Origin of the sequence: Bacillus halotolerans (assembly GCF_001517105.1) — a bacterium.
Classification (GTDB): domain Bacteria; phylum Bacillota; class Bacilli; order Bacillales; family Bacillaceae; genus Bacillus; species Bacillus halotolerans.
In genome coordinates this window covers 230,686-280,211 of sequence record NZ_LPVF01000011.1, presented here as the reverse complement: position 1 = coordinate 280,211, position 49,526 = coordinate 230,686, and the positions used below count along the sequence as shown (strand labels likewise).

53 protein-coding genes (1 of these 53 running past the window's edge) are annotated in these 49,526 nt (G+C 44.8%); 18 read left to right on the top strand and 35 right to left on the bottom strand.

The window, feature by feature from the left end; translation table 11 throughout:
- Positions 1-301: 301 nt before the first annotated feature.
- Entirely contained in the window at positions 302-1,186 is an 885-nt protein-coding gene (locus AU387_RS15120) for a nucleotidyltransferase-like protein (protein ID WP_024120667.1), read from the bottom strand.
- Positions 1,187-1,393: 207 nt separating this feature from the next.
- Here AU387_RS15120 and AU387_RS15115 point away from each other — a divergent pair, with 207 nt between their 5' ends.
- Positions 1,394-1,747: a YgzB family protein gene (locus AU387_RS15115; protein WP_010333473.1), complete on the top strand. Its 354-nt coding sequence runs from the start codon at positions 1,394-1,396 to the stop codon at positions 1,745-1,747.
- A 20-nt stretch (positions 1,748-1,767) separates the two neighbouring features.
- Here AU387_RS15115 and perR read toward each other — a convergent pair whose 3' ends face one another.
- Together perR and bcp are read right to left on the bottom strand one after the other, a co-directional pair.
- Complete coding sequence (gene perR, locus AU387_RS15110; RefSeq protein ID WP_059336068.1) at positions 1,768-2,214, bottom strand: peroxide-responsive transcriptional repressor PerR; 447 nt, start codon at positions 2,212-2,214, stop codon at positions 1,768-1,770.
- A gap of 133 nt (positions 2,215-2,347) precedes the next feature.
- On the bottom strand, positions 2,348-2,821 hold the full coding sequence (bcp, locus tag AU387_RS15105) for a thioredoxin-dependent thiol peroxidase (RefSeq protein WP_024120665.1): 474 nt from the start codon (positions 2,819-2,821) through the stop codon (positions 2,348-2,350).
- Positions 2,822-2,972: 151 nt separating this feature from the next.
- Between bcp and AU387_RS15100 the strand changes: the two genes are divergently transcribed.
- Complete coding sequence (locus AU387_RS15100; RefSeq protein WP_044163752.1) at positions 2,973-4,262, top strand: glutamate-1-semialdehyde 2,1-aminomutase; 1,290 nt, start codon at positions 2,973-2,975, stop codon at positions 4,260-4,262.
- A gap of 219 nt (positions 4,263-4,481) precedes the next feature.
- Positions 4,482-5,543 carry an aromatic acid exporter family protein gene (locus AU387_RS15095; RefSeq protein WP_044163751.1) on the top strand — a complete coding sequence of 354 codons (1,062 nt, stop codon included), beginning with the start codon at positions 4,482-4,484 and terminating at the stop codon, positions 5,541-5,543.
- Positions 5,544-5,616: 73 nt separating this feature from the next.
- On the opposite strand, the gene AU387_RS15090 is transcribed toward AU387_RS15095, so the two are convergent.
- The 5 genes from AU387_RS15090 to fabL all read right to left on the bottom strand — a co-directional run bounded on the left by AU387_RS15090 (position 5,617) and on the right by fabL (position 9,632).
- Entirely contained in the window at positions 5,617-7,359 is a 1,743-nt protein-coding gene (locus tag AU387_RS15090; RefSeq protein WP_044163749.1) for an ABC transporter ATP-binding protein, read from the bottom strand.
- Positions 7,360-7,443: 84 nt separating this feature from the next.
- Positions 7,444-7,974 (bottom strand): nucleoside tri-diphosphate phosphatase, encoded by a 531-nt coding sequence (ntdP, locus tag AU387_RS15085; RefSeq protein ID WP_059336067.1) that lies wholly within the window; start codon positions 7,972-7,974, stop codon positions 7,444-7,446.
- 143 nt (positions 7,975-8,117) lie between these two features.
- Positions 8,118-8,378 carry a YgaB family protein gene (locus AU387_RS15080; protein ID WP_024120661.1) on the bottom strand — a complete coding sequence of 87 codons (261 nt, stop codon included), beginning with the start codon at positions 8,376-8,378 and terminating at the stop codon, positions 8,118-8,120.
- Between the two features lie 172 nt (positions 8,379-8,550).
- Positions 8,551-8,808 carry a gamma type acid-soluble spore protein SspE gene (sspE, locus tag AU387_RS15075; protein WP_024120660.1) on the bottom strand — a complete coding sequence of 86 codons (258 nt, stop codon included), beginning with the start codon at positions 8,806-8,808 and terminating at the stop codon, positions 8,551-8,553.
- Between the two features lie 71 nt (positions 8,809-8,879).
- Positions 8,880-9,632: an enoyl-[acyl-carrier-protein] reductase FabL gene (fabL, locus tag AU387_RS15070; protein ID WP_010333464.1), complete on the bottom strand. Its 753-nt coding sequence runs from the start codon at positions 9,630-9,632 to the stop codon at positions 8,880-8,882.
- Between the two features lie 84 nt (positions 9,633-9,716).
- Between fabL and AU387_RS15065 the strand changes: the two genes are divergently transcribed.
- Positions 9,717-9,941 carry a hypothetical protein gene (locus AU387_RS15065; protein ID WP_024120659.1) on the top strand — a complete coding sequence of 75 codons (225 nt, stop codon included), beginning with the start codon at positions 9,717-9,719 and terminating at the stop codon, positions 9,939-9,941.
- A 22-nt stretch (positions 9,942-9,963) separates the two neighbouring features.
- On the opposite strand, the gene mutY is transcribed toward AU387_RS15065, so the two are convergent.
- Positions 9,964-11,064 (bottom strand): A/G-specific adenine glycosylase, encoded by a 1,101-nt coding sequence (mutY, locus tag AU387_RS15060; protein WP_059291598.1) that lies wholly within the window; start codon positions 11,062-11,064, stop codon positions 9,964-9,966.
- Between the two features lie 216 nt (positions 11,065-11,280).
- On the opposite strand from mutY, the gene AU387_RS15055 reads away from it, so the two are divergent.
- Positions 11,281-12,264 (top strand): metal-dependent hydrolase, encoded by a 984-nt coding sequence (locus tag AU387_RS15055; RefSeq protein WP_024120657.1) that lies wholly within the window; start codon positions 11,281-11,283, stop codon positions 12,262-12,264.
- Here AU387_RS15055 and AU387_RS15050 read toward each other — a convergent pair.
- The 5 genes from AU387_RS15050 to AU387_RS15030 form a co-directional block, all read right to left on the bottom strand.
- A complete protein-coding gene (locus AU387_RS15050) occupies positions 12,261-14,846 on the bottom strand; it encodes a YfhO family protein (protein WP_059336066.1) in 2,586 nt (861 codons plus the stop codon). The genes AU387_RS15055 and AU387_RS15050 overlap by 4 nt on opposite strands.
- 69 nt (positions 14,847-14,915) lie before the next feature.
- Positions 14,916-15,905, bottom strand: coding sequence for a glycosyltransferase family 2 protein (locus tag AU387_RS15045; protein ID WP_059336065.1), 990 nt, complete (start codon positions 15,903-15,905; stop codon positions 14,916-14,918).
- A gap of 231 nt (positions 15,906-16,136) precedes the next feature.
- Complete coding sequence (locus tag AU387_RS15040; RefSeq protein ID WP_059336064.1) at positions 16,137-17,000, bottom strand: alpha/beta fold hydrolase; 864 nt, start codon at positions 16,998-17,000, stop codon at positions 16,137-16,139.
- The gene (locus AU387_RS15035; protein WP_059336063.1) at positions 16,987-17,319 is read right to left on the bottom strand and encodes an SdpI family protein; all 333 of its coding nucleotides are present in this window, start codon (positions 17,317-17,319) and stop codon (positions 16,987-16,989) included. The genes AU387_RS15040 and AU387_RS15035 overlap by 14 nt, the downstream gene beginning before the upstream one ends.
- An 85-nt stretch (positions 17,320-17,404) precedes the next feature.
- Positions 17,405-17,923: an SH3 domain-containing protein gene (locus AU387_RS15030; protein ID WP_059336062.1), complete on the bottom strand. Its 519-nt coding sequence runs from the start codon at positions 17,921-17,923 to the stop codon at positions 17,405-17,407.
- 192 nt (positions 17,924-18,115) lie between these two features.
- Here AU387_RS15030 and AU387_RS15025 point away from each other — a divergent pair, with 192 nt between their 5' ends.
- A complete protein-coding gene (locus tag AU387_RS15025; RefSeq protein WP_010333455.1) occupies positions 18,116-18,328 on the top strand; it encodes a helix-turn-helix transcriptional regulator in 213 nt (70 codons plus the stop codon).
- 1 nt (position 18,329) lies between these two features.
- Positions 18,330-18,713: a hypothetical protein gene (locus tag AU387_RS15020; protein ID WP_044163733.1), complete on the top strand. Its 384-nt coding sequence runs from the start codon at positions 18,330-18,332 to the stop codon at positions 18,711-18,713.
- Between the two features lie 35 nt (positions 18,714-18,748).
- On the opposite strand, the gene AU387_RS15015 is transcribed toward AU387_RS15020, so the two are convergent.
- The gene (locus tag AU387_RS15015) at positions 18,749-19,018 is read right to left on the bottom strand and encodes a YfhJ family protein (protein ID WP_024120650.1); all 270 of its coding nucleotides are present in this window, start codon (positions 19,016-19,018) and stop codon (positions 18,749-18,751) included.
- Between the two features lie 124 nt (positions 19,019-19,142).
- Here AU387_RS15015 and AU387_RS15010 point away from each other — a divergent pair, with 124 nt between their 5' ends.
- On the top strand, positions 19,143-19,295 hold the full coding sequence (locus AU387_RS15010; protein WP_010333452.1) for a small, acid-soluble spore protein K: 153 nt from the start codon (positions 19,143-19,145) through the stop codon (positions 19,293-19,295).
- Positions 19,296-19,328: 33 nt separating this feature from the next.
- On the opposite strand, the gene AU387_RS15005 is transcribed toward AU387_RS15010, so the two are convergent.
- The 3 genes from AU387_RS15005 to recX all read right to left on the bottom strand — a co-directional run bounded on the left by AU387_RS15005 (position 19,329) and on the right by recX (position 21,778).
- The gene (locus AU387_RS15005; RefSeq protein WP_082687922.1) at positions 19,329-20,522 is read right to left on the bottom strand and encodes an MFS transporter; all 1,194 of its coding nucleotides are present in this window, start codon (positions 20,520-20,522) and stop codon (positions 19,329-19,331) included.
- A gap of 136 nt (positions 20,523-20,658) precedes the next feature.
- Positions 20,659-20,979 carry a YfhH family protein gene (locus AU387_RS15000; RefSeq protein WP_059336060.1) on the bottom strand — a complete coding sequence of 107 codons (321 nt, stop codon included), beginning with the start codon at positions 20,977-20,979 and terminating at the stop codon, positions 20,659-20,661.
- A 7-nt stretch (positions 20,980-20,986) separates the two neighbouring features.
- Positions 20,987-21,778: a recombination regulator RecX gene (gene recX, locus AU387_RS14995; protein ID WP_059336059.1), complete on the bottom strand. Its 792-nt coding sequence runs from the start codon at positions 21,776-21,778 to the stop codon at positions 20,987-20,989.
- 88 nt (positions 21,779-21,866) lie between these two features.
- Here recX and AU387_RS14990 point away from each other — a divergent pair, with 88 nt between their 5' ends.
- The 3 genes from AU387_RS14990 to AU387_RS14985 all read left to right on the top strand — a co-directional run bounded on the left by AU387_RS14990 (position 21,867) and on the right by AU387_RS14985 (position 23,199).
- Positions 21,867-22,778, top strand: coding sequence for a TIGR01777 family oxidoreductase (locus AU387_RS14990; RefSeq protein ID WP_059336058.1), 912 nt, complete (start codon positions 21,867-21,869; stop codon positions 22,776-22,778).
- 53 nt (positions 22,779-22,831) lie between these two features.
- Positions 22,832-22,942 (top strand): YfhE family protein, encoded by a 111-nt coding sequence (locus AU387_RS20725; RefSeq protein ID WP_010333447.1) that lies wholly within the window; start codon positions 22,832-22,834, stop codon positions 22,940-22,942.
- 65 nt (positions 22,943-23,007) lie between these two features.
- Positions 23,008-23,199 carry a YfhD family protein gene (locus AU387_RS14985; protein ID WP_044163723.1) on the top strand — a complete coding sequence of 64 codons (192 nt, stop codon included), beginning with the start codon at positions 23,008-23,010 and terminating at the stop codon, positions 23,197-23,199.
- Positions 23,200-23,237: 38 nt separating this feature from the next.
- Here the strand turns inward: AU387_RS14985 and AU387_RS14980 are convergent, their stop codons facing one another.
- From AU387_RS14980 to AU387_RS14965, 4 genes are all read right to left on the bottom strand, one after another.
- Complete coding sequence (locus tag AU387_RS14980) at positions 23,238-23,822, bottom strand: nitroreductase family protein (RefSeq protein WP_059291608.1); 585 nt, start codon at positions 23,820-23,822, stop codon at positions 23,238-23,240.
- An 87-nt stretch (positions 23,823-23,909) separates the two neighbouring features.
- Positions 23,910-24,788 (bottom strand): PhzF family phenazine biosynthesis isomerase, encoded by an 879-nt coding sequence (locus AU387_RS14975; RefSeq protein ID WP_059336057.1) that lies wholly within the window; start codon positions 24,786-24,788, stop codon positions 23,910-23,912.
- A 115-nt stretch (positions 24,789-24,903) separates the two neighbouring features.
- Entirely contained in the window at positions 24,904-25,935 is a 1,032-nt protein-coding gene (locus AU387_RS14970) for a FecCD family ABC transporter permease (protein ID WP_024120642.1), read from the bottom strand.
- The gene (locus AU387_RS14965; protein ID WP_059336056.1) at positions 25,932-26,933 is read right to left on the bottom strand and encodes a FecCD family ABC transporter permease; all 1,002 of its coding nucleotides are present in this window, start codon (positions 26,931-26,933) and stop codon (positions 25,932-25,934) included. Before AU387_RS14965 ends, AU387_RS14970 begins: the two co-directional genes overlap by 4 nt.
- A gap of 153 nt (positions 26,934-27,086) precedes the next feature.
- Between AU387_RS14965 and AU387_RS14960 the strand changes: the two genes are divergently transcribed.
- A complete protein-coding gene (locus AU387_RS14960) occupies positions 27,087-28,064 on the top strand; it encodes an ABC transporter substrate-binding protein (protein WP_044163716.1) in 978 nt (325 codons plus the stop codon).
- 17 nt (positions 28,065-28,081) lie between these two features.
- On the opposite strand, the gene mprF is transcribed toward AU387_RS14960, so the two are convergent.
- Positions 28,082-30,652 (bottom strand): bifunctional lysylphosphatidylglycerol flippase/synthetase MprF, encoded by a 2,571-nt coding sequence (gene mprF, locus AU387_RS14955; protein ID WP_059336055.1) that lies wholly within the window; start codon positions 30,650-30,652, stop codon positions 28,082-28,084.
- A 172-nt stretch (positions 30,653-30,824) separates the two neighbouring features.
- On the opposite strand from mprF, the gene AU387_RS14950 reads away from it, so the two are divergent.
- A complete protein-coding gene (locus AU387_RS14950; protein WP_044163712.1) occupies positions 30,825-31,307 on the top strand; it encodes a MarR family transcriptional regulator in 483 nt (160 codons plus the stop codon).
- Between the two features lie 113 nt (positions 31,308-31,420).
- Complete coding sequence (locus AU387_RS14945) at positions 31,421-32,977, top strand: MFS transporter (RefSeq protein WP_059291613.1); 1,557 nt, start codon at positions 31,421-31,423, stop codon at positions 32,975-32,977.
- Here the strand turns inward: AU387_RS14945 and bstA are convergent.
- A complete protein-coding gene (gene bstA / locus AU387_RS14940) occupies positions 32,974-33,510 on the bottom strand; it encodes a bacillithiol transferase BstA (protein WP_059336054.1) in 537 nt (178 codons plus the stop codon). The genes AU387_RS14945 and bstA overlap by 4 nt on opposite strands.
- A 128-nt stretch (positions 33,511-33,638) precedes the next feature.
- Here bstA and AU387_RS14935 point away from each other — a divergent pair, with 128 nt between their 5' ends.
- Together AU387_RS14935 and AU387_RS14930 are read left to right on the top strand one after the other, a co-directional pair.
- Entirely contained in the window at positions 33,639-34,892 is a 1,254-nt protein-coding gene (locus AU387_RS14935; RefSeq protein ID WP_059336053.1) for an MFS transporter, read from the top strand.
- Positions 34,858-35,475, top strand: coding sequence for a TetR/AcrR family transcriptional regulator (locus AU387_RS14930; RefSeq protein ID WP_044163704.1), 618 nt, complete (start codon positions 34,858-34,860; stop codon positions 35,473-35,475). The genes AU387_RS14935 and AU387_RS14930 overlap by 35 nt, the downstream gene beginning before the upstream one ends.
- A gap of 36 nt (positions 35,476-35,511) precedes the next feature.
- Here the strand turns inward: AU387_RS14930 and AU387_RS14925 are convergent, their stop codons facing one another.
- Together AU387_RS14925 and estB are read right to left on the bottom strand one after the other, a co-directional pair.
- The gene (locus AU387_RS14925; RefSeq protein ID WP_059336052.1) at positions 35,512-36,600 is read right to left on the bottom strand and encodes an acyltransferase family protein; all 1,089 of its coding nucleotides are present in this window, start codon (positions 36,598-36,600) and stop codon (positions 35,512-35,514) included.
- A 559-nt stretch (positions 36,601-37,159) separates the two neighbouring features.
- Complete coding sequence (estB, locus tag AU387_RS14915) at positions 37,160-37,792, bottom strand: esterase EstB (protein WP_059336050.1); 633 nt, start codon at positions 37,790-37,792, stop codon at positions 37,160-37,162.
- Positions 37,793-38,183: 391 nt separating this feature from the next.
- On the opposite strand from estB, the gene AU387_RS14910 reads away from it, so the two are divergent.
- Positions 38,184-38,753: a PadR family transcriptional regulator gene (locus AU387_RS14910; protein ID WP_059336049.1), complete on the top strand. Its 570-nt coding sequence runs from the start codon at positions 38,184-38,186 to the stop codon at positions 38,751-38,753.
- Between the two features lie 35 nt (positions 38,754-38,788).
- Positions 38,789-39,388 carry a GNAT family N-acetyltransferase gene (locus tag AU387_RS14905; protein WP_059336048.1) on the top strand — a complete coding sequence of 200 codons (600 nt, stop codon included), beginning with the start codon at positions 38,789-38,791 and terminating at the stop codon, positions 39,386-39,388.
- Positions 39,389-39,420: 32 nt separating this feature from the next.
- Here the strand turns inward: AU387_RS14905 and lnrN are convergent, their stop codons facing one another.
- From lnrN to AU387_RS14860, 9 genes are all read right to left on the bottom strand, one after another.
- Positions 39,421-40,578, bottom strand: a complete 1,158-nt coding sequence (lnrN, locus tag AU387_RS14900) for a linearmycin resistance permease LnrN (protein ID WP_059336047.1) — start codon at positions 40,576-40,578, stop codon at positions 39,421-39,423.
- 14 nt (positions 40,579-40,592) lie between these two features.
- Positions 40,593-41,783, bottom strand: a complete 1,191-nt coding sequence (gene lnrM, locus AU387_RS14895; protein WP_059336046.1) for a linearmycin resistance permease LnrM — start codon at positions 41,781-41,783, stop codon at positions 40,593-40,595.
- A gap of 11 nt (positions 41,784-41,794) precedes the next feature.
- Positions 41,795-42,730, bottom strand: coding sequence for an ABC transporter ATP-binding protein (locus tag AU387_RS14890; RefSeq protein ID WP_059336045.1), 936 nt, complete (start codon positions 42,728-42,730; stop codon positions 41,795-41,797).
- A 143-nt stretch (positions 42,731-42,873) separates the two neighbouring features.
- Positions 42,874-43,536 carry a two-component system response regulator LnrK gene (lnrK, locus tag AU387_RS14885; RefSeq protein WP_059291621.1) on the bottom strand — a complete coding sequence of 221 codons (663 nt, stop codon included), beginning with the start codon at positions 43,534-43,536 and terminating at the stop codon, positions 42,874-42,876.
- Complete coding sequence (locus AU387_RS14880; RefSeq protein ID WP_082687927.1) at positions 43,533-44,735, bottom strand: sensor histidine kinase; 1,203 nt, start codon at positions 44,733-44,735, stop codon at positions 43,533-43,535. Before AU387_RS14880 ends, lnrK begins: the two co-directional genes overlap by 4 nt.
- Positions 44,736-45,026: 291 nt before the next feature.
- Positions 45,027-45,884: a catechol 2,3-dioxygenase gene (gene catE, locus AU387_RS14875; RefSeq protein WP_059336044.1), complete on the bottom strand. Its 858-nt coding sequence runs from the start codon at positions 45,882-45,884 to the stop codon at positions 45,027-45,029.
- 17 nt (positions 45,885-45,901) lie between these two features.
- A complete protein-coding gene (gene catD / locus AU387_RS14870; protein ID WP_044163684.1) occupies positions 45,902-46,306 on the bottom strand; it encodes a DoxX family oxidoreductase CatD in 405 nt (134 codons plus the stop codon).
- Between the two features lie 162 nt (positions 46,307-46,468).
- Positions 46,469-48,283, bottom strand: coding sequence for an ABC transporter ATP-binding protein (locus AU387_RS14865; RefSeq protein WP_059336043.1), 1,815 nt, complete (start codon positions 48,281-48,283; stop codon positions 46,469-46,471).
- Positions 48,277-49,526, bottom strand: partial view of an ABC transporter ATP-binding protein gene (locus AU387_RS14860; protein ID WP_059336042.1) — the 3' portion only. Its footprint extends 472 nt past the window's final position; 1,250 of the gene's 1,722 nt are visible here — the last part of the coding sequence; its start codon lies beyond the right edge, outside the window — the gene reads right to left on this strand; it ends in the stop codon at positions 48,277-48,279. The genes AU387_RS14865 and AU387_RS14860 overlap by 7 nt, the downstream gene beginning before the upstream one ends.

The following is a 49,526-nucleotide window of genomic DNA, read 5'->3' as shown; positions in this document are numbered from 1 at the left end:
CGATAAATGGATCGCAGATTGAGTTCACCACATCCTGTGGTAACATCTGCGTGATCTGCATCGTGCAGACCTCAGTTTGACTGACTACGCACATCGCTGTGCGATTTATAATAAAACTTGAATTAACAGGTACGTTTTGTCTTGTTTAGTTTTCAAAGATCATCCGTTACTTCTTTAAGAAGCGACTTTTTCAGTATAACATTTCGACTTTGTTTTGTCAAATGTTTTTTATTTTATTTCTCCGCCGCTGTGAGCTTGTTTTTTCAGAAGCGCATCAGCGACGTTTAATAATATACCATGCTCAGGAATCAGAGTCAACATCTTTTTTAAAAGAATATCCTCGATGAAAGACAGCCTGTCCTTTGGTTTCAATTCGGCACACGCTGATAAGACCTTTTTCTGTCAGGTAATCAAGCATGACGCCAAGGTCTTGAGTGAAATGTTTTAAGTCAGGATGCTGAAGAAGCTCGCTAAATTGCCATATGTCCTTTTCTTTCATTACTTCGAAAAGATGTGCTGAACCAATCTCAGCTTTAGAATGAATCAGAAAATCATTTGCTAAGAATAATAATTCAAGTCTTTTTTCCAAGCTTTCGTGACTTTCAATCAGCTCGGAATATAATTTGTACACTTGAGGCTCCATCTGACGCACTTGACTCCACACAGTGGTTTCCGGGTGGAATCCTCTGTCGATTACTTCAATACGTGCTAGATGATGCAACGCATGAACTACCGCATTGTAGGCATCTAAAAATTGATTGGCTTCAAAGAAAGCTTTTCCTTCAACGTATCTTCTAATTAACTTGCCGTATTCAAGGCCGATCTTCAGTTTACGTTCTGCAAACGGAAAAGTATTAAGCCTGTCGATAAGCTCAGCAATATACTCATTGCGGTCAAACATGACTCTTCCGTTTACAATCCAATCTATGATTCTTCTATTTGTGCCGAGCAAAATCCATTCTTGAACCTGAGCATCAGTTATCACATGCAAAGAGGCTGTTTTGTGATCAAATTCATAATGCTTTATAAAAACAGGCTTATCAGACTGCTTTACAATGACAAGCAAAGCGGCATCAAAGTTATCTGTTATGGAAGACGTTTTGTTTCTTCTCTCAATCATAATAACAGCCAATGTATTGGGATGACTTGCTCTTTCTTGGTAAATTGGACGGAGAAGATTTTCCATCACTATTCCTCCAATGCAATTGTTCAAATTTTTTTATTCTCTATTTGATTCAATTCTATGGTTAAATCGAAATTCCTTTTTTCTAAACACATTGAACTATTATAAACAATTTCAAAGCAAGTCTCCATATTTAAATTCCATTTCAAACGAAAACATGAAGAAAATCCCATTGGGTTTGTGCTATATTTAATTCAGAGGGGGATGGACATGGCGAAATACTCCAGCAAAATTAATAAGATCAGAACGTTTGCGTTAAGTTTGGTTTTCGTTGGGTTTATCATTATGTACATCGGGATTTTTTTTAAGGAGTCCGTTTTGCTTTCGAGTTTGTTTATGATACTCGGGCTTTTATCTATCGGGCTCAGCACGGTTGTTTATTTTTGGATCGGCATGCTCTCGACCAAAGCGGTTCGGGTCATTTGTCCGGGCTGTGAAAAAGAGACCAAGGTTTTAGGCAGAGTAGATATGTGTATGCATTGCAGAGAGCCGCTGACTTTAGATCAAAGCTTAGAAGGAAAAGAATTTGATGAGTCTTATAATAAGAAGAAAATGTCGAAATAAATAAGCTGACCGTTTCGCGGTCAGCTTATTTTAATGGTTTTCTTTTTTGAACACTCTTGGCAGACGCCATAAATTTCTAAACGGTGGTGGCTTACTTTAAAGCCGGTCACATGTGCAGCAAGCTGTTCCACTTCATCAAGGCCGGGATAGTGGAAGTCCACAATTTTACCGCAGCTTTCACAAATGGCGTGATAGTGATCGGATGTAACAAAATCAAATCTGCTGGAAGCATCACCGTATGTGAGCTCTTTTACCAGGCCGGATTCCCGGAACACACGCAAGTTGTTATATACCGTCGCTACGCTCATGTTAGGAAATTTCCCTTCCAGAGCTTTATATATATCGTCCGCTGTTGGATGAGCCATAGAGTTAACGAGATATTCCAGAATCGCATGACGTTGAGGAGTAATGCGAACTCCGGTTTCCTTCAACGTTTCTAAGGCTTCTTTTAGTTCATGTGCAGCCATCCGTCATGCACCTCTCTTCTAAAAAAGATTCTTACATTATAATGTTTATAATTAGTGTAACTCTTTTTACGATAATTTGTCAATTGATATTAGGGTAAAAGTTGCAGCTATGCTATGAGGCTGATTGACGATTTTACTTTCCCGACATATCTTTCAGCGTCTGGAGCGCTTCAGCTACATGGTCTTTCACTTTTACCTTTCTCCATTCTTTAATGAGCCGGCCTTCTTTGTCAATCAAAAAAGTCGAGCGTTCAATCCCCATATATTCTTTTCCGAAGTTTTTCTTCAGTTTCCATACATCAAACGCCTCCGCCAGCTTGTGTTCGTCATCGACAAGCAGCAAAAACGGCAGATTATGCTTCTCTTTAAATTTCCCGTGTTTTTCCTCGCTGTCCGGGCTGACGCCGATAATCACAGCATCCAGCTCAGCGAAGTTTTCGTGGCTGTCACGAAAATCGCACGCTTCAGTTGTGCATCCCGGTGTCATGTCTTTTGGATAAAAGTAAAGGACGATATACTTCCCTTCATAATCCGATAATTTTACGATCTCCCCATGATCGCCTTTCAACTCAATATCAGGCGCTTTTTGTCCGATTTCAATAGTCATTTCTTTACCTCCGGATGTTTTTGTATTAAGCGTATCCAATTCTTGTCCAGATTACAACTATGACCCTGTATCTTGAGCCTGAATCCGTTGTTCTTGTCTGGAAGCATGCTACAATAGAGGGGACGCAAGGAGATATAGGAGGTTATTATTTTTGTATACAAAATCAGTTGAACTTCACCGTGAAGCATTAGAGCATATTGTCGGCGGTGTAAACAGCCCTTCAAGATCATATAAAGCAGTTGGCGGGGGTTCTCCTGTTGCAATGGAGAAAGCAAATGGCGCTTATTTTTGGGACGTCGACGGAAACAAATACATTGATTATTTGGCGGCTTACGGGCCGATCATCACCGGACATGCCCACCCGCATATTACAGAGGCGATTAAAAAAGCCGCAGAAAACGGTGTATTATATGGAACACCGACAAAACATGAGGTTACTTTTGCAAAGATGCTGAAGGAAGCCATCCCCGCTATGGATAAAGTAAGATTCGTCAATTCAGGGACAGAAGCTGTGATGACGACCATCCGTGTGGCTCGTGCTTACACAGGCCGCACCAAAATTATTAAATTCGCAGGCTGTTATCACGGCCATTCAGATCTTGTACTCGTAGCGGCAGGCTCCGGTCCGTCTACTCTGGGCACACCTGACTCAGCCGGTGTACCGAAAAGCATTGCAAACGAGGTCATTACAGTTCCATTTAATGATATTGACAGCTACAAAGCGGCCTTAGATAAATGGGGCAGTGAAATCGCAGCGGTTCTCGTTGAACCGATTGTCGGCAACTTCGGTATCGTTGAGCCAAAAGAAGGTTTCTTAGAACAAGTAAACGAACTGACACACAATGCGGGCGCCCTCGTTATTTATGATGAAGTCATTACTGCTTTCCGCTTTATGTATGGCGGTGCTCAGGATCTTTTACAAGTGAAACCGGATTTAACTGCACTCGGAAAAATTATTGGCGGCGGACTTCCAATTGGAGCCTATGGCGGCAAACAAGAAATTATGGAGCAAGTCGCACCGCTCGGCCCTGCATATCAGGCAGGAACAATGGCCGGAAACCCCGCTTCTATTTTATCCGGCATTGCTTGCCTGGAAGTGCTGAAAGAGGAAGGCGTGTATGAAAAGCTTGACCATCTTGGCGCTATGCTTGAGGAAGGCATTTTGGCACACGCAGAAACCCACGGCATCACAATAACAGTCAATCGGTTAAAGGGTGCGCTGACGGTTTACTTCTCTGATGAGAAAGTAGAAAATTACGATCAGGCAGAACGCAGTGACGGTGAAACATTCGCTACGTTTTTCAAGCTGATGCTTGAGCGCGGCATTAATCTCGCACCTTCTAAATATGAAGCGTGGTTTATTACAACAGCGCATACAGAGCAGGATATTAAAGATACGCTTGCTGCTGTTGAGGATGCTTTTAAACATCTTAAAAAGTAATTTTGCACATCCCCGGACAGGAGCTTAAAGCTCCTGTTTTTTTGTACTTTTAAAAAGCGTGTAAGATTTTGGTCTTTTTCTTGAAAAATAGCTTGAATAATTGTATTGATCCCTGTATATTACTTAATTGTTTAGCAAATAAACTCACAGGGAATTTTAATGATTAGCCATTTGCTAGGTCAAACAATTTATTATAGAAAGGAATGCACGCACAAACCAATGAAACTTGGTGCCCGCATTTTCAAAACAGGGATCGCGATTACGCTGGCTCTTTATTTAGCTTCGTGGATCGGACTTCCCGCACCGATTTTTGCTGGGATTGCAGCGATATTTGCGATCCAGCCGTCAATTTACCGCTCTTTTCTTATTATTATTGATCAGGTTCAGGCAAATATTATCGGAGCTGTTATCGCCACAGTGTTCGGTCTTATTTTCGGACCCAGTCCGATTATGATCGGATTGACAGCAGTTATTGTTATTACCATAATGCTGAAGCTTAAAATTGAACATACGATTTCGATTGCTCTTGTTACAGTTATTGCGATTTTAGAATCTGCCGGTGACGACTTCTTAATGTTTGCGCTGATCAGAACAAGCACAGTCATTTTAGGGGTACTTTCTTCCTTTATCGTCAACCTGGTGTTCCTGCCGCCTAAGTACGAGACAAAGCTGATTCATAACACAGTCGAAAACACTGAAGAAATTATGAAATGGATCAGGCTGATTATGCGCCAGTCAACAGAGCATTCGATTTTGAAAGAGGATATTGAAAAATTGAAAGAAAAAATGATCAAGCTTGATCAGACATATCTTCTATATAAAGAAGAAAGAAGCTACTTTAAGAAAACGACTTACGTGAAATCAAGAAAACTTGTCCTGTTCAGACAGTCGATAATAACCGCAAACCGGGCGCTCGACACGCTGAAGAAGCTGCATCGCCTGGAAAACGAGATTTATCATATGCCTGAAGAGTTTCAGGAAACGCTGACTGAAGAGCTTGATTACCTGCTTTATTGGCACGAGCGGATTTTGATGAGGTTTGTCGGCAAAATTAAACCGCATGATGATACAGATGAAGAAGGCATCCAATACAAACAGCTGCTGACAAAGTCATTTCTTAGAAACCAGCGCAACTCTGATGATGAGCTTCTTGATTATAATATGCTTAATATTATGGCAAGCGCTGTGGAATATCGCGAGCAGCTTGAACATTTAGAAACACTTATTACAAGCTTTCAAACGTACCATCCAAAAGACTGCGAATTGGAAATAGAAGAGTAGCCCGGTTGACATCACCGGGTTTTTTTATACAAAAAAATCTTATATCCTTGATAAAAGGATATAAGATCAATGTTTAGTTCAAGTTTTGGATTGTGAATAAGTGCTTGTATTGACTGTCATAATCCATCAGTTCATCATGGGTTCCTGTTTCGATGATTGTTCCGTTTTCCATGACGACAATTTTATCCGCATGTGTGATGGTTGATAAGCGGTGGGCCACAACAAAAGTTGTTCTGTCTTTCGCCAGCTTGTCCATCGCTTCTTGAATGTAGTGCTCACTTTCAAGATCCAAAGCTGAAGTAGCTTCATCCAAGATCAGCAGCGGCGGATTTTTCAGAAATACACGCGCAATGGAAATCCGCTGTTTTTGTCCCCCTGAGAGCTTAACGCCTCTTTCTCCCACACGGGTCTCATACCCTTCCGGAAAATTCATAATAAAATCATGTGCATTGGCTGCTTTTGCGGCTTCCATAATGTCTTCAAGCGTGGCATCAGGTTTTCCGATCGCAATATTTTCTCTAATCGTTTCACTGAATAAAAAGGTATCCTGAAGCACCATGCCAACCTGATTGCGCAGGCTTCTTGCTTCATACCCCCGAATGTCTGTCCCGTCAATCAATAGGCTGCCGCTTGATACATCATAAAACCTTGGAATCAGGCTGACAAGCGTGGATTTCCCTCCGCCGCTCATTCCAACGAGGGCTACGGTTTCTCCTCTGGTTACTTTTAAAGATACATCGTGAAGGATGTTTTCTTTTCCCTCTTCATATTGAAACGACACATTACGAAATTCGACTTCTCCGCGGATATGGTCAGCTTTGATGGCATTTGGTTTGTCAGTCAGTTCATACGGCTCGTCAATAAATTCAAATACCCTGTCCATTGAAGCGATTGACTGCGTCAAGGTTGTAGAAGAATTAATCAGCCTTCTGACAGGGTTATACATTCTGTCGATATACCCGACAAACGCAACCATCGTTCCGACTGTCAGCGGTCCGTTGATGACAAAATAGCCGGCAAATGCAATCACGATGAGCGGTGCCAGATCTGTAATGGTGTTGACAACCGCAAAAGTTTTGGCATTCCAATTCGTATGACGGATTGCTTTATCTAAGAAATGGCTGTTTTTTTCGTTAAAGTTGGCCTGCTCATGGTCTTCTATCGCAAAGCTTCTGATCACCGGCATGCCTTGAATCCGTTCATGCAAATGCCCCTGTACTTGAGCAAGCGCCTGTGACCGCTCTCTTGTCAGCTTTCTTAAACGGCCGTAAAAATACTTCACTGATATACCGTATAACGGAAACAAAATGATGGAAATAAGCGTTAATTTAACGTCCAGTGTCAGCATGATAGAGATCACGATCAAAATCGTCAGCATATCGAGCCATATATTCATCAGACCTGTGATCACAAAATCCTTTGTTTGTTCCACGTCATTGATGACTCGGGAAATGACTTCCCCTGTTCTAGTATTCGCATAGAAACGAAGGCTCAGCTTCTGTATATGATCAAACAGCTTGGCTCTTATATCATAGAGTACCTTGCTGGCTGTCCACTGGGCAAAATATTGCCGATAATATTCAACAGGCGGGCGCAAAATTAAAAATAAGGCGAACATGATCGCCATAATGGTGAACAATGACGTTGTTTTGTCACTGGCCGTGCCGCCTCCTTGAATAATGTCGTCAACTACGTACTTCAGGAGCAATGGGAGAGCAAGCGGAATGGAGAATTTTACGATCCCGATTAATACTGTAATGAAAATTTGCTTCTTATAAGGTTTGACGAATTGCATATAGCGTTTCATAACCCCCACGTTGATTCCCCCTCTCTTTATCATGATGTGTGTGAGCCCATGTGAAAAACCTGTTGTACCCCGCAACAGGTTTTTACTCAACCATTATTTTGTATAGCGCAAATACCGTTCATACCACATATCGACAAACTCGGGTGCAAACGGGCCCTGCCGCTGATGAATCCAATGGAGCAGCGTGTTTAAGTAGTCTCTTAAAATACTGTCAATTTCTTTTGGATAATTCATGGCTTTCCGATGATCATCATATTCGTCTTCATCGAGAATATTGTAAGTCATGTCAGGAAAAACCTTAACATCTAAGTCATAATCAATATATTTAATTGCTTCGCCATCATAGGCAAACAGAGAACTGATGTTGCAATAATAATGAACCCCGTCTTCCCTCAGCATCCCGATGACATTAAACCATTGTCTTGCGTGAAAATAACAGATTGCGGGCTCTCTGGTTATCCATGTCCGGCCGTCTGATTCGGTTACCATCGTCCGGTCATTGGCTCCGATGACACACATTTCTGTACTTTTTAAGATTGTTGTCTCATTCCAAATTCTATGAATCAGCCCATTATGCTTATAGCTGTGAATTTGAATGGTTTCTCCTTCCTTGGGATAACCCATATTTCTCCCCTACTTTCTATAAAGCCCTACAGTTAGTATGTCCAAATTTGCTTACCGACAACGTCTTTTACCTATTATAACGTTACAAATTGAAAAATGAAAATAAAAGAGCCATTCCGGCTTGGGAATGGCACATTCCTGCTCTACACATAGGAAGACGGCTTTTCTGAGCTGCGATATGAACGAATCACCTGCTCTGTCTGTTTTTGAAATGTATCCTGTATATCAGCAAGATGTTTTCGTTTTACCGCAATTTCATCCTGAATACCGCGCAGCCTTGCATCCCTTTCCAAGTGCCGGAGTTCTGCTTCGATTTCTTTGCAGCGGTCGAGCTCTGATTGGAGATCGAGAAGCTTGTCCATCGTTTTCATCTGTTCTATTACCAGCTTTTCAAATTCCGTCATCGGTTCCTCCTTCAGCCTGGTCAAAGTCTAAACGTTTCTACCATTACTCATTTCGATTCTGATCTGGCAAACCCTTTGACTCATTCTGTTGAGCTTTCACAAGTTTTGTCGTTTTTCAAACAGAAAAAAGCACTTCCACCCGAAGATGAAGTGCTTTTTTCTGTTTCAGTGATTAGCTGTTTTGTTGTTTGTTTTGTTCAGCAGATTGGTTTTGCTGTCTTACCTGCTGTGTGTTCGTTTCACTTGCGAATTCAGTGCCGAATTGACCTTGTTGGCCAGCAGCTGATTGTTGGTTTTGTTTTCTGACTTGCTGAGCGTTTGTTTCGCTAGCAAATTCAGTGCCGAATTGACCTTGACCAGCAGCTGATTGTTGGTTTTGTTTTCTGACTTGTTGAGCGTTTGTTTTGCTGAAGTTATTTGAGTTAGCCATTGTTATCACCTCCACGGTCATTAGAATGTGCAGGTGATCGAGTGGCTATTCCTTTTTTTAAAAAAATTTTTTTAAACGAGCAGAGAACGCCCGCCGTCAACGATAATGGTCTGTCCGCGGATCATGTCAGCTTTTGATGACACTAAAAATTCAACCGTATCGACCATATCTTTAATCTCTACCATACGTCCCGCCGGGGTATTTTGACGTGCATCCTCCAAAAGGTCTTCTCTGTTCGGGAAGTGTTTGAGCGCATCTGTGTCAATCGCTCCGCCTGATACCGCATTTACGATAATCTGTTTTGGTGAAAGCTCTACTGCGAGATAACGGGTTAAAGCCTCTAACGCAGCTTTTGACACACCAACTGTCGTATAGTTTTCAAGGTAGCGGATTGAACCTAATGAGCTGATGCTGACGATATGACCGCCGCCGTTTTTCTCCATCAGCTTTGCCGCTTCCTGAGCGCAGAAAAGCAAGGCTTTTGCATTGATGTTCATCGTCCAGTCCCAATGTGTCTCCTCTAATTCCATAACCGGTCTCAGTACGCCTGATGCAGCATTATTAACAAAAACATCCAGTCTTCCAAAGGTTTCATCAATTTGCTGAAACATCTCTTTAATTTTTGCAGGCTGCCCTACGTTTGCTTTTACGATAAGCACTTTCACGCCAAGTTTTTCGATTTCTTCCGCTGTTTCCAGAGCGGCTTTTTTGCTGCGTGCATAGTTAATGACAATATTATAGCCGTTTTCCGCAAGTCTGATCGCCGCTGCTTTTCCGACGCCGCGGCTGCTTCCTGTTACGAGTGCGCATTTATTTTGTTCCATTTTTTCCTCAGCTCCTTGTAGCGTATAGTTCTCTTCATTCCACAAACAATAATGGCAAGAACTTTAATAAGGGGGTCTTCTGTTATGTATGTCGGACGAGATATGAGCGAATTGACCATGATTTCCAAAAAGGACTGGAAAAACAGTGAACTCGCCTTTTTTCATCATGCCTTTCAGCAAATTATGCCTTATTTGAACGAAGAAGGCCAATCAAAATACCGCGAATTAACGCAAGAGATTGAAGCGCGCGGCGGTATGAAGCGCAATGAAGCAGACTACAGCCACGGCACGCGCGTCAGTTATGATTAAGGACTCTTACCGAGCAGCCGAATTAAATGACTCCGGCTGCTTCCACTGCCATCTTCCAAATTTTTTGATGTGACACTGGAAACGCGAATTCTTCGAGCTCTTCCTTCGTTACTATTTTCAGGTCTGCAGTATCCGACACTTGTTTTACTTTACCGAAAAACACAGAAATATTCCATACCAGGTGGGTGAAAACATGCTCCACTACACCTTGGAGGTCACTGATTTCAGCTTTTATGCCAAAATCACTTTCTAAAAATGCAGTGAGCTGCTCGCGCTCTGTTTTGATTCCTTTTTGTGTTTCAAGATTCGGGAATTCCCACAGATTGGCAAGCAGTCCCTTAGACGGGCGTTTATGAATATAGACTTGTCCGTCATCATCTGTCAGCACAATTGCAGCCATTGTTTTGATCCCGGGTTTCTTCTTTTTGCTTTTCACCGGGAGTTCTCGTTCAGTGCCTTCTGCAAACGCTGAGCAATGCTGCTGGACAGGACAAAGCAGGCAAGAAGGTGATTTCGGCGTACAGATGATGGCTCCCAGCTCCATTAAACCCTGATTGAATTCAGAGGGTTTTTCTTTTGAAATAAACGCACGGACTGCTTCTTCAAAAATCGTTCTTGTTTTTGGCTTGGCAATATCATCCCAGATGGACAGAATTCTCGACATGACACGCATCACATTTCCGTCAACCGCGGGAATCGGTTTATTGTAGGCGATGCTTAGCACCGCTCCTTTTGTGTAAGGGCCTACGCCTTTTAAACCGCCGAACTCTTTTTCTTCTGACGGAACAACTCCCCCGTATTGCTGCTTCACTTCTTTAACCGCGCTTTGCAGGTTTCTGACCCGCGAATAATAACCGAGGCCTTCCCATGCTTTGAGCACTTTTTCTTCATCGGCATCAGCGAGCGCTTCTACTGTCGGGAATTGCTCCACAAACCGTAAAAAGTAAGGAATGACCGTCTCTACCCTCGTTTGCTGGAGCATCACTTCAGATACCCACACCTTATACGGATCCTGGTCCTCTCTCCACGGCAGAATGCGCTGTTCTCTTTCGAACCAGTTAATTAAATCATTTTGAAATTGCTGTATATCTTTTTGTTTTATCTTATCTTCAAGTACGTTCATATGTGTTTCTCCCCAGTCTCTCGCGCCCCGCTTTTCTTTAGACTGTTTTTTGTTGTACACTAAGGGCACAGTACGATAATATGTTACATTAAATAGAAGTAAAGAAAAAGCGGAAACATATGAGAACGATTAAACAGGTTAAAAGATTGGGTATATAAAAATAGGTAATGTCTTACAAAAGTGAATGTGCAGGATACACCTGCAAGGAGGTCACCTATGGATACGGGCACACATGTTGTCATGGGCATCGCCCTCGGCGGAATCGCGACACTGGATCCGGTTGTCGGAACAGATCCGGCAATGGCTCACGCAGTCATGATCGCTACGCTTGCGGGCTCACAGGCTCCTGATATTGATACTGTGTTAAAACTTAAAAACAATGCTGTTTATATAAGAAATCACAGAGGCTTTACCCATTCTATTCCCGCCGTTTTGTTTTGGTCTGTCATCATTCCGGCGATTTTGTATTTATTTTATCCGCAGGCTGATTTTCTGCATCTGTGGCTGTGGACATTGCTGGCAGTTGTGCTGCATGTATTTGTTGACATTTTCAACGCGTACGGAACACAAGCCATCCGGCCGTTTTCGAAAAAATGGGTGGCACTCGGGCTGATTAACACATTTGATCCGTTTATATTTATCAGCCATCTGGCTGCCATCGCGGTTTGGTATGTCGGCGGCAGCCCCGGTATTACATTTCTCACCTTATACGTAATACTGGCAGGCTATTATATCTTGCGCCTGATGATGCAGCTGCGAATCAAACGGCAGCTCCGTGAGATGATTCACGAAGAGATCGAAAGCATTATCATTTCACCGACGATGAAATTCAGGCAATGGCGGATTGCGGTTACGACTGCGCATGCTTTTTATGTAGGAAGGAGCATGGACGGGCATGTGGTGATACTTGATACGTTTAATCGGGTGCCGGTTCCTGAAACCGACGTTATGCAAGCGGCGAAGCAGGATGATAACATTGCGGCGTTTCTGTCGTTCTCCCCGGTTTACAGGTGGGAAGTGGATACGTATAAGGATCATTACGAGGTACGGTTTATTGACCTGCGTTATCGGAGTAAAGGGCACTATCCGTTTGTGGCAATCGTTCATATCAGCCATGATCTTGAGATACGCTCATCTTATACCGGCTGGATATTCAGCGAAGAAAAGCTTCAGAAAAAATTAAAGCTCGGCTCTATTTAGAGCCGGGCTTTTTTGCGTCTTGTATAAAAAACAGCTAAGAGCAGACTGATGAAAGACATCAGTGCGGATATTTTAAAATATGGCGGATAGTAGGTGAGTTCAATTTGATTGTCTCCCTTTTGCGCCTTAAAACCGATAAAAGTGTAATCGGCTTTTTCAATTTTCTGCTGTTTTCCGTTAATTTTCAGCTCCCAGCCTTTCTCATACGGAATCGGGAGCATGATGTACTGGGGTTTGGAATTGTGATATGTGAATGTCAGCTTGTTTTTATTCCATTCCAGGCTGTCTGTTCTCTCTGTTTTGTTTTGCGACACAGCGTTTTTTAATGTTTGATAATTTTCTTCATAAAGCGCTATGTGTGAAAGCTCGTACGTTCCTTTCGGAAGCCTGATCGAGATATGATCTGATTGAGGCACTCTGATGGTCAAATCATTTACACCCGTTTTATAGATCGATTGATTGGATTTTCTTGTTGTGACATAATCATTTACCTTTAGCGTAAATCCTTTGTCTTTTGCTTTGCTTTTTAAATAAAAACTGACATAGTAATCGCCCGGACCGGCTGACGCCTTTTTCGGAGTGATGATCAATTCTCCGCCGTTTTCTCCAGTTACAGTGAGGAGTCCGTTTTGATATTGAGCTTGTTTTGCAGTGATATCCGATTTGGAGATCAGATTCGCCAGATCAGGGGGCTGCTCTGTTTTTTCAGTTGGATCTGCTAATACAATTCCTTTCAGCATCGCTTGCTCTTTCGCAAGAGCGGGCAATTTTTCCAAATCCCTTTCTGAGTAAACTTTATCGGCTGATTTGACAAAAGGAAGCATGTATTGATTTTCATAAACGGTGTAGTGCTCTGATTCCATATGTTTTGTAAAGCCGTATGGAACATTCGCTTCGTTTATTTTTTCCGTCATATAGTATCTGCCGTAAAGCAAGCTGTACAAATTCGCTCTGTCCCCCAATGAAGCGTAGCGGCTGACGCTTTCTCTTCCCATATCGATGCGAAGATCATTCCAATAGAAGGAGAGCAAGTGGCTGTTTAAAATGCTCGAGTAGGCGCTGAATCCATTAAATCCGTAAATAATCGGAGTGTTATTGCGGACGCCATTCATCCAGTCGATTCTCATGAGCGGATCATTGTCTTCCTTTTGCACACGTCTAATGAGCTGAGATTGTTCGTCTCCTTTGTATTCCTCGCTTGTCATATAGGATTTTGAGACACTGTCCAGCCCGCCTCCTTCTGAGAGCGCATATTTCTGATAGGTGTTAGCGACAAGCAGCGAAGACAGAATCACCACACCGTATACAGCCAGCTTTGCCCGTTTTTTCACAAAAACTGCGGCAAACAAAGCAGCGATTGTCAGGAACAAAAGCAGCAGGATGCTTTCATTCGCTGGCTTCCATATATCAAGCTCATACCTTTGGACATGATACCAATAAAGAAGCAGAACAATCGCTGCGGCAGGAAGCAGTTCTTTCCGCCTCAGCTCCTGCAGCTGTGATAAACCTGCGGCGGCTGCTCCGGCGATTGTAAAGGCCAAAATATATTCAAACCGGTTTTGCGGTGCGGAAAAGCCGTTAAAGGCGCTTGCCGCGTACGGACTGAAATGAAAGAGGATAAACAGAAGGCTCAATGTGGCAAAAAGGCGAAACACCCGGTGTTTATAAAAAGAAATGACAAACAAAAACAGCAAAAAGATGGCTGGCACCACGATAATCCTGCTTGAAAATAAAATATTATCATCGAAATTCAGCCACTCTATTTTTTCATTATACGGAGGGCGCAGGTTATTTAAATACCCGTAAACCACCGGCACAAATACCGCCGCACTGATACCGAAAGAAAGGAGTCCCGAGACTAAAAACATTCTGCATTGAACCCATTTTTTCACTTCATGATCTTCCAGCTTGATCAGCCATCTGAACAAAATATAAATTCCAATGAAAATCAGATTTATGTATGCAAAGTAAAAATTGTTGATTAAGCTCAGTGAGCAAGCAATGATAAACCATGCCGGACGCCGTTCCCTGATGATTTTTTCCGCTCCGAGCACGAGAAGCGGGAGCCAAATCATTGTATCGGTGAAAAATTCCCAATACGCTTCGTGGCGAAAGTAAATAATCGATACTCCGTATAGTACAGCACCCGTAAACGCCGCTGCTCTGCGTTTGAGCAAATAGCTGAAAACAGAAGCTGCTGTAAAAATAATCAGACTCAGCTTAAAAATGCTGATAAAAACGGCTGACTGTGCCCAAAAAAGCGTGTCCGCCTCACCGATGAGATGAACGGATTGCAGCAGCCATACTGCGGCGGCTGTCGCGAGAAAAAGGAAAGAAGCAGAAAAATAATAGCCAAGCTGACTGAATGTGCCGCCGCCGAGTCCGAATGAATAATGATAGAAAAAGTTTCCTTGCGTGTATTGTTCATATAAGAATTTTTTAAATACAATCATTTGCGCCAGTCCGTCACCCGGACCTGTCATATATCTGCCTTCCGCCCATTCTTTCACAAAAAAAGCGTGCGCAAGAACGGCTATGAACAGACTGGCCGCATACATCATGACATGTTTTCTTTTTTTCATAAGAGTTCTCCAGTCTTGCCGTTAACTGTAAGCATGCAAAAAAGCACTGCCAATGGCAATTGATTCATTTCAGTGCAGTTTGGTCAGGCGCCGCACGTTTTTCAATTCGTTCGTTTCAGGCAGATCTTTGCTCGGGATATTTGCTTCTTTGATCAAATAATGCGGACGTTTTTTTGTTTCGTAATAAATTCTGCCGATGTATTCTCCTATGATGCCAAGGCTTAACAGCTGAACCCCGCCAAGGAATAAGACCGCAGATATAATTGTGAAATATCCGGGTACAGAAATACCGTTTGTAAGAATTTTGACGAACGTGGCTATGATATAAATAAGAGAGAGCAGCAATACAAAAATGCCGGTGTAAAAGCATATTCTCAGCGGTTTATGATTGAAGGAGACAACGCCGTCCATTCCGTAATTAAAAAGGCTGCTGAATGACCATTTGGATGTGCCGTTTTTTCTTTCGACATTTTCGTAAAAAACAATTTTCTGTTCGAAGCCGATCCAGCAAAACAGGCCTTTTGAAAAGCGGTTGCCTTCGCTCAATTTCAAAAGTGCATCCACAGCTTGGCGGCTTAACAGCCGAAAGTCTCCGACACCGTCACGCAAATCAACTTCCACCGCTTTATTAATGAACTTGTAGTAAAGGGACGAAAGAAGCGAACGCACGGGGTTATCCCCTTTTCTGTTCCTTTGGGCAATGACTTGATCATAGCCTTCCTCGTAGCCTTTAATAAAGTCCTTCAGCAAATAGGTCGGATGCTGCAAATCGGCGTCCATCACGACAACGGCCTCACCTTGAACATGTTCAAATCCGGCCAAGATCGCGGCTTCTTTTCCAAAATTCCGCGAAAATGATATGTATTTCACTCGGCTGCATTTGGATGCCAGGTCTTTGATCTGCTGAAGCGTGTCATCAATACTTCCGTCGTTAATGAAGAATATTTCATAATCATAATGAATGTTTTTGAATTCCTTTTTTAAAGATTCATGAATGAGTTTGACATTATAACCTTCATTGTAAGACGGGATAATAATCGAGATTAATCCTTGCTTCATTAAGGCACCTTCTTTTTATTATTCTTTTTAAGTATTGCCTTAGGGGAATTGTACACAAATCTTCAGTAAGGCTATTCCTTTTTTTAAAGTCGTTTAAACCTGTTTTTTGTTACATTTTTGGTATGACATTTGAGTATATGTAATGTTATTTTGTCAGGATTAAAATAGAGTATGAAAAAAAAGCATAGAAAAAGTCTGCCATTTCGACAGACGGTGCAAAGAAAATCTGACTTATTGTTTTTCAAGATATTCTAAAATAAGCTGATTCACGATGGCCGGCTTTTCGTGGCTGATCCAATGGGACGCTTCATCCACAAATATTAAATGCCCATTTGGACAGCGTCTTGCTGTTTCTTTTGCAAGCTTTCTGCTTAAAAAGCGGTCTTCCATTCCCCAGATCATCCGATAAGGGGCTGTATGGCATTCGCGGGAATTTTCTGCAAGGCTGCCTTTTCTGAGGGCCCTGTACCAGTTCAGCATTGATGTCAGGGCGCCAGGCTGCTTCCACGCTTCTTTGTACTTATTGATATCCTCAGAAGAAAAAAGCTCCGGCCGATCAGATAGCCCGATGGCTTTATCTAATTTCTCATAATCATTTTCTTTTAACGCGGCCTCCGGTTTGTCCGGCAGCTGGAAGAAGGCAATGTATGAGCTTTTCAGCCATTGCGGAGGGTAGACTGGCGTTACGGTTTTCATGACGTGCGGATGCGGTATGTTAATGGCGATAAGCTTTTCAAGATATTCCGGACATGTTGATGCCAAGTGCCAGGCTACTGCTCCTCCCCAGTCATGACCGATCACGATTGCTTTTTGATCAGTGAATTGCGAAATAAGCCCAATGATATCATCTCTTAATGTATCAATCCGATATGCCTCAATTCCTTCCGGTTTGTCACTAAGATTGTAACCTCGCTGATCAGGAGCGATCACCCGGTACCCCGCGTCCGCAAGCGGTTTGATTTGGTTTTTCCAGCCATACCAAAACTCAGGGAATCCATGGAGCAGGACGATAAGCGGGCCGTCCTCCGGTCCTGCGGAAGCAACGTGGAGTGTGATTCCATTTGTTTTGACAAACTGGCTGTTAACTCCTTCCACTTAAATCTCCTCCTTGACTTTGCGTCATATGTTTCAGCCTTTTCTCCGTCAGCATAAAAGTGATGATACAAGCAGCAACAAGCAAGATCAGCTGAAGGATGATAAAGCTTGATCTCAGGAGCACCCCGGCCCCCAAGACAATCAAACCTGACAGGATCATGAGCGCCGCACTGTAACGGTTGGCTTCCTTCCATAACTTTTGATCTGACATTGAGCGTCTCGTTCTGAATCCATATACACTGTTAATGGATTTTGGAGGGAACAATTTGATGAAAAGACCTGCAATTATCATGAACCCTCCGCCGATTAAACATGCCATATGATCATCTCCTCTCTCATTGTTACGTTAAGAAAGAAGAAATGTTTCAATATCCAGACAAAAAGACAAGCAGGAGCCTGTCTATTTAGCGTATTTGTAAATCCTTTGTCGGAATATAGCCTTTTATCCCGCCGTAATCAACGAATGCCCAGCTGAAATCAAATCCTCCGTTTTCACTGAATCCCCAGCCGATCAAAGTGACTTCTGTCCCCGAAGAAAGCTGCTTGGCTTTTCCATTTTCCGGTGTTGGAAAATAGAAGGCAGTCTGCTTTGCTGTTTTTGCTTGACTTGCGGTTTTCATTAAGAAGTGTGTTGAAATATATGCTTTTTTTCCTTTGAATTCGATTTGAGCCCAATCAGCATTAGCAAATCCCTTTACAGTGACTTTCTGTTCAGATGATACTGTGCCGAGAATCGCGCTTTTTTGTTTTGGCTCAGCCCGGACATTCAGTTTTCCTGCTTTAATCATATACGAATCTGATGATGGCAGAGAGACATTTATGGTCTGAAGGGCTGCAGCTTTTGCTGCGGGAGCAGTGCTAAATGCTGTGAAATTCAGTCCTGCGGCGGCAGTTAAAGCGAGCAATACTTGTTTCTTTTTCATACATAGCTCCTCCTCGCATTTTGACAAGATATAAGAGATATTCCCTGATTGCCTGGAGGATAAAACACTTTTTGTTTATTTTTTCTAACAGTTAAGGAAATGTTAAGGTTTGTAAGGTGTACATTACATTCTAATCTATGTATGATACATTATGTAAGGTATACGTTACATAATGAGAGAGGATCAAATAAGATGAAGCACGGGGTTCGTAATTGTGTAAAAGAATACAGAAAAGCTAAAGGATGGACACAGGATCAGCTGGCAGAAAACATTCAAGTGACAAGACAGACGGTCATTGCAATTGAAAAACAAAGATATGAACCCTCAATAGGCACTGCAATTAAATTATCTTCAGTATTAGAGTGCTCATTAGATCAATTATTCTGGATAGAAGGAGACAAATAATATGAACATGACGTATCGTACCGGATTATTTTTGCAAACTTTGCTTCCCATTTTATTGTATGTCCTTTATTGGCATTCACCCTCAACTTTAACACTTCTGTTAGCAGTCATCGGAACTGCACGAGTTCTTTATTCTGCCGCACATATTCATAGAAATAAACTCTGGGGAAACGTACACTTTCAGAATGACCAACGCACCCGCTCAAATGCTCATTTCGCGGGCTATATATCACATTGGGTGATGATTGTTATTTTGCTTATAGGTGTTGTTCTTATTCATCAATCCATGCTTCCTCTTTCCTATCTGCAGCTGATTGCATATACTGCTTTTCTTGGTTTTATGCTTAGAATGGTGATGAGTGATGTACTAAATACAAATGTGTAAAAAAACAGCCTGCCGTACTTTGCCGGCAGGCTGTGTTAATGTAAAAGCCCTCTGCTTTGGTTTAAGTAATCATTCACGTCTTCACGGCCGCTTTGGAAAAGGTGGAGCTGGCCGCCATAGTTCTCAATCCACTGTGTGACGATTTTTTCGGTCATTTTTTCGCCTTGGTAGGCGTGTCCGGCTTTTGCATAGGTTGCTTCAAAGTCGCTCCATAACAATTCCACCCATGTTTTCGCCTGAATGTAGCTGATCATATCGTTTTTTTCCAGAAGCAGATTTGTCAGTTTCTCAATATACGTATTCATTTGGTGGTCTCCTTTCCTTCAGGAAAAAAATTACGCTTTAAAACTTCATGTTCTCCATATACTAACCTTACGTCTTCATCCGGCAAGACGCAACTTTTTGATCTCGAACCTAGGGGGATATGACATGGTCCGCAATAAAGAAAAAGGATTTCCTTACGAAAACGAAAACAAGTTTCAAGGTGAACCGAGAGCGAAGGACGACTATGCTTCAAAACGTCCTGACGGGTCAATCAACCAGCATCCTCAGGAAAAAATGAGAGCCTCCGGCAAACGATAAAAGAAGAACAGCTGCACATGTGCAGCTGTTTTTTTACCCTTTATTGACTTGATACTCATAGACGCTTTTCTTTTCAGACAGATGCGCGAATGTTGAGAGCACCAGTCCGCAAGCGGTCATCAGCGCTCCTCCCGCAAACAGCCAGGAATAAGAGCCGGTTCCGCTTAAAATGATGCCGCCGATCCAAGCGCCGAGCGCATTAGCCAGGTTAAATGCAGACACGCTCACAGCTGCGGCGATTGTTGTGCCGTTCTCAGATGAAGAAAGCACCTTTGTTTGCAAAAGAGGCGGTGTGCCGAATGCGCAAGCTCCAAATAAGAAAGTCGCGACAATGGCTGCGGCCGGATAAACGGCGATGTACGGAAATACCGCAAGTACGCCGATCAAACCGATCATGACGCCAATCATGGTCCGGGTCAGCAGAGGAAGCGGCACTTTTCCCGCAAAGAAGTTTCCCGCAACCCCTCCCAAACCATAGGCGAAGAGGGCGCCTGTAATGCCGACTGTGCTGAAACCCGCTGAATTTCTTAAAATCGGCTCGATAAACGTATACGCGATAAATACGCCTGAATATCCTAAAATTGTAATCGCAAAGGAGTACAGCACCTGTTTATGTTTAAATACTCCCCACTCATTCATGAGCATCGGGATGACTTTTGGTTTTCTGTTCGGCACAGTAGCCATCAGGCCTAAAAATCCGATCACTCCAAGCACCGTAATGATGGAAAACACGACTCTCCAGTTTAGGACATCACCCAAGTAGGAACCGAATGGAACACCCAGCATCAAAGCCACTGTTAAACCGCCGTTCATAGACGCAGCGGCTGCGGCGCGTTTTTCCGGCGGCACCATTTCACTAGCGAATACCATCGCAATCGCAAAGAAAGCGCCGTGAATGGAAGCAGATAAAATTCTTGAGACCGCCAATACCGCAAAATTCAGTGCCAGTGCGCTCATCAGGTTGGAAAGGATGAAAATCCCCATCAATCCAAGAAGCACCGGCTTTCTCGGGAGCTTGACAGAAACAATCGTGACGAGCGGGCCTGTTACACAGACGCTTGCCGCATAAGCGGTGACAAGGAGTCCCGCAGAGGAAACATGTATATGAAAGTCATCGGCAATCGACGTCAAAATACCCATCACCGCATATTCTGTGTATCCAATTGAAAACGTGCAGATCATTAGAACAAAAATAATTAATTTTACTGATGGATTTTTCATACTCAACGTCATCGCCTCCTTTAATGTGAAAAAACAACGAGTTCCATCTTAAAAGAAATCCAGGGTGAATTCAATCATTTTTTCTCTAAAAATCGCCTTGAGTGTGCTCAAATAAAAAAGAGGCTGATAATCAGCCTCTCGGTTATCCCTGCTTCTTTTGCTGTAATACTGAGATTGGAAGCGCTTCTTCTTGATCGGGAGCTGATGTTCTGTATCCCCAAGCGAAAACGCCATTTAAATAGGTAATGTGAAACTCGTCCTCAGAGCCGTCCACAACATACGTTTCTCCCGGCGAGAAGTCCTCCGGGTTCAGCAAGTAAGCCTTTGCCATGGCAATTTTCCGTTCGAGCACTGCCAGTTCATTTATGATTCCAAGCTGTTCCGCTTTCCTTGCTTTTTCAGAAAGTCCTGCGATTTCTGTATTGAGTTCGTGCGTTGTCATTTGACTGTATCGTTTCTCCATTTTTCAGCTACTCCTCTTCCTGCAGAAATTGCTCGATTAAATCGAGTGAGAATCCTTTTCTGAATAAAAATTGTTTGACCTTCATGGCACTTTCATAGGAGCCGTCATAACGGTATTTTCTAAGCGCTTTTTCCGCATGAAGACGCAGCGCTTCTTTTTCAGTATCTTCGTCATTTTCGTATTCAATCTGCTCCAGCGCCGCAGAGATGACATCAAATGAGAAGCCTTTGCGCTGCAGCTGCATCTGTGCTCGCTGTTTGATTTCTTTTGAAGAGAGTTTCTTGTCTTTCTTCAGAAGCTTTTCGATATGCTTAACTGCTTTTTCCGTCTGTTCTTCAAAGGAGAAAGAACTCAGTGTATCTTTGATGGTGTCGTCATCGATCCCCTTCGCTTTCAGCTCTCTGAACAAAACGTCAGGCCCTTTTCCGTTTGTTTTTTTGTGAGTGCTCACGTAGGCCGCCGCAAACTCTTGGTCATTTAAATAGTTGTAATCGTTCAGCTTATGAATCACTTCCGTAATGACGGGCGCCGAGGTTTCTTTTTTCTTTAAATGGTCTTCTACCTCTTTCGTTGACCGCATTCGATAGGATAAAAAATCAATCGCACGGTTGAAGCCTTTTTTCACTTCATCTCCGTATTGAATCTCAATGATCTCGAGGTCATCAAGCTCTTTTCCCTTTGTAAGCTCAAATTTCACGAGCACATCTGCTTCAACACTGAAAGCATATTTTTCATCCAGAAAAATATTAAAGCGTTCCGTATTCTTCTTTTGCGCTGAAATCTTTGTAATAAATGGCATTTTAATCTCCCTTCTCCGGTCTCAAACGCGTTTTCTATGATCAAAATGAGGTAAAGTATAGGTATCAGAACGATGAGGAGAGATGTTTATGAATATTGCAATGACGGGCGGAACGGGTTTTCTCGGTACGCATCTGACTGGCGTCCTCACCCGCCAAGGACATCATGTTTATATTTTATCAAGAAACGCGCCAAAAACTGAACAAAAAAATATCTCTTATGTCCAATGGCTGACTGAAGAAGCTGCGCCTGAACAAGAACTTCCTCATATTGATGTTTGGGTAAATCTTGCGGGAAAATCAATTTTTGGCCGCTGGAACGAAAAAACGAAGCAGCAAATTCTCTCCAGCCGGATCGATGCAACCCGGGAAGTACGGCGGCTTATTCATAAACAGGCGGAAAAACCGAAGGCGCTTATTCAAGCCAGTGCAGTGGGCATTTACGGCACTAGCCTTGAAAAAACCTTTACAGAAGACTCCCCCACGTCGGACGAGGATTTTCTCAGCCACACTGCACATATGTGGGAACGGGAAGGGCAAAATATAGAGGTGATGGGCATTCGAACGGTTTACGCGAGATTTGGCGTGATGCTCGGAGAAAAAGGCGCTCTCCCGCTGATGGTTCTGCCATATAAACTGCTGGCCGGAGGAACGATCGGGACGGGCAATCAGTGGCTGTCCTGGATTCACGTGGATGACGCCGCCCAGCTGATTGTATATGCAATCGAAAACGACAGCATCTCAGGTCCTGTTAATGTGACAGCGCCTAATCCGGTTGAAATGAAGCAGTTCGGAAAAACGATTGCACGGGTGAAACACCGTCCCCACTGGCTCCCCGTTCCAGCATTCTTTTTATCAAAAGCATTGGGAGAAATGAGCCTGCTTCTTGTGAAAGGACAGCGCGCTCTGCCTAAAAAAGCAATTACGTCCGGATTCCGTTTTACATATTCAGATCTTGAATTCGCCCTGTCGCAGCTGCTGACGGACCGAAAGGCTGTATAAAAACGGAAGGAAGCGTCAACCTTAAGAATAACATGGTTGAAGGAGGTCCTTTTATGGAAAAGAAGAGGGAGAAGCACCAGCAAGGAGCCAACCTGAAGAAAATGCAGGAAGTTCTTTATTCGAGTGAATTTAAAAAGGCGGAAAAAGCTGCTAAGCGGAAGTAGGGATACATAACGCCGGAAAGCAGATACTATGTTTGTTTGATATCACTTTTTAGGGGGAATTTGATATGGGCAGAAATCATATTCACAAAAACCGTGATAAAAACAAACAAAAACTTCCTCAGGTTCCCGATGCGTTAAAACGAGAAACTGACGGCGTTTACGAGGAATATTCAAGTGAACTTGCTGATGCGGATGACCGCGAAGCGCAGGAGCGCGCGAAAGCGGCTGACAGCAGAGCGAAAAGCAAAAAACGTTAATGAAAAACCCCTTGTCTCTGCTTGAGACAGGGGGTTTTTTACAGCTCGGTGAACCGTTCCTTTATCGGTGTGCGTTTTTTCACTTCCGGCATTTCATCAGGATAGCCTGTTTGTATGATCGCGGCGAAGCGCTCGTTATCCTGTAAACCGAAGGCTTGATGCACGTCTTTGTCATAGAGGATCTTTCCGCTTTTCCAAACCATGCCGATTCCTTTTTCCCAGGCAAGAAGCTGGAGGTTTTGAATCAATGAGCTGGTTGCCGCAAAATCATCATCTCGGGCTCTTTCGTTCTCATCTTCCTGAAATACAACGAGCAGAAATCCCGGCACACGGCTGAGTGTCTTTTTGAAGTTTTGGAGTTTTTCTTCCGTCATGTCCGGCTTTGATTTTTTAGAAAATGAAGCAAAGGTTTTAATCAAGCTTGCTTTTCCTGTTTCACTGGAAACGTAAATAAATCTCCAAGGCTCCGTCACTCTGTGATTTGGCGCATATTTTGCCGTTTCTAGCATGTCAAGGATGACAGCCGGAGGGACGGGATCTTGTTTAAATTTACGGATTGATCTTCTGCTGCGTATGATATTCCGCAGTGCTGAATCTTGATTTATCTGTTCGGCTTGAGGCATACCGCTTCACCCTTTCTATCCAATTGAAAATGATTATCAATCATAATCATAACGGAAAGTGCAGCTTTTTGTAAACCGTCAGCCATATTAGATTTCAAGAATCCGAGTTTCTGAGTAAACGGCAGTCCCTGTCATGTTCACTTTGATGTGATCGTTATCTCCATTTATTTCAATTTCCACTCTTCCGTCTTTCCCCATCTCCTGTCCTTGTTCAATGATGAATGTACGCTGCCCGGACCGGCCGTATTGCTGCATGTAAGCTCCCATTACACCGGATGCTGTGCCAGTCACGGGATCTTCTATTGTTCCTGAATACGGCGACGAAAAGTGGCGCCCGTGCAGGTCGCTGTCAGAGTGAATCGTTTCAAAGGTAAACGGATGCACTGAGGCTTTTGGCAGATCAACTAGAACATCCGGAAATTGTTTGTTATTCGGCACCATTTTTTTAGAGGCTTCTAATGATTTGAGCGGAACGATTGCAGTCCATATGCCTGTACTGCCAAAAACAATTGGAAGGTTCTCATGAAAGTCCTCCGCCGTAATCCCCAATGCGTCCGCGAGCTTTTCCCGGTCGCCCGTAAATGGTTTGAATGTCGGAGCAGCCTGTTCAAGTGTGATATGGATGCGACCCTCTTTTTCAGAAATGTTTGCTGGCAGGATACCGACTTTTGTCTGGATGCTGTACGTTTTACCAATCTCCAGCCTTCCTTTTTCACACAATGCGTATAGGGAAGCGACCGTCGCATGTCCGCATAAATTCATTTCGTGTCCAGGAGTGAAGTAACGGAGTTCAAGATCAGCCGCCTCGCTGTTCCGAATAAAGGAGGTTTCTGAATATCCTGCGATTTCAGCTATTCTCTGCATTTCTTCTTCTGTATAATGGTCCCCGTGCAATACCACACCCGCGGGGTTTCCTTTGCCGGGATTTTCCGTAAATGCTTCATATTTTAATACCTCTGCTTTCATTCGCCTGCCATCCTTTCTGCATCAATGTCTCTGTCAGTATAACAAAATATTAATGGGAATTTTCAGTCATTATTAAAAAACCCATTTTCTTTGCAGAGAAAATGGGTCCTTACATTCAGGAATTTCTTGTTTTATAGAGCAAATAAATAAAGTAGGGGGCGCCGATCGCCGCTGTAAAAACGCCTGCCGGCACTTCGACCGGGGCAAATAAGGTTCTGCCGATGATGTCTGCTCCTAATACGAGCAGAGCCCCGATCAGTGCAGATGCCGGGAGCAGCGCACCGTAAGACGAGCCGACGAGACGCCTTGCGATGTGCGGCGCCATCAGACCGACAAAACCAATCGTTCCGGCAACAGAAACCGCACAGCCCGTAAGAGCCGTACTCAGCAGAAGCAGGAAGAACCGGTTTCTTTGCACGGAGCTTCCCGCGCCTGCCGCAATATCTTCACCGAGCATCTGTATATTCATATTTTTAAGACAGATAAAACAAATGAATAAGAGAATGACAGACAGCAACACGGCTATTTTTACATGCTGCCAGTTAGATCCGTAGACCGAACCTGTTATGTATACATTGGCTTGGGACGCCCTGTAGATCGGTCCTTTGATCATGAGCAATGTGGTCATCGCTTGTGCAGACATTGAAAATCCGATTCCGATCAGCACCAGCCGAAACGTGGAGGCGCCATTTTTGTATGCGAGTAAATAAACGATAAGTCCAACAACTGATGCCCCGATAAATGCGGCAGCCGGAAGCCATGACAGACTGATCGTCAGTGAATCGCTTCGGTCTGAGAAGAACATCATGACAAGCACCACAGCCACAGCCGCTCCGCCCGTGATTCCGATAATATCCGGGGATGCGAGAGGGTTTCTGACCAGCCCCTGCAAAATTGCGCCTGCCGCAGCCAAGCAAACGCCGGCGCATACAGCTGTCAATATTCTTGGCATGCGGAACGACATCACCATCATTTCATCGAGCTTTGAACCTGCACCGAAAAATGTTTTGGCCACATCCCAAGGAGGAATGAACCGCTGTCCGAGACCGGCGCTTATGATGAACACAGCCGCTGTTAAACCGAGTAAAACAAAAAAGACAATCCATGCTTTCTTTTCAGCCGCTGTAATGCCAAAACGAAGTTTCATAGATTCGCCCCCCTTCTTGCGATGTAAACAAACACAGGCATGCCGATAATCGCCGTCATAACCCCGACAGGAACTTCCTGAGGCATAATGATATATCGTGCCCCGATGTCCGCGGCAACAAGTAAAATCGCACCCAACACAGCGGAAAACGGCAGAACCCAGCGATAATCATTGCCGATGATAAAGCGGGCAAAGTGCGGGATGATGATGCCGATAAAGGAAATCGGTCCGGCAATGGCGACAGCCGAACCGGCAAGCAGGACAATGCATAGTGCCATAGCGAATTTCAGCAGTCCCGTTTTTTGACCAAGTCCTTTGGCAACATCTTCTCCCATGACAAGAAGATTAATTTTTCGGCCGAGGAAACAGCTGATCAAAAGCGCCGCCGCGGCATATGGAAGCATTGTCATCAGCAAATCGAGACTCCTGCCCTGCACAGAGCCCGTCAGCCAAAATAGCACCTGAGCCAGCTCGAGTTCATTGACGGAAAGCATGCCTTGTGTCAGCGAAGAAAACATTGCCGCCATGGCTGCTCCAGCCAGCGTTAATTTGATCGGCGTGAGCCCTTCTCTTCCTAGCGAACCTGCGGCATAGACAATCGCGGCGGTAAAGGAAGCACCGAGAAACGAGCTCCATACAAGCGCTTGGGGTGATTGAATATGCAGAAAAAATGATCCGGCAACAATAAAAAAGCCGGCCCCTGCGTTGATTCCGAAAATCCCTGGTGATGCTAGCGGGTTTTTTGTCAGCGCCTGCATCAGAGCGCCGGCAGCCGCAAGGGAAGCGCCGACGACCGCGGCAACCAAGGCGCGCGGGAGCCTGACGTCTTTAATGATGACTTGCTCATTTGATCCGTTAAAAGATGTAAACGCTTGATAGACCTGTCCCCATGACGTACCGGTATAGCCGTATATGACACTTGCGCAGACAGCCGCCAGCAAAACGAAAAGCAGACATAATAACAAAATCCATTTCGAATAAGCCTTTTTGAAGATCATCATCCAATTCTCCTAGTGATTTACTATGTACCATTCTTCATGACTGCAGTAAATTGATTGTTTTTGAGAATCATCCTCAATTAATGATTGACACTCTCACCACTGCTTATTATGATCTAAATGATAATGAATTTCAATATTGGGAGGAAAAAGATGAAAAAGCACATCAGCATGCTATTTGTATTACTTATGGCCGTTATGGTGCTTTCTGCCTGTAATAGTTCAGAAAGTTCAAGTAACAGCGAGGGGTCAAGCAGCAAAACAAGAACGGTTAAACATGCAATGGGGACATCAGACAACATTCCAGCCCATCCAAAACGGATTGTCGTCTTAACAAATGAAGGAACAGAGGCGCTTTTAGCGCTTGGCATTAAACCCGTCGGGGCCGTGAAGTCATGGAAGGGCGACCCGTGGTATGACTACCTGAAAGACGATATGGAAGGTGTTAAAAACGTCGGGCTAGAAACTGAACCGAATGTGGAAGCCATCGCGGAATTAAAGCCTGATTTGATTATTGGAAATAAAGTGCGCCAAGAGAAGATTTATGATCAGTTAAATGCGATTGCGCCCACGGTTTTTGCTGAATCTTTAGCCGGGAACTGGAAGGATAACCTGACTCTTTATGCCGACGCGGTAAATAAGGCGGACAAAGGCAAAGAAGTCATTGCCGATTTTGATAAGCGCGTTGCCGATATGAAAGATAAGCTTGGCGATCAGACAAAGAAAACTGTGTCTGTTGTACGCTTTCTGTCCGGCGAGTCAAGAATCTATTATAAGGATTCATTCTCTGGCATTATTCTAGACCAGCTGGGTTTTAAACGTCCTGAAAAGCAAGTGGAGCTATTCAAGAAACAAAAGGACCAATTCACGTTCTCAACAGACAGCAAAGAATCCATTCCCGATATGGATGGCGATGTGCTTTTTTATTTCACTTATAAAGCCGATAATGCAAAAGATAATGAAAAATGGGCCAATCAGTGGACGAGCAGTTCACTATGGAAAAACCTCAAGGCTGTGAAATCAGGGAACGCCCATGAGGTCGATGACGTCGTGTGGACAACCGCAGGCGGAATCAAAGCCGCAAACTATCTGCTTGACGATATTGAAACGTATTTCTTAAAGTCTAAATAAAAAAGAACTCCGTCTGTTTAGACGGAGTCTTTTTTGCTTTTGCCGATCAGACGCGTGACGAGGAACATGGTGACAGAAAGAGATCTGTTTTTCCGATACGCCAAGTATTTTCCGCGCCATTCGGGTTTGTATTTTTCTTTAAATGCCCGGAGCCCGCTGAAACTGTACATGTACCGAACATTATTAAAAATGACAGCCGCGAAGCGTTCTGACCAGAAGGATGTAAAGGCTGTGCCGACATTGGCCAAGGGCGCCATACCCATGTTAAATGACGTGCACCCCTCCTCCTTCGCCCATAAAAACATGCGGATGAACAATGCATCCATAATACCGTTCGGGGCGTCGCTGCGATAGCGCATCAGATCGACCGAGATTTCGCCTTCCTGATACATTGGCATGATATTGGCGAAAGCGACAATGTCCCCTTCGGCATTTTTCATATAGGCGATCGGCGCTCTCTGTAAATATGACGGATCAAAGAACCCGAGCGAAAAGCCCTTCTCCTTTTTCGAGCCGAGCCATTCATCGGAGATTTGTTTGAGCTCTTCTAAAAACGCTTCTGAAAATGGAGGATGATCTACATGGAAAGTATATTCCTCCCGTTCAAACCGGTTATTGATCGCCCGCAGGCCGGCTTTTTTCTTCCCTGATATGGTAAACGTGTTTAAATCCACATAGGCTTCCTCGCCAAGTTTAAAAAAGTTATAGCCAAAATCGTGGTACAGCGCCATGTCCTCTCGTTCGATTTGATAGAACAGAACACTGAACCCCTTTTGATGTGCTTCGTTAAGAAATTCTTCGAGCACAAGCGGGAACGACCCCTTTTGGCCGGACGGATCGCCGAGCACGACCAGTCGTCTTGCGATTTTCCCAAACAGAAGCAATGCATTGCCGTCGCTAGAGAAATAAAAGCGCTTATCTCCCAGAAAGCCGAGATGGCTGAGCGCGTTGCCGCCTTTTTCATTCAAAAACTCAACAAGACGTTCTGGATTAGCTTTTTCCCCAATTGGTTTGGTTTTCTTATGATACACCACTGTAAAAATAAAGAAGAACAGCGGAACGGCAATGATTGCCATGATGGTCGCATGTGTAATATGGGAAGTGCTGTGGACGAAATATTCGTGGCGCAGCACCTTTTTCATCCGATCCCAGATGAAGCTTGCGATAATGTTATAGTTAAACAGCGCCACAGTAAACAGGGCCGCAGCGAAAATCATTTGCCCGAGCGTATAGGAAGCCTGTTCTCTGACAAATTGTTTTTTCAGCAGCACAAGCAAGACGATGATAATCGGCAATATGAATATTGCACTGATATTGAGCCCTTTTAAAAAGCTGAAAACAAATCCGCCGACAAGTGCTGTAATCGCCATTGTATAGGACCGTTTTGTCCGTTTATAAAGCTCGATCGGCAATATCAGCAAAATGAGCGCTGAGCTTAAGGACAGCCCGTTGAACAGCAAAAGGACCGGACGGGGAATGTGCGGAATGACTGTCAGCCGATCAATCGGCAGTGACACCGACGCAAGGACAATGAGACCGGCTACGAACACAATGAGTGAAAGCGATCCCTGTAAAATCCTCACTAACATGGCCCGCTGTACGACAAGCAGCACGTTTGTCGTTTCGATAGCCGGTGCAATTCGCGGGTTCGTTTCAAGCCGTTTCATCGTACTTTCGGTCAGATCGCCGGCAGCAAAGAACAGTCCCAAAACGAACGGGATAAATGAATAGACGAGCCGGTACAGCACAATCGACGTCACAATGGCTTCCTGATGGTAGCCAAGCTGCTCCATTCCGAGCAAAAACAAAAGGTCAAACGAGCCGAAGCCGCCCGGAACAAGACTGATCATGCCTCCGATTGCCGCAATCACAAATACCCCGAACACATACCTGATGTCAGCATGAATTCCCATAGCGAACAGAGACAGATAGATTACGATTCCAGCCATAAGCCATTCTGCAACGGAAGCGCCCATATAAGCGAAAATCGGATTTTTCACTTTGTCTGCGCCCTCTTCATCCCCTGCTTTGCGGCCTTTTCGTTTAGCCGCCGCCAAAGAGATCGGCACAATCAGCGCGAAGCCGATAACAACCGCCCACAGCCATGGTTTTTCATTGATGACTTCATCCACGGGCAGCAATCTTGCGACAACGAAAATGCTGAAAACTGAAAGGCCGAGCAGCATAGAAGATGTAAGCCAGGCAATTCCTTTCACCAGCGCTTTATGGTCTTTTGTATGCTCCTTATAAAACATCATTCTTAACCCGACTCCGGCTAACCCTCCGAAGCCAAGGACATTATTAAATGAATTGGCAATCCAGGATACTCTGAACACCTTTCCGTTTGTGATCGAAAGGCGCAGCGAATATTTAAGAACGTAATCATATAGTGACATGGCCGCAACAGCAAGCAGGCCGATGAGCACAAGAATGAATAAGTCGGTCCGCTCCAGCCCGTTGATTACCATAAGCGTTCGTTTGAATGACAGGTTTGTCAATTCTTTTTTCGACTGATAAAACACAAATAGTAAAACAGCAACAGGAAAAACGATTTTTAAAATTGATAAAGCATTTTTTTTAATCAGCAATGGTCTCTCCAATCATATACAGTTCGATATTTCTTTCCCCAATAATCTCCAACTCATTATACACTACCGCTATTTTTCGGACAAAGTCTCATCTGCGGTTTATGCTGACTTTCTTTCAGCGGTTAAAATCGAGTAATATGGTAAGAGGAGCGAATGACGAGGAAGTGATCAAATGGAATATAACTTACATGATACAACAGTATTAAACGAAAATATTCTTTCATCTGAGGAACGTGAAATTTGGGTGCTTTATATGAAAGTCTTAACATCTGCCGGGCTCGGTGATGTATCTGAGTGGATGAAGCTGGATATGAGCATGCCGCAAATGAAAGTGCTCATGCTTTTAAACAATCACGGAACGCTGAAGGTCAGTGACATTGCAGAGAAAATGGGGGCTTCCCTGTCAAATACAACCGGGCTGCTTGACCGCCTTGAGAAATCCGGCTTTGTTAAACGCTCACACTCTGAAGAGGACCGCCGTTCAGTGGTTGTTCATTTAACGGAGGATGCGAAAAATATTTTTCGCGGGCTTTATCAAAAGGGCCATATGAAATTGAAGCGTTCCTTGGAAATGCTGTCTCCCGATGAAAAGCAAGCTGTTTCCAAAGGGCTTTCTATTCTTTCCGGAGCGCTGGAGCAGGCTAAAAAAGAATAATGTCAGCGAAGTCTGTCCTCACGCAAACTGCGGAGGCAGACTTTTTTCATTTGACATTTGGTTCATTTTAAATGAATAATATATTCCGAGTGAAGTAAAAGGAGCTGATGAATATGCATAAGGCATTGGCAGATCAAAAAAGCCAAAAGTGGGCGATCAGCCTGTTTACCATCGGTGTGTTTATGGCTGCGCTGGATAACGGGATCATCTCCGCTGCGCTGACCACGATAAACGAATCGTTTGCCGTTTCTCCGTCTTGGGGTTCATGGGGCATTACGCTTTATACGCTCGGTCTCAGCGTCAGTGTGCCGATCGTCGGAAAGCTTTCCGACCGCTACGGCAGAAAAAAGCTGTTTCTTATTGAAGTCGGCCTTTTCGGGCTTGGTTCTTTGCTTGTCGCTTTAAGCCAAAGCTTTCCGCTATTTCTTATCTCACGGCTGATTCAGGCGCTTGGAGGCGGCGGGATTTTCATCATCGGAAGTTCTCACGTTCTTGCTACACTTCCAAAGGAAAAGCAAGGGAAGGCCCTTGGTTTGCTAGGGGCGATGAACGGGATGGCTGCTGTGCTCGGACCCAATATCGGAAGCTTTCTGCTTGATTGGACCGGGTCATGGCATTGGCTGTTTTTGATTAACCTGCCGATTGCAGTGCTGCTGGTTGTTTTCGGTGCATTTTTTATTGTGGAAACCAAAGCGCCGGAGGCCAAACGTCTCGACACGGCCGGAATTTTTCTTCTGTCCTTGTCAATTTTGGCTGTCATGTACGGCATGACAAACCTTGACGGGGCAAATCTCTTAAAAAGCCTGGGAGATCCTGAGGTTTATGGATGTATTGTTTTCGGTATTTTTTGTTTTGCGGCGCTCGTATGGTTTGAGAAGCGGATGGAAATGCGCGGGGGCGATCCCATTCTGGCGTATTCTTTACTTCGGAATCACATGTTTCAGCGAACGCTTATCATCGGTTTGCTATCCGGGGGCCTCTTGGCGGCGGTTATTTTTATTCCGTCATATGTTGAGCAATATTTAGGCGTTCCTGCCGCAAAAGCGGGCTATTGGATGACACCTCTTGCCTTAGCTTCCGGAATCGGCGCTTGGCTTGGCGGAGCGCTCACCGACAAAAAAGGACCGGTGAAAACTGTTGTGCTTTCAGGAATTATTTCATGTGCGGGATTTGCTTTATTTCCGCTTTGGGTGACGGAAAAATGGGAGTTTGTCATTGCAAGCGTGGCGGCCGGCATCGGTTTTGGCTTTCTGCTAGGCGCTCCGCTGAATGTTCTTGTATCAGAAGCAGCTAAAGCGAATAAGGGCACGGCGCTCGGCACGCTTTCATTAGTAAGGCAAATCGGACTGACATTGGCGCCTACTCTTTATGCAGGTTTTATCACAGCAGGGTTTGACCAAATCGGCGATGAAATCAGCAGTCGCTTATCAGACAGCGGACAGTCAGGGAAGGCTATGCAAATGATTCCCGAGATCGACAGTTCAGATGTTTCTTCTTTACAAGAACAGATCGAACGCATTCCTGTGCCTGAAGTCAAAACTGCGATAAGCGATGCCATTCATGCCAGTGTTGCCAGCGGCTATGATCATTTATATGCGGCGGCGGCTGTGATTTCTCTGCTGGTGGTTGCAGCAATCAGTCTCCCGGCTTTCCGCCGGCAAAAGCGTTAAGACCACCCCATCCGTTTGGAAAGCTCCGTAATATGAGCGATATGGTGATGTGAGTGCCAGACATACAGCCCGAGCGCGTTCTCTAGGGTAATGACCTCTTTTGTATCGGGATGGTAAAATCCGCGCTGAAATTGCTGATCTGTCAGAGTGCGAAGAAGAGCTGTCCATCTTCCGTGAAGCTCCTGCAAAAGCGCGAGTGAACCGCTCGGCTCCGCTGTTTTGGAGTCTTCAAGCTCCGACCATGCTTTTTCATCATACGGACGGATGGCCGGCGTCTCTTCTGTCAAGCTTAATTTAAAACGGATATAGCTATTCATATGACTGTCAGCCAGATGATGAACAACTTGCCGGACGGTCCATCCGCCGTCTCGGTACGGTGTATCAAGCTGGCTGTCCGTCATTCCTTCAACCGCTTGCTTCAGCTTAACCGGCACTTCCTCCAGCACTTGAATCCATTCTTCTTCCTGCTCGTTTGATATGAATTTCCTAGGTTTGTACTCTCCTATCGGATAGCTTAGATTGGCTGTTGACATGCGCATCTCCCTCCTGAATGCTTTATTCAATCTTTATTATTTTACAAGAAAACGATTGTTTATTGTGTTATTTTCCCATAAAATAAAAACGACACTAGTGTCACTTTTATAAACAGGAGGAGAAAACTATGGGTCAATCATTGTTTTGGAGAAATAAAGGGCTGATGACGCTGTTAGCCTCGCAAACGATTTCTTCCCTTGGCGACTGGCTGCACATTTTGGCCGTCTTAACATTAGCCGCCTTTCAGCTGGATGCTTCTTCACTGGATATGTCTTTTTTAATGATGTCATATGCACTGCCTGTCATTGTTCTCGGCCCCGTATCGGGTGTGCTTGCAGATCGATTTGACAGAAAAATGATCATGTTTCTGTCTGAAATCGGCCGCACCCTCACCGTTATCAGCTGTGTTTATGTCAGTGAGCTTTGGCAGCTTTACGTATTGCTCAGCCTTCAGAGCTGTTTTTCTTCATTGTTTTCACCTTCTAAAAACGGTAAGCTTAAGGAATTGACATCAGAAGCTTTTCTTCAGCAGGCCGTTTCTATCAGCAGCATCATCGATAACACTGCAAAAATTTTCGGTCCCGCGCTTGGCGGCATAATGGTCGCCGCAGTCTCCATTCATTCCGTTTTCTTCATCAACGCGGGCGCTTTTCTTCTATCTGCTGTCATTTTGTTTTTGCTTCCGAGAGATGCATTTCAGCAAACATCCAATACACCTCAAGACAAAACATCAGCACTTGCTTCTATAAAAGAAGGTTTTCTATTTATGAAACAGACACCTCTTCTATTGACGGGCTTGTTCACGGCTTGCTTTGTTCTCTTCATATTGCAGATAGGCGATTCACAGGCTATTATTCTCATCCGCTCTTTTCCCGGTGCGCCGCCCGAACTTGCAGGATGGTGCATGGCCGTAAGCGGGGCCGGCATGTTGCTGACGGCGGTCACTGTAGGGAAAAGGCGAATTTCCTCTTATCTGCTTTATTTCACACTAGGGGCTTGTCTGCTTGGAATAGCAACTGGATGTGTGCCATTTCTGGGAGGCCTCGGAATTGTCGGCACAGCACTTTTTATCTTCGCTTTTTTCATCATGGGAGCAGCTTTCGGGCTCGTTCATATCCCGTTTCAAATTCTTGTTCAGACGTCCGTGCCTGTTGATTATAGCGGCAGAGTGTTTGGCGCTATTCAGAGCATGACGACTCTCGCCTCCATTCTCGGCATGGCGGGCGGGGGCGTGCTGGCCGAATTGATCGGCGTATCTCTTGCTTTTCTGATCTGTGGCTGCTTGCTGATTGCGGCCGGGTTGACTACACTTATAGGTAAGAAAATGGCAGAAAGCAGGCGATATTTTGTCACCGAAAGTAACAAAGGAGCACAAAGATAAACGGCAAGCGGAGATTTTAGAAGCCGCCAAAACCGTTTTTAAACGAAAAGGATTTGAATTAACGACAATGAAGGACGTTGTGGAAGAATCGAGCTTCAGCAGAGGCGGCGTCTATCTTTATTTTTCCAGTACAGAAGAGATGTTTCGCCGCATCATTGAGGCCGACCTCGATGAAGGGCTCCGAAAGCTGGATGAATCAGCTGAAAATCGAAGTGTCTGGGAGACTATTACCAGCTACCTCGATGGACTGACTGAAGGCCTGCGTGGAGCGGCGGATACATTGGCGCCGGTACAATTTGAATATTTGGTGACGGCTTGGCGCAATGAAGAACGGCGCGAGTATTTGGAGAAGCGTTATGATCTTTTTGTGACAAGGTTTTCGAAGCTTTTGCAAAAAGGAATCGATCAAGGGGAATTTCAACCGCTGCAGCCTCTGGCGACGATTACTAAGTTTTTTCTTAATGTGAACGATGGCATCATCCAGAACGCGCTTTATTTCAATGAAGATAAAGCTGATGTATCAGGAATGGCTGAAGCAGCTAAACTGTATTTAAAAACAGTTTTGCAAGTGAATGAAACATAAAAATCACGGCAGGAACGTTTCTCCTGCCGTGATTTTTCAGCCTGCGTGGTCTCGCACTTCCATTTTTACTTTTCGCCTCTTCGGCTGATAGATTTTCCCTACAAACAAATATCCATATTTAAACTTGTTCAGTGCCCAGGATGTCAGGATCGGGCCCGCTGTGCAGACGGCAAACAGCAAGAAAACGGCCGGCACGGCGGGAATGTCTGGCACATTTAACAGCAAAACATAGCCAATGATCATAAAATAAGCGTGCAGCAGATAAATCGAAAAGGAATAGTTACTGATAAACATAATGATTTTCGGCACCTGCTTTATGTTAGAAAACAGGTGAAAGCACAGGAAAATCATACTTGTTGAATAAAGCATGATGTCAGGCCGCTTTGAGCTAATCATGCCGACCTCTCCGAAATAAGAAACAGCCACAACCAACGCGGCGGACCCGACCGCAGCGCCGTATACCACCCAGCGGTATTGATTCAGCAGCGCTAAAAACCGCTTGTACTCTTTTCCGCAGTAATAAGCGAGACAAAAGTAGAAAAGCCAGCCTGCAAACGGAACCCAGAAGAACGGAAATGAACCGCCTTGTTCAGAAGCGGGTGCCGGACTGACTGCTGAGAAATAGCCCAAATAAGCGGCTGTCACCACAAACGAAACAAACAGCACCCATTTTGGCGATGCTTTTTTCAAATACTCATGAAAGAGCATGTGCAGGATGTAAAATTGGAAGATGACAAGAATGAAATATCCGATAAAGTTTCCTAAAAATACGTTTTCCAGATATTTCTGCACAAACGCCAGAAAAGTCAGCTTTCCCCCCATTGCACTGGCCATCAGCAAGGCATCAATGGCTGCGATAAACAAAAAGGGAATAAAAATCACTTTTCCTCTCTTCTTCAAAAATCCCTCCGGCACCCCGTCAGGATAAGAACGCGCCAGCAAAAACTCAGAGATAAAAATGAAAGCAGGCGTGCTGAACATCAGGAGTGTGCGCAAAGAATCAACCGTGTGAGAAATATCAGCAAGTGCTTCCGCCTGAAGCATCAGAACCATTGAAATGATATGGAGCAGAACGACACTTAAGCACGAAATGCAACGGATCATAAAAATTTCTTTAATTTGCATAACAGCGCTCCTTTATTTCAAATTTTTAAAAATCGATGGTTGTACCATAACACACCTGCTTCAATTGAAAAAAGTGCCTGATTTCTTATCTTTCAGTATGCACGAACGACTAAGACCCATAAAAACCCATAACTTTTTGACATACCGCCCTCAGCCATTTGTCCCGTGCAGCCGGGCTGCTATGCTTGACGCGCGGGTACAGTGTCCTGTTCACTTTTTTGATTCCGCAAAATTGCAAAATGCCTTTTTGATAGTAATCTAATCCGCGATTTGCCTCGGCATCCACGAGTGAAATTACCCAAAAAGCCGGCGTTGCGGAAGGGACCATTTGTCATGAAGGCGGCGGCTCCCGCATTAGCGAAAAGCTTCAAACAAAGAAGGATTAGAGCAGGATTATCCGTTATATGAAGTATTCATTCCGGAAGTGCTGAATAACTGTATTAGAACTTACAAAAAGGTCAGTTTTCGTTCCGACTTTCTGCTCTTTTCAACCTGTCAGAAAACAAAAAACCTGCTGTAACTGAACAGCAGGTTTTAACATAGCGCATATCTTGAAGCATTAGTTCGTATTTAGTCCCCCGCCATTCAATCCTTCTTTGATATAGGTGTTGACCTGGCTATTAGAAAGCAATCCAATATGTCCAATGCCATACAGCTGGATGTTTCTGGCTCCTTGTAACCGAGACAAGCTATTGATTACAATTTGATCATTGAGACTGTAAATAGATGTATAGAGGATCTTTTGATTAGGATCTGTACCCGGCAGCGCAACAGATGACACTAAACCATTAGCCCCTCCGAGCGTGACAACATTTTGAATCTTATTTCCCCCGCCTAAATATTTAATATAGTACAGCGTATTGGCGCCTCCCATACTATGAGCCACGATATCTACTTTCTTAGCTCCTGTTTCTTCTAAAACGCGATCAATATATGCTGCAAGCTGCGGGCCGTTATTTAAGTTATTCCCTGTTTTATCATAAAAATCAATTGCATACAGTTTATTGCTTTGCCAGCCCTGAGAGATTAAGTAATTTTTAATAGCAAAAAAATTGTATGATGCACCGCTAATCCCATGAACAAGAACAACAGGGTTATGTGCTGTTTCCGCCTTTGCACTTGAAGGCGGAGCTGCTAGAATAGACAAAATCATTGATAGACAAATAGATGATGCAATAAGTAATCTTTTCATTTTCCGTTTCTCCTCAATCATGTATTTACCAGAATGATTATACAGTTAAATTTAAACTTGGTAAATATAAACTTATCAGAATCTTCAATTTCATTATTATTTTGATGAAAGCATAAATTTTTCTATTGGCAGTTGTCTTCCATACACTCGAAAGAAACTTGAAAGGACTATAAGCGTAAGGGGACATGCGGTTGTGTTCCCAGTCTCCCTTTCCTATAATATAGGGAACAGATGAAAGCTAGACATGAGAATAGATGGCATTCACTATTTTGTATAAGAATTCACATTTGTTTTTTTGCCGGTATAAGAGAAAAGAACGATCCGATTTTGCGGCGGCAGGGCATTTAAAAGTTTCTTTTTTGCAAAAACAGCCATAGACACGGAGGACAGCATGCGAGTATTAAAATACGCCATATTAGGACTTTTACGAAAAGGCGAATTGAGCGGATATGATATTACAAGTTATTTCAAAGCGGAGCTCGGCCAGTTTTGGAGCGCCAAGCACAGCCAGATTTATCCGGAGCTGAAAAAGCTGACAGATGAAGGCTTTATCACATTCCGGACAACGATTCAGGGCACAAAACTTGAGAAAAAAATGTATACCTTGACTGACAGCGGAAAACAGGAGCTTCACGTGTGGCTGACCCGCCACCACCCTATTCCGGAAACAGTGAAGGATGAATTTATGCTGAAGGCTTATTTCATTTCTTCTCTGTCACGCCAGGAGGCAGCCGACTTGTTTACAGACCAGCTGCTGAAGCGCAAGGAGAAGCTAGCTGATCTGCAAGGAAGTTATGAAAAGCTAATGGCCTCAGCGGAGCCGATGCCGATGTCGTTTTCTTCACCGGATTTCGGCCACTATCTGGTACTGACAAAAGCGCTGGAACGGGAGAAGAATTACGTATCCTGGCTGGAGCATATTTTAGCCATGATACAAGAGGATACCCAGGAGCGGCCTTAAGGCTGCTCCGCTACTCTTATGCAGGAGGACGTCAAATGAATGTGACATTGAATGAATTAATGGGCAAACAGATCCGAGTGGTGCCGATGGACAGGAGCCATATTCAAGGTTTATATGAAGCGGCAAATGATGAAAGAATTTGGACCCATTTGCCGAAAACGATTGAAACCGCATATGATATGGAGGACTTTGTTGAGGAAGCATTGCATCATAAAAAATCCGGAGCAGAATTTCCTTTTGTGATGTTTCATCGTGAAACCGGCAAAATCGTCGGCACGACTCGTTTTCTGTATATGTCGCCTGACAGCAGAAGCCTGGAGATCGGCTGGACGTGGTTTCATCCTTCGGTATGGGGCACAGCCGTCAATACTGAGTGCAAATATTTACTTTTACAGTATTGCTTTGAACAGATGAACACCATTCGGGTGCAGTTTAAAACAGATGAACGGAATATCAGATCCCAAAAGGCGATAGAACGATTGGGAGCAGTGAAAGAAGGAATATTACGAAACCAAATGATCAGAAAAGACGGAACATTTCGTCATTCCGTCTTTTACAGTATTATCGAAAGTGACTGGCCGTCCGTCAAACAACACTTGGAACAAAGACTGAACCTGACAGAACACACGATATAATGATAAAAGCATCTGCCCGGAGGCGGATGCTTTTACGTTCGGAGCGCTTTAAGCCCCGCTGTGAAGGTCACGGCGGCAAAAGCAAGCAAGATGCCGCAAATGCCGAGTATATCCGTAATGGTTGCCCCGTTAGCGATAATGTCTGTCAGTCCGCTCATCGCCCACTTTTGCGGGAGAAAGTCAGCAATGGACTGCATCAGCTTCGGCTCAATTTCTATCGGCCAATACATTCCGCTCACCATACACGTCGCAATAACGAACAAGTTGCCGAAAGCAAGCTGCTGCTCTGGTGTTCTGACATTGGCAGCAATCATCAGCCCGATGCCCACGACTGCAAACAGAAAAAAGGATACTAACACGATCAGTGCAGCCGGATTGCCCCAGCTGATTCCGAACAGCCAATGGGATGCGAGAAGCAGCATTCCAAATTGGATCCAGCCTATCACAAAGAACGACAGCACATACCCCGCTCCGATTTCCGCGCGGCTGACAGACGCGGTGAGCAGTCTCGGCCAGACGCCATTTTTCCGCGCTTCTAATATCGTGCCCGCTGCCCCCATCATTGTCAGCATCACAAACAGAATGGAAAAGCCTGCAGCTCGTGAAGCTGTGTCACTTACGCCCTTGCCTTCTTTTTTATCATTAAGAGATTCCCGTTTTACAGCTGGGGCGCTATCTCCATGATCTTTGGCGATTACCGTTTTATAAGCCGATTTCCAGCTTTCCCCCGCCGCCTCGGCCGCAGTTTTTGCCGCGGTTACCTGAATGTTGAGCTTTGCCAGCTTGCTTTCGGCATACTGTTTAGCGACTGGCGCCTCTGTCAGCTCTGGACCGTGGCTGAAGACCAGCTCCGGCTTCTCTCCTTTTTCCAGCTTCTCTTGGAAAGTGCGGGAAAGGATGATGACTCCGGCAATTTTCTTTTGTTTCAGTTTTTCTGAAGCTTTGCTTTTAGTCATCGTTTGAAATGTATACATATCATCATGTTGCTTGAGCTCCCGAATATAATGCTGTGAAAGAAGCGTGTCATCCTGATCGACGATCGCAAGCCGCACCTTATCATCATTTCCGCCGAGCATACCGCCGAATACAAAGGTCAGCAGCAGCGGGGCAGCGAACATCATTAAATAGTTCTGCGGCTTCTTAAAAATGAGAGAAAGCTCAACGCCGCAAATGGCTATGATTTTTTTCACCGTGTTTTACCTCCTTATCTTGTGTGAAGCCTTCTGATGCCAACAGCCAGTGAACAAAGACCGATTGCCGCAAAAAGAAGGACCGGCGTCTGAAGTTCAGCCCAGCCTCCCCCCTCCATTAAGGAAAGAAAGCCCTCGAGCGCCCATCGATTTGGCACCGCCTTTGAAACAGATTGCAGAAAATCCGGAAATTGATAAAACGGAAGCATAGAACCGCCGAGAACGGCAAGCACCTGAATGCCAAAACCCCCCAAAACATCTGCTGACTTCATATCGCTGATGCACGAAGCAAGAAGCATTGAAATGCCGGATACAGCTGCTGCGTAGGAAAGCCCCAGCACGCACACAAACAAGAGATTGTCTCCCCAGTCCACCTCAAATACATTGATGGTCACAATAAGAAAAATGAAAAATTGTATAATGGCAAACAAATAGGTTCCGAGCCACTTCCCGAAGAGAATGGCGTATTTTTGTGCAGGCGTCATCAGCAGTCTGGCAAGGGTTTCTGTTTCCTTTTCCAGCAAAAATGATTTCGCGCCGACCGTCATATGAAACAGCATAAACATGCAAAGCATTGCCGCCGAATAGTATTGAAAACTGGTAACTTCTTTTGTGCCGACTGATTTCTCCGTAACAGCAAGCCTGGCACCCGCTTCTTTTTCAAGCGTCTTAGCAAGATTTTCTGCAATGAAGGCAGGATTGAGCTTTCCTTGTTTTACAGCTTCCGTCTTGGTGACATATTCCATCGAGGCGGATGCCGCTTCTCGAACCGCCTTGTATTGATCTATAAAAGACACTGCAGCCGTTTCTATGATAGAGCTTTTTAATTCCTGATCAGTGCCAGCATAAACAGCGGCCGGTTTCTTGCCGGATCCCCAATGTGCCGGGACGGCAATTCCGACATCAATTTTCTTTTCCGCCAGCAGCTTTTTCATTTCCTTTTTACTGCTCGCTTCTGTGACCTTGATTATCTTCATTTTTTCAAGTACATCTGTTTTAAACATCTTCGACGCGCCTGACTGATCAGACTGGACATAGCCGACTTTGATTTCATCAATCTCGCTGCCTCCGCCAAGGATTGATCCAAGAGCGGCCCCTAATATGGCTGTTAAGATCAGCGGCATTAAGATAAGCATCATAAACCCTTTTTTGTCCGTGATTCTGATTTTGACATCTTTCCATGCGATCCATATTGCTTTTTTCATCGCCGTCCCTCCTAATCCCGCAATGTGCGGCCTGTCAGATTCAGAAACAGCCGTTCCAGATTCGGTTCGTGAACCTGAAGAGACAGGAGATTCGTTTGATGGGCAGCGGCTTCCGTGAGCAGGCTGGTGACTACTTTCTCATGGTGCGCCGCAGCAACCTCAATTTTGAGCTCTGATTCACTCACTGTTACATCATTCACATAGGCAAGCGAGCGGACATCAGAAAGAAATCCTTCATCTGCCCCGCTGACAGTCATCTGGATGATCGTGTCTCCTCCAAGACGGCTGCACAAGTCGTTTTTTGTGCCGATCGCAATCATTTCTCCCTGATCAATAATGCCGATCCGGTCACATAAATACTCGACCTCTTCCATGTAATGACTCGTATAGATCACAGTCATGCCTGTTTCGTTGAGCTGTTTGACTGTTTCTAAAATATGATTTCTCGATTGGGGGTCAATGCCGACGGTCGGTTCATCCATGATAAGCAGCTCAGGCTTATGCATAAGGGCGGCGCCGATGTTAATTCTCCGTTTCATTCCGCCTGAGAAGGTTTCGATTTTATCTTTAGCCCGCTCAGTAAGCCCTACATATTCAAGGACTTCTGCCGATCTTTTTTTGGCCTCTCCATGCGTGAGTCCATACATTTTCCCCCAGAATACGAGATTTTCTTGAGCCGTCAGTGTCGGGTACAGGGCGATTTCCTGCGGGACGATGCCGATTTTTTGTTTGGCTTTGTTCGTGTCTTTACCGATAGCATACCCGCCGACTGTAATCTCCCCTCCGTCAAGCGGCACAAGTCCGGAAATCATAGAAATGGTTGTGGACTTCCCCGCTCCGTTCGGTCCGAGCAGTCCGAACGACTCACCCTTTTTCAAGGAAAAAGAGATTCCTTTGACAATTGTTTTTTTTCCGTATGCCTTTTTGATATTTTCTGCTTGAAGCACGCTGTTTCACTCCTTTTTTTATCCCATTGCCATTGTAGAAGAGATTGAGGGGTGAAACATGTGGCGCCGGATAGAACATCGGGCATAAAAAAAAGGCCTGTGACAGGCCTTTTCAGGGCAACGCATATGCCAAACGTCATCTATCAAAAGACAGATACGCCATGTCTGACGGAATAAATGGCGGCTTGGGTTCTGTCTCTGACCGACAGTTTGCTGATAATGTTTGACACGTGATTTTTCACTGTTCCTTCTGTAATGTACAGCTTTTCGGCAATTTCTTTATTGTTCAGTCCGTACCCGAGCTCAGTCAGCACTTCCATTTCACGCTCGGTCAGGTCGAGCAGTTCCTTCGGTTTTTCTTTCTCTTCCGTTCCTTTCAGCTGTTTTTCCCGTTTCCATTCATTCAGCATTTGGGCTGTGAGTTCCGGCGGGAGCACCATTCCTCCTGATTGAACAGTCATCACCGCTTTCACAATCGTATCGGCAGACATGTCCTTTAACAGGTACCCGCTTGCCCCTTCTTCAAGCGCTTCGGCAATCAGCTCTGAATCTTTAAAGGTCGTCAGCATCAGCACCTTTACGCCCGGCAGCGAGCTGGTGATCAATTTTGTTCCCTCCACCCCGGTGGACACCGGCATGCGGATGTCCATCAATACGATATCCGGTTCCAGCTCTTTCGCCTTTTCAAAGGCTTCCTGTCCGTTTCGCGCCGTGGCGATGACATCGAGCTCTTGCCGGAGCTGAAGCAGAGACGCCAGCCCTTCTCTGACGATATCCTGATCGTCGGTAATGATGATTTTAATCATGATAAACTCTCCTTTTGCTGTGCGGGCCCAAAGCTCCATTTTTTATTGGTCAAAGAAAATTCCGCCATCACGGTAAATCCTTGATCCCGCTCGCTTTCAAAACGGATCATCCCGCCATGTTCGGCCGCCCGCTTTTTCATATTCAAGAGACCAAATCCCAGCGCGGCCTCAGGATTTCCTTTTCCGTCATCCTTAATCAAAAGACTGACTGTTTCCGGTGAACACGTGAGCTGAATCGAGCAGGCAGTGGCGCCGCCGTGACGTTTTGCATTGGTCAGCGCCTCCTGCACCGTTCTGATCACAGTCGGATGCAGAGACAGCGGGACCAGCGCAGGATCGCCGCTGACCGTCAGTTCAGATGTGACGCCCGCATTTTTGTAAAAGTCTTCTGTCAGTTGTTTCAGCGATTCAATGAATGAGGGATCGTTCTCCGTTTGCAGGGTTCGGACTGATAAGCGGATATCGCCGAGTGCTTCACGGGCGAGCGTTTTACAGACGCCGACTGTCTCATCTGCTTTTCGGCTGTCTCTTTTTTGCCATTCACGCAGAAGCTGCAGCTGGACAAGAAGCGCCGTCATTTTGTGCCCTACTGTATCGTGGATGTCCCGTGCCATTCTGTTCCGCTCGTGAATGGCGGTGAGTTCTTCGACCTGCTTCGCATATAAATGCAGCTCCTGGTGTGCTGCTGACAGCGCACGATGCGAATCTGTCAGTTCCTGAAACTGCTGTTTTGCCGTTTCTTGTGCTTCAAGAAGTTTGCGGATTAATTTGCCGACGACTCCGCAGAACACCACAAATGTCATGCTGGTGATGTGATCCATGACATATTCATTGCCGGCTAGCAGATATGTACGTATGAGGACAATTGAAAACAAAATTGAGCAAAGACATAACAGAAACCATGCCATTTTTCTATTGAACCCGCGCAGAAAAAATGCGACAGCTACCGGGCATAGCATAATAATGAACAAACCATTGCCGGGAAACATGAATCCGAACGAAAAGCCGACCGTAAGATCAATCAGACAAAACCAGACGTCATACTTCTCTGTTTTCAGCAAAAAATGATTGGCTGCATACATGGCAGCTCCTAACGCGATAAATAGATATTCAAACCAGTTATCATCCTTTACAAGGGACAGATACATCGAACAGCTCACCATCAAGGTGAATATTCTTGTAAATAAAAGAGCTTTCACGCTCATCACTCCTATAAGCAATTCCTTTCTTATCATACCTGCCTCCTGTTATTTTTTACAGGGTTTCTGGAAAATAAAAACCGCATATGAACTTTATGTCATATGCGGCGCTTCCACTTATTTATTAGAATAATGGATGTAAAATGAGGCATCATTTTGCTCTATTTAAAGCGATTGTGCCCGATACAAGATGGTTTCAAACGCCCCTAACAGGTTGGTTCTCTTACCATAACAAGGCGGACAGAAATAAAAATCCCCCTGCCGTTTTTTACGGCAAAGGGATGATGACAGTTAAATCACAAATTTGATATGTGCTCCGGAGACAGGGTCTTTCACAAGAAAATGGTTTTCCGTTTCTTCAAGCGAATATCCAGCGTTTTTGACTCGATCCGCTACACATTTGAGTTCCTCCTGATGAGGCAGGACAACGGTGTAATAGTCGAGCCCGCTCGCATTTGCCGGCTTAGGCGGCGCATGTTTCCCAGCCCAGATGTTTAAGCCGATATGGTGGTGATAGCCTCCGGCTGAAATGAAGAGAGCAGACATGCCCGCATAGTCTCCGACAATGTCAAAGCCCAGCACATCTGTGTAAAACGCTTTTGCTTCTTTCAGATCACTGACATGCAGATGAATGTGCCCGATGACCGTACCGTTTGGAAGTGTTGTTTTCCGCTCTTCTCCGGCCTCTTCCAAAAGGCCCTCGATGTCGACAGCAGTTGTTGTCATGACGTAGTTTCCTTCACGATCCCGCTGCCAAGTGCTGCGGGGGCGGTCAGCGTACATTTCAATTCCGTTTCCGTCCGGATCAGAGAGATAGAGCGCCTCGCTGACAGCGTGGTCTCCCTGTCCGAGGGCAATCCCGTTTTCAATCAAACGGGCGAGCGCGATACCAAGTTCCTTTCTGTTGGGAAGCAGAATCGCAAAGTGATACAGACCCGTTACCGTGCGTTCAGGCAAGACGACAGCGCTCGGATTTTCTTCCAGAATAAGCAGGGGGCGTTTTCCGTCAGCCGTTAATTCAGCTTGGCGGTCCGTCTTTTTCAAGACTTGAAAGCCGATCACGTTGCAGTAAAACTGAAGGGAACGCTCCAGACTGCGGATTGTGAGTTTGACATAGCCAATGGTTGTATCCTCATGAATGCTGGTCATGCTGTATGCCTCTTTTCTTATGCTGATACGTTTCCGTTCTTTTTTGCTTTAAACACGAATGGGTCCAGTGCCAGGAATCTGCTTCCAGTAAGCGCCAGGTGAATGGATGTCAAAAGCAGAAGGTAATCAAATTCCGCATTGCCCATGAATGGCGCTTTTAGCTTCACTGTGATGATGGCGCCGATCAATGTGAGAGCAAACAGAACACCTACAATACGTGTAGCCAATCCGAAAAAGACGAGCACTCCGCCAACGAGTTCAATCGCTGCGATGACATACGCCATAAAGCTTGGAAGGCCTATGCTGCCGAAAAATTGGATCGTGCCCTCCATTGCCTGAAACTTTGATAAACCGTGAACAAAAAAGATAATACCTGTGATGACTCTTAAAAGTAATGTGCCAATTTCAAATGATTTATTCATTTTTATCCTCCTTGATAAATGTTATCACTTACTTAATGTAAGCTAGTATATATACATAACTTGTTTACGTCAAGTAATTTCGTTACATTTTACGAAATTGAAATAAAAGTACTATAAATCTGTAACAAAAAAGACCTTTGTACAGGCCAAAGGTCTTTTTCTTTATTTCTGAAATTGGCTTTCGTATAAGTCACTGTAAAATCCTTTTTGGCGTATCAGCTCATCATGGCTGCCTTTTTCAATCATTTCGCCGTCTTTTAATACGACAATCTGATCCGCTCTTTGAATGGTATTCAGCCTGTGGGCAATGATGACGCTCGTTCTCCCCTCCATTAAACGGGCAAGTGCTTCTTGGATTTTCACTTCTGTAACGGTATCAATGTTGCTTGTCGCTTCATCCAAGATGAGCAGAACCGGATCGGCCAGTACGGCTCTTGCTATGGAGATCAATTGTTTCTGTCCTTGACTGATGCCCGAGCCGTTTTGCGTCAGCACTGTATCATATCCTTTTGGCATCCGCTCAATAAAGCTGTGGGCATTCGCTGTTTTTGCAGCGGCCTCGACTTCCTGATCGGAGGCATCGAGCCTGCCGTAGCGGATATTTTCTCTGATCGTGCCTTGGAACAAGAACGAATCCTGAAGCACAAACCCCATGTTTTTTCTCAGGCTGGCCCTTGTCAGCTTTTTAATATCAATCCCGTCAATTAAAATGCTCCCCTCATTGGGCTCATAAAAACGGGCAAGCAGATTGGTAACAGTGGTTTTTCCCGCTCCCGTCGGGCCGACAAAGGCGATTGACTGTCCGGCCGGCACTGTGAATTGGAGGTGTTTCAGTGTCTGATTGTTTTCCTCGTAGCCGAAGGAAACATTTCGGAATTCAATGCTGCCTGTTTGTATCGGCTGATGCAGGGCTTTCTTTTCATCCTCACGCTCCTCTTTTTCATCCAGTACGTCAAACACCCGTTCAGCGCCGGCAATAGCGGACAGCATCGTATTAAACTGATTGGCCAGATCATTTAATGGACGGGTGAACTGTCTTGAGTACTCGGCAAAGACAACGATGGTGCCGATGGATATCCAGCCTTTCAGCGCAAACAGTCCGCCGATTGCAGCAATGATCGTAAAGCTTAAATTGTTTAAAGAGTTCATCACTTTCGGGATAAAGCCGGAAATCGTCTGTGCCCAGAAGCCTGAAGTCTTGAGTGCTGCGTTTTTTTCCAGAAACTCAGCTGTAATCTGGTCTTCCCGTGAATACGCTTTGATGACCTTTGCGCCTGAAATGCTTTCTTCAATATATCCGTTCAGCTCGCCAAGATTTTTTTGCTGTTCTTTAAACAGTTTTCCCGTACGGTTTGTAATCCATTTCAGACTCACCGCCATTACCGGAATGATCGTCAGCGTGATCACAGTAAGCAGCGGACTCATATACAGCATGACGGCAATCGTTCCGACGAAGGTGATGACACTCGACAGAATTTGAATCACAGACGTATTTAAAGTGGAGCTGACATTTTCGATGTCATTGGTCACCCGGCTCATCAGTTCGCCATGCCGCTGTTTATCAAAAAACGGGATCGGCAGCTCATGCAGATGGGTGAACAGCTCGCTTCGCACTCTAAAGACAGTGCCTTGCGAAATCGTGATCATCCAATAGTTTTGAAACCATAGTGATAAAGATTGAATGAGATATATGCCAAGCAGAATGAGCAGAACGGGAATAAGCCCGCGGACCGTCTGGCCGACGATGAAATGGTCGATAGCCTTTCCGATCACAAAGGGGCCGAGGAGCCCGAATATCGCGCTGATTACGACCATCAGCATAACGAGTATGAGCAGCCCTTTTCGTTCTGCCAGGTAAGACCAGATTCGTCTCAGGGTGCCTTTTGTATCCTTTGCTTTCGCTCTTTTTTTGGCGCGTTCTTTTTTATCGATTGGGATTTTGGGATATTGGAAAGGCTTGCGGATGTCTTTCAGCACGATTCGCTCCCCTCCCTTCCGAATTGCGACTCGTAAATGCGTTTGTATAAATGTGAGTCAGAAAGCAGCTGGCTGTGTGTGCCTTTTTCTATCAGCTCTCCATCCTCGAGCAGCAAGATTTCATCAGCTTTCATGGCCGTTGTTATTTTTTGTGTAATGATTAAGGTTGTGCACTCATATGTGCTGATGGCCTCAAGCAGCTTCGCTTCCGTTTGCAGGTCAAGCGCGCTTGTGCTGTCATCCAAAAGAAGGATGGACGGTTTTCTGATCAGCGCCCTTGCAATAGAAATCCGCTGCTTTTGGCCGCCGGACAAATTGACGCCTCTTTGTCCCAGGACGGTATCATATCCCTTCGGAAGCTTCATGATCGTTTCATGGATTTGCGCGTGTTTGGCCGCTTCCATTATTTCATCAAGTGAAGCATTTTCTTTGCCCCAAGCAATATTTTCTTTGATAGTGCCTGAGAACAAGAGCACTTCCTGAGGCACAAATCCAATTTGCTTGCGAAGGCCCTCCGCCGGAAAGTCATCAATAGGCTTTTCATCTATGTAAATGCTGCCCGAATCGGGCTGATAAAGCCGCGGAATGAGCTGAAAAAGCGTCGATTTCCCTGATCCCGTCGCCCCGAGAATCGCGATCGTTTCTTTCGGCTTTGCGGAAAATGTGACATGCCGCAGCGCTTCTCTGTCCATATCCGGATATCGGAAGGACACATCCTGAAAGTCAATTCGGCCTGACAAGCGAGCTGAGAGTAATCCTTCCTCCTGCCCGTCACCTTCTGTTTCAAGCACTTCGCCGATTCTGTCGCCTGAGGCTTTTGCCCGGGTGAAAATCATAATCAAAAACGGGAACATAGAAAGCGCACCCGTAATTCGTGTCGCATAGTTAATAACCGCAACGACATCGCCGACCTGAGAACCTCCGCTTGTGATGCCGCGAGCTCCCGCCCATAAAATAAAAAGAATGCAGAGGTTCATCAGCAGCATCAGCACAGGCATCGTAAATTCTACAAGCTGAAATGCCGAGACCGTTTTTTGCATCAGCATCGTGTTTGCTTTGATAAATCTCTTGACCTCATGGCTTCCGCGCAGCAGCGCTTTAATCAGCTTGATCGCGGTTAAATTCTCCTGCATGATCGTATTCACGTGATCCAGCCGTTTCTGCACAGACCGGAACAGCGCCCCGCCCTTTTTCAGTACCCAAAGCAAAAACAAAATCAGGATCGGAATCGTCACAAGAAGAA

Bases quoted from the DNA above. Each gene is read 5' to 3' on its own strand.
- AU387_RS14985 (WP_044163723.1), top strand. From the start codon at position 23,008: ATGGGCAGAAATCATATTCACAAAAACCGTGATAAAAACAAACAAAAA.
- AU387_RS15015 (WP_024120650.1), bottom strand. From the start codon at position 19,018: ATGAATACGTATATTGAGAAACTGACAAATCTGCTTCTGGAAAAAAAC.
- AU387_RS14925 (WP_059336052.1), bottom strand. From the start codon at position 36,600: ATGCAAATTAAAGAAATTTTTATGATCCGTTGCATTTCGTGCTTAAGT.
- AU387_RS15020 (WP_044163733.1), top strand. From the start codon at position 18,330: ATGAACATGACGTATCGTACCGGATTATTTTTGCAAACTTTGCTTCCC.
- AU387_RS14990 (WP_059336058.1), top strand. From the start codon at position 21,867: ATGAATATTGCAATGACGGGCGGAACGGGTTTTCTCGGTACGCATCTG.
- AU387_RS15030 (WP_059336062.1), bottom strand. From the start codon at position 17,923: ATGAAAAAGAAACAAGTATTGCTCGCTTTAACTGCCGCCGCAGGACTG.
- AU387_RS14950 (WP_044163712.1), top strand. From the start codon at position 30,825: ATGGAATATAACTTACATGATACAACAGTATTAAACGAAAATATTCTT.
- AU387_RS14970 (WP_024120642.1), bottom strand. From the start codon at position 25,935: ATGAAACTTCGTTTTGGCATTACAGCGGCTGAAAAGAAAGCATGGATT.
- recX (WP_059336059.1), bottom strand. From the start codon at position 21,778: ATGCCATTTATTACAAAGATTTCAGCGCAAAAGAAGAATACGGAACGC.
- bstA (WP_059336054.1), bottom strand. From the start codon at position 33,510: ATGTCAACAGCCAATCTAAGCTATCCGATAGGAGAGTACAAACCTAGG.
- bcp (WP_024120665.1), bottom strand. From the start codon at position 2,821: ATGACTATTGAAATCGGACAAAAAGCGCCTGATATTGAGTTGAAAGGC.
- AU387_RS15035 (WP_059336063.1), bottom strand. From the start codon at position 17,319: ATGGCATGTTTAATCGGCGGAGGGTTCATGATAATTGCAGGTCTTTTC.
- AU387_RS14965 (WP_059336056.1), bottom strand. From the start codon at position 26,933: ATGATCTTCAAAAAGGCTTATTCGAAATGGATTTTGTTATTATGTCTG.
- sspE (WP_024120660.1), bottom strand. From the start codon at position 8,808: ATGGCTAACTCAAATAACTTCAGCAAAACAAACGCTCAACAAGTCAGA.
- AU387_RS15080 (WP_024120661.1), bottom strand. From the start codon at position 8,378: ATGACGGAATTTGAAAAGCTGGTAATAGAACAGATGAAAACGATGGAC.
- AU387_RS14945 (WP_059291613.1), top strand. From the start codon at position 31,421: ATGCATAAGGCATTGGCAGATCAAAAAAGCCAAAAGTGGGCGATCAGC.
- AU387_RS14935 (WP_059336053.1), top strand. From the start codon at position 33,639: ATGGGTCAATCATTGTTTTGGAGAAATAAAGGGCTGATGACGCTGTTA.
- AU387_RS14905 (WP_059336048.1), top strand. From the start codon at position 38,789: ATGAATGTGACATTGAATGAATTAATGGGCAAACAGATCCGAGTGGTG.
- AU387_RS15050 (WP_059336066.1), bottom strand. From the start codon at position 14,846: ATGAAAAAAAGAAAACATGTCATGATGTATGCGGCCAGTCTGTTCATA.
- AU387_RS15045 (WP_059336065.1), bottom strand. From the start codon at position 15,905: ATGAAGCAAGGATTAATCTCGATTATTATCCCGTCTTACAATGAAGGT.
- AU387_RS14960 (WP_044163716.1), top strand. From the start codon at position 27,087: ATGAAAAAGCACATCAGCATGCTATTTGTATTACTTATGGCCGTTATG.
- AU387_RS14975 (WP_059336057.1), bottom strand. From the start codon at position 24,788: ATGAAAGCAGAGGTATTAAAATATGAAGCATTTACGGAAAATCCCGGC.
- AU387_RS14980 (WP_059291608.1), bottom strand. From the start codon at position 23,822: ATGCCTCAAGCCGAACAGATAAATCAAGATTCAGCACTGCGGAATATC.
- AU387_RS15055 (WP_024120657.1), top strand. From the start codon at position 11,281: ATGGATACGGGCACACATGTTGTCATGGGCATCGCCCTCGGCGGAATC.
- perR (WP_059336068.1), bottom strand. From the start codon at position 2,214: ATGGCTGCACATGAACTAAAAGAAGCCTTAGAAACGTTGAAGGAAACC.
- estB (WP_059336050.1), bottom strand. From the start codon at position 37,792: ATGAAAAGATTACTTATTGCATCATCTATTTGTCTATCAATGATTTTG.
- AU387_RS15065 (WP_024120659.1), top strand. From the start codon at position 9,717: ATGTATGTCGGACGAGATATGAGCGAATTGACCATGATTTCCAAAAAG.
- ntdP (WP_059336067.1), bottom strand. From the start codon at position 7,974: ATGGGTTATCCCAAGGAAGGAGAAACCATTCAAATTCACAGCTATAAG.
- lnrM (WP_059336046.1), bottom strand. From the start codon at position 41,783: ATGAAAAAAGCAATATGGATCGCATGGAAAGATGTCAAAATCAGAATC.
- lnrK (WP_059291621.1), bottom strand. From the start codon at position 43,536: ATGATTAAAATCATCATTACCGACGATCAGGATATCGTCAGAGAAGGG.
- catD (WP_044163684.1), bottom strand. From the start codon at position 46,306: ATGAATAAATCATTTGAAATTGGCACATTACTTTTAAGAGTCATCACA.
- AU387_RS15010 (WP_010333452.1), top strand. From the start codon at position 19,143: ATGGTCCGCAATAAAGAAAAAGGATTTCCTTACGAAAACGAAAACAAG.
- AU387_RS15025 (WP_010333455.1), top strand. From the start codon at position 18,116: ATGAAGCACGGGGTTCGTAATTGTGTAAAAGAATACAGAAAAGCTAAA.
- AU387_RS15120 (WP_024120667.1), bottom strand. From the start codon at position 1,186: ATGGAAAATCTTCTCCGTCCAATTTACCAAGAAAGAGCAAGTCATCCC.
- catE (WP_059336044.1), bottom strand. From the start codon at position 45,884: ATGACCAGCATTCATGAGGATACAACCATTGGCTATGTCAAACTCACA.
- mutY (WP_059291598.1), bottom strand. From the start codon at position 11,064: ATGAACGTACTTGAAGATAAGATAAAACAAAAAGATATACAGCAATTT.
- AU387_RS14910 (WP_059336049.1), top strand. From the start codon at position 38,184: ATGCGAGTATTAAAATACGCCATATTAGGACTTTTACGAAAAGGCGAA.
- AU387_RS15000 (WP_059336060.1), bottom strand. From the start codon at position 20,979: ATGGAGAAACGATACAGTCAAATGACAACGCACGAACTCAATACAGAA.
- AU387_RS15095 (WP_044163751.1), top strand. From the start codon at position 4,482: ATGAAACTTGGTGCCCGCATTTTCAAAACAGGGATCGCGATTACGCTG.
- AU387_RS15115 (WP_010333473.1), top strand. From the start codon at position 1,394: ATGGCGAAATACTCCAGCAAAATTAATAAGATCAGAACGTTTGCGTTA.
- AU387_RS20725 (WP_010333447.1), top strand. From the start codon at position 22,832: ATGGAAAAGAAGAGGGAGAAGCACCAGCAAGGAGCCAACCTGAAGAAA.
- fabL (WP_010333464.1), bottom strand. From the start codon at position 9,632: ATGGAACAAAATAAATGCGCACTCGTAACAGGAAGCAGCCGCGGCGTC.